Origin of the sequence: Microbacterium sp. bgisy203, assembly GCF_965345155.1 — a bacterium.
Taxonomy (GTDB): domain Bacteria; phylum Actinomycetota; class Actinomycetes; order Actinomycetales; family Microbacteriaceae; genus Microbacterium.
In genome coordinates this window covers 1-56,935 of sequence record NZ_CBDRLZ010000001.1, presented here as the reverse complement: position 1 = coordinate 56,935, position 56,935 = coordinate 1, and the positions used below count along the sequence as shown (strand labels likewise).

General features: G+C 70.7%; 54 protein-coding genes and 1 pseudogene (1 of these 55 cut by a window edge). 47 read left to right on the top strand and 8 right to left on the bottom strand.

Annotated elements, in window-relative coordinates; translation table 11 throughout:
- Both ACRVYW_RS00275 and ACRVYW_RS00270 read left to right on the top strand, forming a co-directional pair.
- A protein-coding gene (locus tag ACRVYW_RS00275) for an HIT family protein (protein ID WP_431800606.1) crosses the window boundary here: on the top strand, positions 1-263 show its end. The gene continues 295 nt to the left of window position 1, outside the view; the window shows 263 of its 558 coding nt (coding positions 296-558); the start codon falls outside the window, past its left edge; the stop codon is at positions 261-263.
- 60 nt (positions 264-323) lie between these two features.
- Positions 324-923, top strand: a complete 600-nt coding sequence (locus ACRVYW_RS00270; RefSeq protein WP_431800604.1) for a hypothetical protein — start codon at positions 324-326, stop codon at positions 921-923.
- Position 924: 1 nt separating this feature from the next.
- Here the strand turns inward: ACRVYW_RS00270 and pdxY are convergent, their stop codons facing one another.
- Both pdxY and ACRVYW_RS00260 read right to left on the bottom strand, forming a co-directional pair.
- Positions 925-1,791 carry a pyridoxal kinase PdxY gene (pdxY, locus tag ACRVYW_RS00265; RefSeq protein ID WP_431800602.1) on the bottom strand — a complete coding sequence of 289 codons (867 nt, stop codon included), beginning with the start codon at positions 1,789-1,791 and terminating at the stop codon, positions 925-927.
- 5 nt (positions 1,792-1,796) lie between these two features.
- On the bottom strand, positions 1,797-3,173 hold the full coding sequence (locus ACRVYW_RS00260; protein WP_431800600.1) for an aminotransferase class I/II-fold pyridoxal phosphate-dependent enzyme: 1,377 nt from the start codon (positions 3,171-3,173) through the stop codon (positions 1,797-1,799).
- A gap of 117 nt (positions 3,174-3,290) precedes the next feature.
- Here ACRVYW_RS00260 and pdxS point away from each other — a divergent pair, with 117 nt between their 5' ends.
- The 10 genes from pdxS to ACRVYW_RS00210 all read left to right on the top strand — a co-directional run bounded on the left by pdxS (position 3,291) and on the right by ACRVYW_RS00210 (position 13,841).
- Entirely contained in the window at positions 3,291-4,181 is an 891-nt protein-coding gene (pdxS, locus tag ACRVYW_RS00255; RefSeq protein WP_431800599.1) for a pyridoxal 5'-phosphate synthase lyase subunit PdxS, read from the top strand.
- Positions 4,182-4,317: 136 nt separating this feature from the next.
- Complete coding sequence (gene pdxT, locus ACRVYW_RS00250; protein WP_431800597.1) at positions 4,318-4,911, top strand: pyridoxal 5'-phosphate synthase glutaminase subunit PdxT; 594 nt, start codon at positions 4,318-4,320, stop codon at positions 4,909-4,911.
- A gap of 48 nt (positions 4,912-4,959) precedes the next feature.
- Complete coding sequence (locus ACRVYW_RS00245; RefSeq protein WP_431800595.1) at positions 4,960-5,718, top strand: YebC/PmpR family DNA-binding transcriptional regulator; 759 nt, start codon at positions 4,960-4,962, stop codon at positions 5,716-5,718.
- A gap of 86 nt (positions 5,719-5,804) precedes the next feature.
- Positions 5,805-6,371, top strand: coding sequence for a crossover junction endodeoxyribonuclease RuvC (gene ruvC / locus ACRVYW_RS00240; RefSeq protein ID WP_431800593.1), 567 nt, complete (start codon positions 5,805-5,807; stop codon positions 6,369-6,371).
- Between the two features lie 73 nt (positions 6,372-6,444).
- Entirely contained in the window at positions 6,445-7,074 is a 630-nt protein-coding gene (gene ruvA / locus ACRVYW_RS00235; protein ID WP_431800591.1) for a Holliday junction branch migration protein RuvA, read from the top strand.
- A complete protein-coding gene (ruvB, locus tag ACRVYW_RS00230) occupies positions 7,067-8,113 on the top strand; it encodes a Holliday junction branch migration DNA helicase RuvB (protein ID WP_431800589.1) in 1,047 nt (348 codons plus the stop codon). The genes ruvA and ruvB overlap by 8 nt, the downstream gene beginning before the upstream one ends.
- Before the next feature lie 72 nt (positions 8,114-8,185).
- Positions 8,186-8,659, top strand: coding sequence for a preprotein translocase subunit YajC (locus tag ACRVYW_RS00225; protein ID WP_431800587.1), 474 nt, complete (start codon positions 8,186-8,188; stop codon positions 8,657-8,659).
- Positions 8,660-8,704: 45 nt separating this feature from the next.
- Positions 8,705-10,492, top strand: a complete 1,788-nt coding sequence (gene secD / locus ACRVYW_RS00220) for a protein translocase subunit SecD (protein WP_431800585.1) — start codon at positions 8,705-8,707, stop codon at positions 10,490-10,492.
- Positions 10,492-11,496 (top strand): protein translocase subunit SecF, encoded by a 1,005-nt coding sequence (gene secF, locus ACRVYW_RS00215; RefSeq protein ID WP_431800584.1) that lies wholly within the window; start codon positions 10,492-10,494, stop codon positions 11,494-11,496. The genes secD and secF overlap by 1 nt, the downstream gene beginning before the upstream one ends.
- Before the next feature lie 59 nt (positions 11,497-11,555).
- On the top strand, positions 11,556-13,841 hold the full coding sequence (locus tag ACRVYW_RS00210) for a RelA/SpoT family protein (RefSeq protein ID WP_431800582.1): 2,286 nt from the start codon (positions 11,556-11,558) through the stop codon (positions 13,839-13,841).
- A 26-nt stretch (positions 13,842-13,867) separates the two neighbouring features.
- Here ACRVYW_RS00210 and ACRVYW_RS00205 read toward each other — a convergent pair whose 3' ends face one another.
- The 3 genes from ACRVYW_RS00205 to ACRVYW_RS00195 all read right to left on the bottom strand — a co-directional run bounded on the left by ACRVYW_RS00205 (position 13,868) and on the right by ACRVYW_RS00195 (position 16,659).
- Positions 13,868-14,425 (bottom strand): SAM-dependent methyltransferase, encoded by a 558-nt coding sequence (locus ACRVYW_RS00205; RefSeq protein ID WP_431800580.1) that lies wholly within the window; start codon positions 14,423-14,425, stop codon positions 13,868-13,870.
- 112 nt (positions 14,426-14,537) lie between these two features.
- Positions 14,538-16,205: a DUF349 domain-containing protein gene (locus tag ACRVYW_RS00200; protein WP_431800578.1), complete on the bottom strand. Its 1,668-nt coding sequence runs from the start codon at positions 16,203-16,205 to the stop codon at positions 14,538-14,540.
- A 139-nt stretch (positions 16,206-16,344) separates the two neighbouring features.
- Positions 16,345-16,659, bottom strand: a complete 315-nt coding sequence (locus ACRVYW_RS00195) for a dioxygenase (protein WP_431800576.1) — start codon at positions 16,657-16,659, stop codon at positions 16,345-16,347.
- A 155-nt stretch (positions 16,660-16,814) separates the two neighbouring features.
- Between ACRVYW_RS00195 and ACRVYW_RS00190 the strand changes: the two genes are divergently transcribed.
- On the top strand, positions 16,815-18,077 hold the full coding sequence (locus tag ACRVYW_RS00190) for a replication-associated recombination protein A (RefSeq protein ID WP_431801695.1): 1,263 nt from the start codon (positions 16,815-16,817) through the stop codon (positions 18,075-18,077).
- A gap of 76 nt (positions 18,078-18,153) precedes the next feature.
- On the opposite strand, the gene ACRVYW_RS00185 is transcribed toward ACRVYW_RS00190, so the two are convergent.
- Positions 18,154-18,804 (bottom strand): hypothetical protein, encoded by a 651-nt coding sequence (locus ACRVYW_RS00185; RefSeq protein WP_431800575.1) that lies wholly within the window; start codon positions 18,802-18,804, stop codon positions 18,154-18,156.
- Positions 18,805-18,938: 134 nt separating this feature from the next.
- Positions 18,939-19,475 carry a hypothetical protein gene (locus ACRVYW_RS00180; protein ID WP_431800573.1) on the bottom strand — a complete coding sequence of 179 codons (537 nt, stop codon included), beginning with the start codon at positions 19,473-19,475 and terminating at the stop codon, positions 18,939-18,941.
- Between ACRVYW_RS00180 and ACRVYW_RS00175 the strand changes: the two are divergent.
- The 19 genes and pseudogenes from ACRVYW_RS00175 to nusB all read left to right on the top strand — a co-directional run.
- Positions 19,474-20,565: pseudogene (locus ACRVYW_RS00175) on the top strand (tetratricopeptide repeat protein); the annotation flags it as partial. The gene ACRVYW_RS00180 and the pseudogene ACRVYW_RS00175 overlap by 2 nt on opposite strands.
- A gap of 185 nt (positions 20,566-20,750) precedes the next feature.
- Positions 20,751-21,134, top strand: a complete 384-nt coding sequence (locus ACRVYW_RS00170; protein ID WP_431800571.1) for an NUDIX domain-containing protein — start codon at positions 20,751-20,753, stop codon at positions 21,132-21,134.
- A gap of 2 nt (positions 21,135-21,136) precedes the next feature.
- Positions 21,137-21,874 (top strand): DUF1361 domain-containing protein, encoded by a 738-nt coding sequence (locus tag ACRVYW_RS00165; protein WP_431800569.1) that lies wholly within the window; start codon positions 21,137-21,139, stop codon positions 21,872-21,874.
- A 167-nt stretch (positions 21,875-22,041) separates the two neighbouring features.
- Positions 22,042-22,671: a 30S ribosomal protein S4 gene (gene rpsD, locus ACRVYW_RS00160; RefSeq protein WP_431800567.1), complete on the top strand. Its 630-nt coding sequence runs from the start codon at positions 22,042-22,044 to the stop codon at positions 22,669-22,671.
- A gap of 75 nt (positions 22,672-22,746) precedes the next feature.
- Positions 22,747-23,031: an ATPase gene (locus ACRVYW_RS00155; protein ID WP_431800565.1), complete on the top strand. Its 285-nt coding sequence runs from the start codon at positions 22,747-22,749 to the stop codon at positions 23,029-23,031.
- A gap of 59 nt (positions 23,032-23,090) precedes the next feature.
- Positions 23,091-25,754, top strand: coding sequence for an alanine--tRNA ligase (gene alaS, locus ACRVYW_RS00150; RefSeq protein WP_431800563.1), 2,664 nt, complete (start codon positions 23,091-23,093; stop codon positions 25,752-25,754).
- Positions 25,751-26,224 carry a Holliday junction resolvase RuvX gene (ruvX, locus tag ACRVYW_RS00145; protein WP_431800561.1) on the top strand — a complete coding sequence of 158 codons (474 nt, stop codon included), beginning with the start codon at positions 25,751-25,753 and terminating at the stop codon, positions 26,222-26,224. Before alaS ends, ruvX begins: the two co-directional genes overlap by 4 nt.
- A complete protein-coding gene (mltG, locus tag ACRVYW_RS00140) occupies positions 26,224-27,660 on the top strand; it encodes an endolytic transglycosylase MltG (RefSeq protein ID WP_431800560.1) in 1,437 nt (478 codons plus the stop codon). The genes ruvX and mltG overlap by 1 nt, the downstream gene beginning before the upstream one ends.
- Positions 27,650-28,531, top strand: a complete 882-nt coding sequence (locus ACRVYW_RS00135; protein WP_431800558.1) for a shikimate dehydrogenase family protein — start codon at positions 27,650-27,652, stop codon at positions 28,529-28,531. Before mltG ends, ACRVYW_RS00135 begins: the two co-directional genes overlap by 11 nt.
- A gap of 4 nt (positions 28,532-28,535) precedes the next feature.
- Complete coding sequence (aroC, locus tag ACRVYW_RS00130; protein ID WP_431800556.1) at positions 28,536-29,747, top strand: chorismate synthase; 1,212 nt, start codon at positions 28,536-28,538, stop codon at positions 29,745-29,747.
- Positions 29,744-30,295, top strand: coding sequence for a shikimate kinase (locus ACRVYW_RS00125; RefSeq protein ID WP_431800554.1), 552 nt, complete (start codon positions 29,744-29,746; stop codon positions 30,293-30,295). The genes aroC and ACRVYW_RS00125 overlap by 4 nt, the downstream gene beginning before the upstream one ends.
- On the top strand, positions 30,292-31,374 hold the full coding sequence (aroB, locus tag ACRVYW_RS00120) for a 3-dehydroquinate synthase (RefSeq protein ID WP_431800553.1): 1,083 nt from the start codon (positions 30,292-30,294) through the stop codon (positions 31,372-31,374). The genes ACRVYW_RS00125 and aroB overlap by 4 nt, the downstream gene beginning before the upstream one ends.
- The gene (locus ACRVYW_RS00115) at positions 31,371-31,964 is read left to right on the top strand and encodes a GNAT family N-acetyltransferase (RefSeq protein ID WP_431800551.1); all 594 of its coding nucleotides are present in this window, start codon (positions 31,371-31,373) and stop codon (positions 31,962-31,964) included. Before aroB ends, ACRVYW_RS00115 begins: the two co-directional genes overlap by 4 nt.
- Before the next feature lie 61 nt (positions 31,965-32,025).
- On the top strand, positions 32,026-32,484 hold the full coding sequence (gene aroQ / locus ACRVYW_RS00110; protein ID WP_431800548.1) for a type II 3-dehydroquinate dehydratase: 459 nt from the start codon (positions 32,026-32,028) through the stop codon (positions 32,482-32,484).
- Positions 32,485-32,551: 67 nt separating this feature from the next.
- Entirely contained in the window at positions 32,552-33,079 is a 528-nt protein-coding gene (locus tag ACRVYW_RS00105; protein ID WP_431800546.1) for a hypothetical protein, read from the top strand.
- A 113-nt stretch (positions 33,080-33,192) separates the two neighbouring features.
- A complete protein-coding gene (locus ACRVYW_RS00100) occupies positions 33,193-33,834 on the top strand; it encodes a TetR/AcrR family transcriptional regulator (RefSeq protein ID WP_431800545.1) in 642 nt (213 codons plus the stop codon).
- The gene (locus tag ACRVYW_RS00095; RefSeq protein WP_431800543.1) at positions 33,827-34,678 is read left to right on the top strand and encodes a 3-hydroxyacyl-CoA dehydrogenase; all 852 of its coding nucleotides are present in this window, start codon (positions 33,827-33,829) and stop codon (positions 34,676-34,678) included. Before ACRVYW_RS00100 ends, ACRVYW_RS00095 begins: the two co-directional genes overlap by 8 nt.
- Before the next feature lie 109 nt (positions 34,679-34,787).
- Positions 34,788-35,348, top strand: a complete 561-nt coding sequence (gene efp / locus ACRVYW_RS00090; protein ID WP_431800541.1) for an elongation factor P — start codon at positions 34,788-34,790, stop codon at positions 35,346-35,348.
- A 3-nt stretch (positions 35,349-35,351) separates the two neighbouring features.
- On the top strand, positions 35,352-35,762 hold the full coding sequence (gene nusB / locus ACRVYW_RS00085) for a transcription antitermination factor NusB (RefSeq protein WP_431800539.1): 411 nt from the start codon (positions 35,352-35,354) through the stop codon (positions 35,760-35,762).
- An 82-nt stretch (positions 35,763-35,844) separates the two neighbouring features.
- On the opposite strand, the gene ACRVYW_RS00080 is transcribed toward nusB, so the two are convergent.
- The gene (locus tag ACRVYW_RS00080) at positions 35,845-36,912 is read right to left on the bottom strand and encodes a DUF2207 family protein (RefSeq protein WP_431800537.1); all 1,068 of its coding nucleotides are present in this window, start codon (positions 36,910-36,912) and stop codon (positions 35,845-35,847) included.
- A gap of 72 nt (positions 36,913-36,984) precedes the next feature.
- On the opposite strand from ACRVYW_RS00080, the gene ACRVYW_RS00075 reads away from it, so the two are divergent.
- The 15 genes from ACRVYW_RS00075 to ACRVYW_RS00005 all read left to right on the top strand — a co-directional run.
- Positions 36,985-39,921, top strand: a complete 2,937-nt coding sequence (locus tag ACRVYW_RS00075; RefSeq protein ID WP_431800535.1) for a DEAD/DEAH box helicase — start codon at positions 36,985-36,987, stop codon at positions 39,919-39,921.
- A gap of 85 nt (positions 39,922-40,006) precedes the next feature.
- Positions 40,007-41,572: a Rieske 2Fe-2S domain-containing protein gene (locus ACRVYW_RS00070; protein WP_431800533.1), complete on the top strand. Its 1,566-nt coding sequence runs from the start codon at positions 40,007-40,009 to the stop codon at positions 41,570-41,572.
- Between the two features lie 402 nt (positions 41,573-41,974).
- On the top strand, positions 41,975-42,517 hold the full coding sequence (gene pyrR / locus ACRVYW_RS00065) for a bifunctional pyr operon transcriptional regulator/uracil phosphoribosyltransferase PyrR (protein ID WP_431800531.1): 543 nt from the start codon (positions 41,975-41,977) through the stop codon (positions 42,515-42,517).
- Positions 42,514-43,482: an aspartate carbamoyltransferase catalytic subunit gene (locus tag ACRVYW_RS00060; RefSeq protein ID WP_431800529.1), complete on the top strand. Its 969-nt coding sequence runs from the start codon at positions 42,514-42,516 to the stop codon at positions 43,480-43,482. Before pyrR ends, ACRVYW_RS00060 begins: the two co-directional genes overlap by 4 nt.
- Positions 43,479-44,798, top strand: coding sequence for a dihydroorotase (locus tag ACRVYW_RS00055; RefSeq protein ID WP_431800527.1), 1,320 nt, complete (start codon positions 43,479-43,481; stop codon positions 44,796-44,798). Before ACRVYW_RS00060 ends, ACRVYW_RS00055 begins: the two co-directional genes overlap by 4 nt.
- Positions 44,795-45,370 (top strand): hypothetical protein, encoded by a 576-nt coding sequence (locus ACRVYW_RS00050; RefSeq protein ID WP_431800525.1) that lies wholly within the window; start codon positions 44,795-44,797, stop codon positions 45,368-45,370. The genes ACRVYW_RS00055 and ACRVYW_RS00050 overlap by 4 nt, the downstream gene beginning before the upstream one ends.
- The gene (carA, locus tag ACRVYW_RS00045) at positions 45,367-46,587 is read left to right on the top strand and encodes a glutamine-hydrolyzing carbamoyl-phosphate synthase small subunit (RefSeq protein ID WP_431800523.1); all 1,221 of its coding nucleotides are present in this window, start codon (positions 45,367-45,369) and stop codon (positions 46,585-46,587) included. The genes ACRVYW_RS00050 and carA overlap by 4 nt, the downstream gene beginning before the upstream one ends.
- The gene (gene carB, locus ACRVYW_RS00040) at positions 46,587-49,910 is read left to right on the top strand and encodes a carbamoyl-phosphate synthase large subunit (RefSeq protein WP_431800521.1); all 3,324 of its coding nucleotides are present in this window, start codon (positions 46,587-46,589) and stop codon (positions 49,908-49,910) included. Before carA ends, carB begins: the two co-directional genes overlap by 1 nt.
- Positions 49,907-50,761 (top strand): orotidine-5'-phosphate decarboxylase, encoded by an 855-nt coding sequence (gene pyrF, locus ACRVYW_RS00035; RefSeq protein ID WP_431800519.1) that lies wholly within the window; start codon positions 49,907-49,909, stop codon positions 50,759-50,761. Before carB ends, pyrF begins: the two co-directional genes overlap by 4 nt.
- Before the next feature lie 4 nt (positions 50,762-50,765).
- Complete coding sequence (gene gmk / locus ACRVYW_RS00030) at positions 50,766-51,662, top strand: guanylate kinase (RefSeq protein WP_431800518.1); 897 nt, start codon at positions 50,766-50,768, stop codon at positions 51,660-51,662.
- Between the two features lie 167 nt (positions 51,663-51,829).
- Positions 51,830-52,645: an aspartyl protease family protein gene (locus ACRVYW_RS00025; RefSeq protein ID WP_431800516.1), complete on the top strand. Its 816-nt coding sequence runs from the start codon at positions 51,830-51,832 to the stop codon at positions 52,643-52,645.
- Positions 52,646-52,774: 129 nt separating this feature from the next.
- Complete coding sequence (rpoZ, locus tag ACRVYW_RS00020; RefSeq protein WP_431800514.1) at positions 52,775-53,029, top strand: DNA-directed RNA polymerase subunit omega; 255 nt, start codon at positions 52,775-52,777, stop codon at positions 53,027-53,029.
- Between the two features lie 194 nt (positions 53,030-53,223).
- Complete coding sequence (metK, locus tag ACRVYW_RS00015) at positions 53,224-54,417, top strand: methionine adenosyltransferase (protein ID WP_431800512.1); 1,194 nt, start codon at positions 53,224-53,226, stop codon at positions 54,415-54,417.
- 21 nt (positions 54,418-54,438) lie between these two features.
- The gene (locus ACRVYW_RS00010; protein ID WP_431800511.1) at positions 54,439-56,484 is read left to right on the top strand and encodes a primosomal protein N'; all 2,046 of its coding nucleotides are present in this window, start codon (positions 54,439-54,441) and stop codon (positions 56,482-56,484) included.
- Positions 56,485-56,566: 82 nt separating this feature from the next.
- The coding region (locus ACRVYW_RS00005; protein ID WP_431800508.1) for a methionyl-tRNA formyltransferase at positions 56,567-56,935 on the top strand (369 nt) is incomplete at its 3' end.

The following is a 56,935-nucleotide window of genomic DNA, read 5'->3' as shown; positions in this document are numbered from 1 at the left end:
CGGTCGAGGAGGTCGCGGAGATCGCCGCGATCACGCAGACCGCGATGCGCGTCCTGCGTGAGGTGTCGAACTGCCAGGGGTTCAACATCGGCATGAACCAGGGCGCCGTCGCCGGCGCCGGGGTCGACGAACACCTCCACCAGCACGTCGTGCCGCGGTGGGGGAGCGACGCCAACTTTTTCCCGATCATCGCGCGCACGAAGGCCCTGCCCCAGCTACTGGGCGAGGTGCGCGAGGCCGTGGCATCCGCCTGGCGGATCTGACCGCGCCCACACAGCGACCGGGATCACCGATACGGTCGGGGGAACGAGAGGAATCCCCCCATGGCCATTCACCGCGCCCTCGCGGCGTCCGCAGTGCTCGCCCTGACCCTCGGCGTCGCCGGCTGCTCGCTCATCTCCACCCGCGAGCCGTCCGCCTCGCCGACGCCCACGGTCTCGGAGCCGGAGAAGACGCTGCCGGTCGAGACGCCCAGCCCCGACGCCGGCGCAGACGGGGACACCGGCGACATGGCCGACCGGTTCGCCGAGCGTGACGCGTTCATGGCCGCGCAGCAGCTGCCACTCGACGGCTCACTCCTGACGGCGACGACGCCCGAGCAGAAGGAGTTCATCGCGAACCAGCGCGCGTACATGGAGTCGAACGGCATCGAGTGGAGCGCGGAAGCCGAGTCGATCTACCTCGCCGCCGCCGCGGACGGGTGCGAGACGGCGATCCTCAACGGTCACGAGATCGACACGGCGGACTTCCAGGCGCATGTCGGCAGCTCGCCCCTGTTCGCGGCGGTGCTCTCGGGCCTCGAGGGCGAGAAGCGGACAGCCGGCGAAGCGAATCTCGCGAGCATCATGGTCTACGGCATGGGCTACATGTGTCCCGCTGACGCTCCGCAGTGGCAGGCCGCCTACGACGAGACGTACCGCTGAGTCAGCGCACCTGCGAGACCGCGAACTGCAGCCGCGGATGGGCGTAGAACTCCTGCGCCTCGACGAGCTGGAGTTCGCGCTGCCCGGAATCGTAGGTCGTCTGCAGGAGGTCGTACACGCTCGAGACGGTCTTCGCGAGTGCGTCAGCCGCATTGCCGGAGGCGCGGTAGTGGGCCGTGAAGAGGGCCGCGGTGACGTCGCCTGAGCCGTTCGCCTTCATCGGAATGTGCGGGGTCCGCACGATCCACGCCCCCGCGTCGTCGACGGCGAGCATCTCGATCGTGTCCCGCCCGTCTTCGAGCACCGGTCGCTCGGGGCGCTCGACGCTCGTCACCAGCACCGTCGAGGGGCCCATCGCCCGCGCCGCGTCGACCGACGCGAGGGTCGAGTCGAGGTCGGAGGGCTCGGTCTCGGTGAGAAAGCCCAGCTCGAACTGGTTGGGCGTGATGATGTCGGCGGCGGGCACGACCTTCTCGCGGAGGAGGATGGGGATCGCGGGCGCGACGAAGCAGCCGCTCTTGGCGTTGCCCATCACGGGGTCGCAGGAGTACACGGCATCCGGATTCGCGGCCTTCACGCGCGCGACGGCGTCGAGGATCACGTCCCCGATGCCCTCGCTGCCCTGATAGCCGCTGAGGACGACGTCGGTGCTCGCGAAGGCGCCCCGCTCTTCGACGCCGGTGATCACGTCGCGGACGTCGTCGGGCGAGATCAGCGGGCCACGCCAGGCACCGTAACCGGTGTGGTTGGAGAAGTTCACCGTGTAGACCGGCATGACCTCGACGCCGATGCGCTGCAGCGGGAAGACCGCCGCAGAGTTGCCGACGTGGCCGTACGCGACGGCTGACTGGATGGAGAGGATACGCATGGGTGTCATCCTGCTTTCGGGGGCGGTGGCGGGGAGCCGGTCGCCGCGATCGCCGCGGCGAGGTCGGATGCCAGACGCTCGAGGTCGGCGTCGGACAGGTCGTGGACGGTGAGGCGCAGGTGCCGCGCGGCGGCATCGTCTTCGAGCGCGAACGCGTCACCAGGGCGGGCCAACCAGCCGCGACGCATGAGCTGCTCCGACACATCCCGCGCCGGCGCCGGCAGCGGCACCCAGAGACTGAGACCGTCGCCGGGGGAGACGGCGACGCCCGCCGCGGTCAGCTTCTCGGCGGCGAAGGCGTTGCGCGCGGCATAGTGCGCCGACGCCTCTTCGACCGCCGCGATCGCCTTCGGCTCGGTGAGGAGCGCGTGGCCGAGTCGCTGGAGCAGATGGCTGACCCAGGTCGAGCCCGGGTTCAGCCGGCGGGCCAGTCGCTCGGCGGTGTCCGGGTCGGATGCCGTAATCGCGAGCCCCATGTCGGGACCGAGGAACTTCGACACCGACCGGATGAGTGCCCACCGCTGATGCCCTTCCGGAATGAGCGACTGGTAGGGGCGGGCGGACAGGAGCGAGAAGTGGTCGTCCTCGATCACGAGGACATAGGGGTGATCGGCCAGCACCGCGCGCAGCTCCGCGGCGCGGGCGGCGGAGAGGCTCGCTCCGGTCGGATTTTGGGCGCGGGGAGTCGCGACGACGGCGCGGGCCCCGGCATCCAGCGCCGCGCGGAGCCCGTCCACGGTCATCCCCTCGGCATCCATCGGCACGGGGACGGGGCGATAGCCGCCGAGGCGGACCGTGTTGAGGCTCGCGAGAAAGCACGGGTCCTCGAGGGCGACGGCGTCGTCGCGCGTGAGGGTCTGGGCGAGGAGCCGCTCGATCGCGTCGGACGCGCCCGAGGTGATCGTGAGGCGGAAACCGCGCTCCGGGCCGACCGCCGCGCGCATCCAGTCGGTGGCCCACGCGTCGAGGTCGGGGTCGATGACCGGCTCGCCGTAAAGGACAGGACGCCCGACGATGCGCCCGAGGGCGGCAGTCGGGTCGGGGATGCGGGTGGGGTCGGGGTTCCCGGTGCCGAGGTCGCGCAGAACCGTGCCGGCCGCGAACCCCTCCTGCGCGATGGGGGTCTGCGCGGCGACGCGGGTGCCGGCGCGCCCGCGCGCTTCGACGAGACCGGCCTGGGTGAGGAGGCGGTACGCGGCGACGACGGTGTTCCGGTTCACGCCGAGTTCGTCGGCGAGGGCGCGCACCGGCGGCAGCGCATCTCCGGGCGCGAACACGCCGCGCTCGACGCGCTCGCGGACGCTGTCGGCGATGTCCGTGGCCGAAGCGCCGGAGATCGCGCGGTGCACGGGCACGCCGTGCGCAGACGTCGTCGTCGTCACACTCCGTCTCCTCTCGCGTCCTGCGTGCAGTCTATGTGACAGGCCATGCTACGTTTTGGCCTAGGTCAAACAATCGTGTCGGCGACGACACTCTCATCTCTCCGAGGAGCATGCCCGATGTCCACCGCCACCACCGGATCTTCGCGTGTCAAGCGCGGTCTCGCCGACATGCTGAAGGGCGGCGTCATCATGGACGTCGTCACCCCCGAGCAGGCCCGCATCGCGGAGGACGCCGGCGCCGTCGCCGTCATGGCGCTCGAGCGCGTGCCGGCCGACATCCGCGCCCAGGGCGGGGTGTCGCGGATGAGCGACCCCGACATGATCGACGGGATCATCGAGGCGGTCTCGATCCCGGTCATGGCGAAGGCCCGCATCGGCCACTTCGTCGAGGCCCAGGTGCTGCAGGAGCTCGGCGTCGACTACATCGACGAGTCCGAGGTGCTCTCGCCCGCCGACTATGTGAACCACATCGACAAGTGGGGCTTCACCGTGCCGTTCGTGTGCGGTGCGACGAACCTCGGCGAGGCGCTTCGCCGCATCACCGAGGGCGCGGCGATGATCCGTTCCAAGGGCGAGGCGGGGACAGGCGACGTCTCCGAGGCGATGAAGCACATCCGGAAGATCCGCAGCGAGGTCGCCGCTCTCTCATCACTGTCGAAGGACGAGCTCTACGTCGCGGCGAAGGAGCTGCAGGCGCCCTACGACCTCGTCGTCGAGGTCGCCGAGACCGCCACGCTCCCGGTCGTCATGTTCGTCGCGGGCGGCGTCGCGACCCCGGCGGACGCCGCGATGATGATGCAGCTCGGAGCCGACGGCGTGTTCGTCGGGTCGGGCATCTTTAAAAGCGGCGACCCGGCGGCGCGCGCCGCGGCGATCGTCAAGGCGACGACCTTCTTCGACGACCCGAAGGTCATCGCCGAGGTCTCGCGCGGTCTCGGCGAGGCGATGGTCGGCATCAATGTCACCGACCTCCCCGCACCGCACCGCCTCGCCGAGCGCGGCTGGTGATGCGCACGTCCGCGGTCCGTGGTGGCGGTGTGGGTGTCCCTGTCGTATGGAGCGTGGGACGGGTGATACTTGCTGTGACCTCTGAGACGTCACGGCCGTCTCGCTCCGTACGACTCAACCGCTTCGGTGGCCGGCGATGACGCCGCGGGTCGGCGTGCTCGCCCTGCAGGGCGACGTCCGAGAGCACGCCCGCGTGCTCACGGCGCTCGGCGCCGAGGTGATGCTCGTCCGGCGCCCCGACGAGCTCGGATCGGTCGACGGGCTGGTCCTCCCGGGGGGTGAGTCGAGCGTCATCGACAAACTTGCCCGTTCGTTCGGCATGCAGGGGCCGATCCGGGAGGCGATCGCGGGCGGCCTCCCCGTCTACGGCACGTGCGCCGGGATGATCCTCCTCGCCGACCGCATCGAGAACCCGATCACCGGTCAGGAGAGCTTCGGCGGTCTCGACGTCACGGTGCGGCGGAACGCGTTCGGGGGGCAGGTCGAGTCATTCGAGACCGACCTCACCGTGGCCGGGTTCGACGCGCCCCTCCACGCCGCCTTCATCCGTGCCCCGCTCGTCACGGCGGCCGGATCGGATGCCGAGGTGCTCGCGACGCTACCCGGCGACCTCGGCGGCGGCATCGTCGCCGTCCGGCAGGGGCCGCTGCTCGCGACGGCGTTCCACCCCGAGGTCTCGGGCGAGACGCGCTTCCACGAACTGTTCCTGGACCTCGTGCGCGCCGCGTGAGCGCGACGTCTCGCATGGACGTCCGTCGCGCACCGTAAACTGGCATCCATGTCCGGACACTCCAAATGGGCCACGACCAAGCACAAGAAGGCCGTCATCGACGCACGCCGTGCCAAGTCGTGGGCGAAGCTCATCAAGAACATCGAGGTCGCGGCGAAGCTCGGCGGCCCCGATCTCGCCGGCAACCCGACTCTGTACGACGCCGTCCTCAAGGCGAAGAAGACCTCCGTCCCGAAGGACAACATCGACCGCGCCGTCAAGCGCGGTGCGGGTATCGGCGGCGAGTCGGTCGAGTACACCTCGATCATGTACGAGGGGTACGGCCCGAATGGCGTCGCCCTCATGATCGAGTGTCTGACCGACAACAAGAACCGCGCCGCCGCCGAGGTGCGCACGGCCCTGACCCGCAACGGCGGCACGCTGGCCGACCCGGGTTCGGTTGCGTACAACTTCTCCCGCAAGGGCGTCATCGTCGTCTCGGGCGAGGGCACGACCGAGGATGACGTCATGCTGGCGGTTCTCGAGGCCGGCGCCGAAGAGGTCGAGCCGCACGCCGACGGGTTCGAAGTGATCACGGAGGCCACCGACCTCGTCCCCGTGCGCTCGGCGCTCCAGGATGCCGGGATCGAGTACGAGTCGGCCGACGTCGAGTTCGTCCCGAACCTCAAGGTCGAGATCGACGCCGACACGGCGCGCAAGATCTTCCGTCTCATCGATGCGCTCGAAGACAGCGACGACGTGCAGAACGTCTACAGCAACTTCGACCTCACGCCCGAGGTGCAGGCGGAGCTCGAAGAGGACGAGTGATCGCCGCCGGGGCTCGCCCGGACGCAGTTCGCCTCGCGCGCGTTTCGCAGAGCGGATGCCGACGACACCACGCCTAGCGTGGGGGAGTGGCATCCGCTCTTCGCGTCCTCGGCATCGACCCCGGCCTCACCCGCTGCGGCGTCGGCGTCGTCGACGTGCGCGCCGACCGGTCGGCGTCGCTCGTGCACGTCGGTGTGGTGCGCTCGGGCACCGACCTACCGATCGGGGAGCGCCTCGCCCTCATCGCGGGGGGCCTGCGCGCGATCGTCGGCGAGCATCGCCCCGACGTCGTCGCGGTCGAGCGCGTGTTCGCGCAGCAGAACCGGAACACCGTGATGGGAACGGCCCAGGCGAGCGGTGTCGCGCTCCTCGTCGCCGCCGAGCATGGCCTTCCCGCGGCGACGCACACGCCCTCCGAGGTCAAGGCAGCGATCACCGGGTACGGCACCGCCGACAAGCGTCAGGTGCAGACGATGGTCGCCCGGGTGCTGCGCCTCGACGCCCTGCCGCAACCGGCCGACGCGGCGGATGCCCTGGCGATCGCCCTCTGCCACGCGTGGCGGCGCGGCGCGCCCGGCACCGCGGTCGACGGGACCACCCTGACTCCCGCGCAGCGTGCGTGGGCCGACGCGGAGCGCGCCACGCGACGCTGACCGCATCCGACCTCGCCACGAGCCCCTGCGTGTCGGTCGAACAAACGTCCGAACCCGGCTTTAGGCTGGGGCGATGATCTCCTCGCTGCGCGGCCGCGTGCTGCATTCGGATGCCGAGTCGGCGATCGTCGAAGTGGGCGGCGTCGGCTTCGGGGTAGCCGTTCCCGCACCCCTGGCCCGGACGTTGCGCGTCGGCGAGGACGCGTTCCTCCACACGAGCCTCGTCGTGCGCGACGATGCTCTCTCGCTCTTCGGGTTCGCCGAGCGCGACGAGCTCGAGACGTTCACCCTGCTGCTCAGCGTCTCCGGCGTCGGTCCGAAGTCGGCGCTCGGCGTCCTCTCCGCCTTGAGCGTCGCGCAGATCGCCGAGGCCGTCGCCGCGGAGGACGACGCACCGTTCCGCCGCGTCTCGGGCATCGGCCCCAAGACCGCGAAGCTCATCGTCGTGCAGCTCGCCGGCAAGCTGCACACCCCGGCCCCGGGCGCGACGGCATCCGCCGCCACGGGCGCTGCGACGACCGCGATCGCCGGCCAGGTCGTCGCAGCGCTCGTCGCCCTCGGGTGGAACGAGCGGGTGAGCACCGAGACGGTGCACGAGATCACGCAGGATGCCGCGGCGTCCGACCTCGCCTCCGTTCCCGCGCTCCTGAAGCTCGCGCTCGCGCAGCTGGGACCGAGCCGGACGGAGCGCTCACGTGTCTGAGTCGCCGATCGATCCCACTCGCGACCCGGGGCTCGCCGAGGACGACAGCGAGCTCGCCGTCGAGGGGGCGCTCCGCCCGACGTCGCTGGCGGAGTTCGTCGGTCAGCAGAAGGTGCGCGGGCAGCTGCAGCTTCTGCTCGACGCGGCCCGCATCCAGGAGCGCGCTCCCGACCACATCCTGCTCTCCGGCCCGCCCGGTCTGGGCAAGACGACCCTCGCCATGATCGTCGCCCACGAGAGCGGACGCCCGTTGCGCCTCTCGAGCGGCCCGGCGATCCAGCACGCCGGAGACCTGGCCGCGCTGCTGTCGAGCCTCGTGCCCGGCGAGGTGCTCTTCATCGACGAGATCCACCGCATGGCGCGCTCGGCCGAGGAGATGCTGTACCTCGCGATGGAGGACTTCCGCATCGACATCATGGTGGGCAAAGGCGCGGGCGCGACCAGCATCCCGCTCGACCTCGCCCCCTTCACGCTCGTCGGGGCGACGACCAGGTCGGGTCTGCTGCCGAACCCGCTCCGCGACCGTTTCGGTTTCACGGCGCACCTCGAGTACTACGAACCCGAAGAGCTCGAGCGGGTCATCGCGCGCTCCGCGACCGTCCTCGGCGTCGACGTGCCGCCGACCGCACGCGAGGAGATCGCGCGCCGCTCACGCGGTACACCGCGCATCGCGAACCGGCTTCTGCGACGCGTCCGCGACTATGTCATCGTCCACGGTGGTGCCTCGGGCGCCGCGACCGAGTCCGACGTCGCCGCAGCTCTCGATCTGTACGACGTCGACGAGATCGGCCTCGATCGCCTCGACCGGGCAGTGCTGGATGCCGTCGTCCGCCGCTTCCGCGGCGGCCCGGTCGGACTCTCGACGCTCGCCGTCACGGTCGGCGAGGAGGCGGAGACGATCGAGTCGGTCGTCGAGCCGTACCTCGTCCGCATCGGCTTGCTCGGGCGCACTCCGCGCGGGCGCGTCGCGACTCCGGAGGGGTACGCCCACCTGCGCGTCGCGCAGCCGGGGGAGGCGCTGAGACTCGATGACCTATAATCGCTGAAGGCTCCTCGCCGCCTTCTTCGCGCCGCCGTCCTCTGGCACGCACGCCCCGAAAGGTTCGACCCCATGGATATCCTTCTGCTCGTCGTCATGGCGGCGTTGCTCGTCTTCATGTTCTGGAGCTCGCGCCGCCGCGCGCAGCGGATGAAGGCCGAGCAGGAGGCGAAGACGCGCGCGATGGTGCCCGGCGTCAAGGTCCTGCTGCAGGGCGGCCTCTACGGCACGCTCATCTCCTACGACAACGACGATCTGTCCAAGCCCGCGCACGTCGAGCTCGCGCCCGGCGTCGAGGTGGAGGTGCACACCCAGGCGATCCTCCGTGTCGTCGACGAGGAGGAAGGCACCGTCACAGAGGACGAGTTCGCCGAGGCGGAGTCCGACGAGGCCGAGTACCTCGCCGATGTCGCCGACGGTCAGGTCAGCTCCCTTAGCGACGACCAGGCGCGCGCCCGTGCCGAGGCCGCGAAGACCGCGGACGCGTCCGCATCGTCCGAGCCGGCCGACCTCGGCGACACGCCGCAGGACAAGCCCCAGGCCTGACACACCGCCCGCATTTCGCGGCGTCTCGAAGAAAGCTGACCCTCCGTGGCCACACCCACCCCTGTGCGTCATGCCTGGCGCGCACTGACAGCCCTGCTCGCCATCACCGTGGTGCTGTTCGGCATCAACGCGCTCGGCGTCTACGTGTTCAAGGATGCCGAGGGCAACCCCGCGAGCTCCTGGCTGCCCGAACTCGCCCTCGACCTCCAGGGCGGCACGCAGATCGTCCTCGAGGCGAAGACGCCCGACGGGACGACGCCGACGCCCGAGCAGATGAACCAGGCGGCGGCCATCATCCGCCAGCGCGTCGACGCGTCCGGCGTCGGCGAGACCGACATCACGACGCAGGCCGGCAACCAGATCGTCGTGCAGATCCCCGGCCCCGCCGACGAGGAGACGCGCGACCGCATCGCGGCATCCGCCCAGATGCAGCTGCGCGCCGTGCTCTACACGACCGCCGCGAGCACCACCTACGTCGGCGAGGACGGCAACCAGACCCCGTACCCGACGCCCGATCCCTCGCTCGAGTCGTCCCCCACCGCGGCGCCCACCGACGGCAGCGACATGAACTGGGTCACTCCCGCGCTGCAGGCGAAGTTCCTCGCGTACGACTGCGCCGACGAGACGAACGACCCGTCGAACCAGCCCAAAGACCAGCCGCTCATCGCCTGCGACCCGCAGGGCACCGCGAAGTACCTGCTCGGTCCGGTCGAGCTCGACGGCTCGGCGATCTCCGACGCCACCGCAGGCATCAACAGCCAGACCGGACAGTGGGTCGTCAACATCGTCTTCGACGGTGAGGGCACGGAGATCTTCGCAGGTGTCAGCAAGCGCCTGTACGCCTTCACCCAGGCGGGGGAGACGCCGCGCAACCAGTTCGCCTTCGTCCTCGACGGGTCGGTCATCTCCGCCCCGTCCATGAACGGCGTGATCACCGACGGCAAGCCGCAGATCTCCGGCTCCTTCGATCAGGATTCCTCGAAGGTCCTCGCCGATCAGCTGAAGTACGGCGCGCTGCCGCTCAGCTTCGAAGTGCAGAGCACCAACTCGATCTCCGCGACGCTCGGCTCCCAGCAGCTCCAGATCGGCCTCATCGCGGGCCTCATCGGCCTCGCCCTCGTCGCCCTGTACTCGCTGATCGTCTACCGCGCACTCGGCTCGGTGATCATCGCCTCACTCGTCGTGATGGGTGTGCTCACCTACATCACGCTGTGCATCCTCGGCTGGCGCATGGGATTCCGCCTGTCGCTCGCCGGCGTCGCGGGCCTGATCGTCACGATCGGGTTCACGGCCGACTCGTTCATCGTGTACTTCGAACGCATCAGAGACGAACTGCGCGACGGAAAGTCGATCACGAGCGCCGTCGAGGACGGCTGGGGCAGAGCGAAGCGCACGATCTACATCTCGAAGTCGATCAACATCCTCGCCGCAGTGGTGCTCTACATCCTCGCCGACGCGACGGTGAAGGGCTTCGCGTTCACGCTGGGCCTCACGACGCTCATCGACATCCTGATCTTCATCCTCTTCACCCACCCGGTGATGCAGCTTCTCGCCCGCACCCGGTTCTTCGGTGGGGGGCACACGCTGTCGGGGCTCGACCCCGAAGCCCTCGGCGCCGTGTACCGCGGTCGCGCGCAGTTCCGCACCCCCGTCGCCGCGACCTCGGCGAAGGGCTCGGCGGCGCGCCGCGCAGGCCGCTCGCGCGGTGAGGCGGAGAAGCGCCAGACGATCGCCGAACGCAAGCAGGCCGAACTCGCCGCCGGTGCCTCCGCGCCGGCCAAGGGCGCAGCCGCAGGCAAGGGCAGCACGACCACGACGGAGGGGGACGACTGATGCGCTCCATGAACGAGCTCGGCAACGACCTCTACACCGGCAAGACCTCCTTCCCGTTCGTCGGCAAGCGGCGCACCTGGTTCATCATCGCGGCGCTCCTCGTGATCGGCGCGGCGCTCGTGCCGCTCATCCGTCCGATCCAGTTCTCCATCGAGTTCACCGGCGGATCGCAGTTCACCGTGAGCGGCGTCAGCGAGGCGGACCAGTCCCTCGCCACCGAGGCCGTGCAGTCGGTCGTTCCCGACGCGACCACGAAGGTGACCACGATCGGCGGAGCCGATGGCGAGCAGTCGATCCGGGTGCAGACCGATCAGATGACGGATGCCGAGACCCGTGCGGTCTCGGCGGCGCTGTCCGAGGCCTACCAGGTGCCGGCCGACGAGGTGAGCTCGTCGTTCATCGGCCCGAGCTGGGGTCAGGACGTCACGCGCCAGTCGCTGTGGGGCCTCGCGATCTTCCTCGCGTTGACGTTCATCATCCTCGCCGTGTACTTCCGCACGTGGAAGATGTCGGTCGCTGCGATCATCGGCCTCCTCGACGTCCTCATCGTCACGGTCGGCATCTACGCGCTCTTCGGCTTCGAGATCTCCCCGGCTGCCGTGATCGGGTTCCTCACGATCCTCTCCTACTCGCTGTACGACACCACCGTGGTGTTCGACAAGATCCGCGAGAACACCCGAGACGACGGGGAGCAATCCAGTCGCACGTTCGGCGAGTCGGTGAACCTCGCGGTGAACCAGACGCTGATCCGATCGATCAACACGACGGTGGTCGCCGCGCTCCCGACCGGAGCGATCCTGTTCATCGGCGCCCTGTGGCTGGGAGCGCAGACGCTGACGGACATCTCGCTGTCGATCTTCGTCGGAACGATCGTCGCGGCGTACTCCACGCTGTTCGTGGCCGCCCCGCTGTACTCGCTCTTCCGCGAGAACGAGCCGGAGATCAAGGCCCGCGATCAGCGCGTGCTCGCCGCGCGGGAGCGCGCAGCGCTCGAGACCGCCTGAACGCCGCACCTGTCGGCCGGGCGTAGCATGGTGAGACTGTTCCAGGCGGAGGTGAGCGCATGACCGAGACGGCGCGCACGTCTGCCCAGGGCGGCGGCAACTCAGCCGCGCCGCAGCAGACCTCGTCGCTGCGCCGTCTCGTTCCGCGGATCTTCTCGCGGACGCCGACCCGCAACGGCGTGGAGCAGCTCGTCCGCACCGTCCGCACCCATCACCCCAAGGGCGACGTCGCCGTCATCGAGCGCGCCTACCAGGTCGCCGCGCGCGCCCACGCGTCGCAGAAGCGTCAGAGCGGCGAGCCGTACATCACGCATCCGCTCGCCGTCGCGCAGATCCTCGCAGATCTCGGCCTCGGGCCGCGCGCGGTCGCCGCCGCGCTCCTGCACGACACCGTCGAGGACACCGACTACTCACTCGAACAGCTCACCGCCGAGTTCGGCGACGAGGTCGCGATGCTCGTCGACGGCGTCACGAAGCTCGACAAGGTCAAGTACGGCGACGCCGCGCAGGCCGAGACCGTCCGAAAGATGATCGTCGCGATGTCCAAGGACATCCGTGTGCTGCTCATCAAGCTCGCCGACCGCCTGCACAATGCCCGCACGTGGGGATTCGTCCCGCCGGAGAAGGCCGCGAAGAAGGCGACCGAGACACTCGAGATCTACGCCCCGCTGGCGCACCGTCTCGGCATCCAGGCCGTCAAGAGCGAGCTCGAGGACCTCTCCTTCGCGGTCTTGCACCCGAAGCTCTACGCCGAGATCGACAGCCTCGTGAAGCAGCGCACCCCGCAGCGCGAAGAGTACGTGCACACCGTCATCGACGCCGTCGAGTCGGATCTCCGCGACCTCCGCATCCGGGGCCGGGTCATGGGGCGCCCGAAGCAGTTGTACTCCGTGTACCAGAAGATGGTCGTCCGCGGCCGCGAGTTCGACGACATCTACGACCTCATCGGCATCCGCGTGCTCGTGAACACCGTCCGCGACTGCTACGCAGTGCTGGGGGCGATTCATGCGCGCTGGACGCCGATTCCAGGACGCTTCAAGGACTACATCGCCACTCCGAAGTTCAACCTCTACCAGTCGCTGCACACGACCGTGATCGGCCCCGGAGGGCGCACGGTCGAGATCCAGATACGCACCAACGAGATGCACCAGCAGGCCGAGTACGGCGTGGCGGCGCACTGGAAGTACAAGGAGCGGATGTCGGGCCGGCACACCGACACGAAGTCGGTGGACGCCGACATGGCATGGCTCGCGCACATCTCCGACTGGCAGGCCGAGACGGCCGACCCGGGAGAGTTCCTCGACTCGCTGAGGTTCGAGATCGGCGCGAAGGAGGTCTACGTCTTCACCCCGAAGGGGCGGGTGATCGGGCTCCCCGCCGGCGGCACCCCCGTCGACTTCGCCTACGCCGTCCACACCGAGGTCGGTCACCGCACGATGGGCGCGAAGGTCAACGGACGGCTCGTGCCGCTGGAGACGCCGCTCAACTCCGGCGATGTCGTCGAGGTGTTCACCTCGAAGAATCCGGATGCCGGGCCCAGCCAGGACTGGCTGACCTTCGTCAAGTCGACGCGTGCGCGCAACAAGATCCGCGGCTGGTTCACGAAGGAGCGCCGCGAGGAGGCGGTCGAGCAGGGCAAGGATGCCATCGCGCGCGCCATGCGCCGGCAGAACCTGCCCCTTCAGCGCCTCATGAACCAGGACTCGTTCACCGAGGTCGCGCACCAGCTGCGCTACGAGGACGTCACCGCCCTCTACGCCGCCGTCGGCGAGGGGCACGTGTCGACGCAGTCGGTGATCGAGAAGGTGACGGCGCTCGTCAGCTCCGAAGAGGACACGTCCACCGGGCCCATCGAGATCCCGCACGTGGGACGCTCGAAGGCGCCGCGCGGCGGCGACTCGGGTGTGCTCGTCCGCGGCGCCCCCGACATCCTGGTGAAGCTCGCGAAATGCTGCACGCCTGTTCCCGGCGACGAGATCGTGGGATTCGTCACGCGGGGCAGCGGCGTCTCGGTGCACCGCGCGGACTGCACGAACGTGAAGTCGCTCCTCGACGACCCCGAGCGCATGATCGACGTCTCGTGGGCGCCGACCACCAAGAGTGTCTTCCTCGTGCACATCCAGGTCGAGGCGCTCGACCGCTCGGGTCTGCTGAGCGACATCACTCGGGTCCTCAGCGAGCACCACGTCAACATCCTGTCGGCGTCGGTGCAGACGAACAACGACCGGCTCGCCCTCAGCCGCTACGTGTTCGAGATGGGCGATATCGTCCATCTCGACCGTGTCCTCAACGCCGTCCGGCGCATCGACGCGGTCTACGACGTCTACCGCGTCACCTCCTCCTGACCGTCAGGTCCGTCAGGCGCGTCACGTCATCCGGCCGTCACGGGCAGCCCATGCCATGCCCGGAGGAACGCGACCGCGGGGCGCTTGTGCGGTCGCGAACCGCGCGCCAGCACCTCGATGGCGGCGTCGCGCACACGCGCGTCCCACCGCAGCATCGCTTCGACATACGCGCCGAGGTCCTCCCCGCGCTGGAGCCCGCGGACGAGGTCCGCCAGGGTCCGCGCGGGCGTCGTGACCCAGACGCCGCCGATCAGCTCGTCGTCACCTGCGCCGAGGAGCTGGTCTCGGTAGAGCAGGCGGGCATCGACGACGTGGTGCACGCGGGCCACCGTGCGACGCTGGACGGTGTGCCGCTCCGGGGCGTCGGGGACGGCGCCGTGCACCCACGCCGCGCTCTCGCGGATGAGGGCGAGGCCCTCCGGCATCCGTCGGCGCAGCGAACCGGCGCGGAGGTCACGGGTCTCGACCGCGTCGGCCGGCATGTACGCCTCACCGACTTCGACCACGTCGCCGTCCAGGCGCGCGCTCGCGAGCTCTGCGGCCGACAGACGGTCTCCGGCGAAGTAGAGGAACGGCGAGGACATGACTGGCAGTGTGCCAGGCCCGCACCCACGTGCGCGCGCCGTTCGGGCGATCTGTGGATGAACGCGCGAAACGCGCTCCTGTGGAGGAGCCGGTGGTCAGCCCCGCGCCGCGTCAGCCGCCGAGGGCGGTGAGCCACGCCTTCCGCGCCTCGAGCGCCTCGGTCGCGCGGGCGATCGCCGCGGCATCCTTCGCCGCCGTCGCCTTCGCGAGGTCGTCCTCGAGGCCGGCGATCGCGTCGCGCAGCTGCTGCGTCATGTCGTTCTGACGCGCCTTGGTCTCGGGGTTGTCGTTCTTCCACGCGGCGTCCTCGCGGGCCTTGAGAGCCTGCTCGATCTTGCGGAGGTCGTCGTCGAGCGCGCGCTCGGCGTCGCGGGGGAAGATGCGGCCGATCTCATCCCACCGGCGCTGGATGCCAGTCAGGAGCGTGCGCGCCTTCGCGTTGTCCTTCTCCTTCGAGACGGCGGCCGCCTCGACGAGGAGCGCGCGCTTGGCCTCGATCTTCTCCTTCGACTCCTCGGCGTCGGCGAGCTCGCGCCCGGCGCGGGCGGCATACAGAGCGTCGCCGGCGGCCTTGAAGCGCGCCCAGAGCGCGTCGTCGGCCTTCTTGCCGGCGCGACCCGAGGTCTTCCACTCGTCGAGGAGGGTGCGATAGGCGGGGATGCCGTCCTCGCCCTTCGCGATCAACGCCTCCGCCCGCTCGACGAGGCGGGCCTTGCTGTCGCGCGCGGCCTTGTGCTGCTCGTCGAGGCCCGCGTAGAACTCGCGGCGCGCCTTGTCGAGTGTCGCGCGGGCGTCACGGAAACGCTTCCAGAGCTGCTGTCCGGTCGACTTGGGCAGCCGCGCGGCGGTCGCCTGATGCGCCTGCCACTGCTCGAAAAGGGCCGTCACCTCCGCCGAGGTCTGCTTCCACTGGATCGACTTCGGGTCGCGCGCGGCGATCGCCTCGATCTTCTCTACGAGGGCGGTCCGCTCGGCGATTGCGGCGTCGACGGCGGCCCGCTGGGCCTGCGCCTCTTCGGCAGATGCCTCGGAGAGGGTCGCGTCGAGCGCATCGAGACGGCTCACGAGCGCCGCGAGGTCGCCGACGGCCGCGGCGCCGACGACGCGCTCGCGCACGGTGCGCGACGTGGAGCGGAGGTCGGATGCCGAGGCACCGCCGCCGCGGTGGCGCGTCTCGAGGAGGGTCACTTCGCCCGCGAGGTCGGCGTACTTGCGCTCGAAGTAGGCGAGGGCCTCTTCGGGGGTGCCGTCGGGGTACTGACCGACGACACGCCACTCGTCGCCCTCGCGAACCGAGACGGTGCCGTCGTCGTCGACGCGGCCGAAGGACTCGGCGGGCGCCGTGGCCACGGGGGTGACCGGTGACCGGCGCGCGGGCGGGCGCGGCACGGGAACGCGCGCCGGGCTCGGCGCGGGTCCGGGCGTCGGGGCGTCGGACGTCGGGGCGGCGGGGGCGACATCCGAGGCGATGAGCCCTGCGACGGTGGCGTCGAGTTCGGCGTCGGCGGCCTCGGCGTCCTCGGCATCCGCGACGGCGCGGGCGGCCTCGAGCTCGGCGGCGGCCTCGATGACCTCTCCCTCGACGACGTCCTGTGCGGCGGCCTCGGCTGCCTCGGGCTCGCCCTCGACGACCTCGATGCGGACGATGTCGATGACGGCCGTCGATGAGGCATCCTCCGACACGGCCTCGGGCGCCGTCTCGGCGGCGTCCGCACTCTCGGGCGCGACGGGCTCGGAGGCGGCCGTCTCGTCGTTCGTGGGAGCAGTGGCGTCAGTCACAGGTAGCACCTCGTCGCGGCTCGCGCCGCCTGGGGTCGGACGACTCGGCGGGGCAGGCATGCACCGGCCGGTCGGCACGGGGATTTCGGTCGGCCAACAGCCTATACGTCACCGGCGTCCGGCACCCTGGTGCGGCGCGTCAGGGTGCGGGCGTCTCGGTGGGTGGGGGAGTCTCGGCAGGTGTCGGCTCGATCGGCGTCGGCTCGACAGCCGGGGCGGTCGAACCCGACGGCGACGGCGTCGGGGAGGGCACCGGCGCGCCCGGGCCTGCGCTGAAGTACGCGATCTGGCCGCCGATGATCGCGAGGAGCAGGATGCCGCCGCCGATCCCGGCGATGAGGTTGTCGCGGCGCCGACGGGTGATGAGTCCGTCGTGGAACTCCTGACGCGCGTGGTACAGCCGCGCGCGCTCCTTCTCCTCGCGGGACTGCTTCTTTCCTGAACCCGACGCCACAGGGACCTCCTCCGGTTCCCGGTCGTCCGGGCCGCATGAATCCTAACGCGAGAAGGGAGCCCCGCCCCGGCGCCGATGTCCGACGTCGCGATTAGCCTGGAGGGGTGGCACAGGCATCCGCGCTCTTCCAAGGTCAGACTCCGCTGGCCGTGCGGATGCGTCCCACCTCGCTCGACGAGGTTGCGGGCCAGGGCCATCTGCTCCGCCCGGGGTCGCCGCTCGTCGCCCTCGCCGACCCCGAGGGGAGCGCGAAGAACGCCGTCTCGGTGATCCTGTGGGGTCCGCCGGGAACCGGCAAGACGACACTCGCACAGGCGATCGCCCGCACCTCCGGGCGCAGGTTCGTGGAGCTGTCCGCCGTGACGGCAGGCGTCAAAGATGTGCGCGAGGTCATGCAGGACGCCATGACGCAGCGCGACCTCTATGGACTCTCGACGATCCTCTTCCTCGACGAGATCCATCGTTTCACCAAGGCCCAGCAGGATGCCCTGCTCCCCGGCGTCGAGAACGGATGGGTCATCCTCATCGCGGCGACGACGGAGAACCCGTCGTTCTCGGTGATCTCGCCGCTGATGTCGCGTTCGCTCCTGCTGACGCTGCAGCCGCTGACCGACGATGACCTCGGCCTGCTGATCGATCGCGCCGTCGGTGATCCGCGTGGGCTCGCCGGCGCCGTCACCCTCGATCCGGCGGCGCGCGCGGCGCTCGTCCAGCTCGCCTCCGGCGATGCACGGCGTGCGCTCACCTCGCTCGAAGCGGCGGCCTCGATGGTCGGCGAGGAGGGCGGCACGATCACCGCCGAGCAGGTCGCACAGGCCGTCGATCGGGCGCTCCTGCGCTATGACAAGCAGGGCGACGAGCATTACGACGTCATCAGCGCCTTCATCAAGTCGATCCGGGGGTCCGACGTCGACGCCGCGATCCACTATCTCGCCCGCATGATCGAGGCGGGCGAGGATCCGCGCTTCATCGCCCGGCGCCTCGTCATCGCCGCCGCCGAGGACATCGGCCTCGCCGACCCGCAGGCTCTCGTCATCGCGACCGCCGCGGCCGACGCCGTCGCCTTCATCGGCATGCCCGAAGGCCGTATCCCGCTCGCCGAGGCGACGGCCTACCTCGCGACGACCGCGAAGTCGAACGCCGCCTACCTCGCGATCGACAAGGCGATCGCCGATGTCCGCGCGGGTGGATTCGGCCGCGTGCCGACACACCTGCGCGATGCCCACTATCCAGGCGCGAAGCGGCTCGGCCATGGCAAGGGCTACATCTACCCGCATGATCTCGAGGTGGGGGTCGCGACCCAGCAGTATCTCCCCGATGAACTACGCGGCACGCACTACTACGAGCCGACGGGACGCGGCCTCGAGCGCGACATCGGCGCGCGCGTCGAGAAGATCCGCAAGATCCTCGGCGATTAGCTCCGTCGCCGCCTGGCGCCCTTCGCGCGCCGGTTCGAGTGTCGGCCGCGTGGCGTCCGGGCACCTCGGGCGGCGGTCAGCATCCGGGTGCGCGGGGGTTTTCGGTGCAGGTCTTGTCGACGAGGGCGGTGCGGGCTTCGACGATCTGGATGTCCATGGCGGGGGTCGGGATCTCGAGGACCCCGGCGATGGGGTACCAGCCGGTCCCGAAGGTGTATTCGGCGCTGTACTGCACCACGGCGTGGGCGGTGTAGGTGCCGCGGGTCCCGTAGGCGTGGCTGGTGGGCGTCGCGCTGAACTGGGGGACGGCGAGGTCGGTCCAGGTCGCGCCCCCGTCGGGGGCGGTGCGGGTGGTGCCATCGCCGTGGTGGAAGATCACCGCGGTGGGGGTGAAGCGGACGGTGAGGGGGGAGCCGAGGAGGGTGCCGTCCTGCTGGTGGGTTGCGGCGTCGACGACGAAGTTCACGGGCATCCCGACGATCCCGACCCCGTCGGGTTCGTCGACGAGCGGAAGGGATGCCGGGGCGAAGGAGGCGACGTCGGACAGGGTCGGGGTGATCGTGGCGGGAGTGGGGTCGGAGGGTGAGGCGACGAACTCTTCGCAGAGGTTCGCGTCGTTCGCGGGGCACGCGACCGGCACCGGGTCGCCGGGGCGCGGGACGTAGGGGACGTACGGGTCTGCGATGAGGCCGCCCTGGCCACCGCCCCCCGAACCGCCGGTACCCACCCCTGGGCTCGTGGCCCCGATTTCGACGGTCGACCCGTCGCTGCTGATCGTGGGACAACCCACCCAACTGGCAGAGCCGTCGCAGTTGGGTGCCGCCTCCGTCAAGCCCATGAATGAGGCAACGAGCACGATGGTCAACCACATGCGATGTCCGCCGACACTTGGCTTGACGCAATCAGCAGGCCGGTATCCGTTTGCGCCCGCACAAAGGTCACATTGAGCGGTTGTTGGTCCGGGCGGCCCTCTGACCTGACCACTTCCCCCGATGCGTCTTTCACTCTCACGTTCGTCACATCTAGGCATAGGCGAACAGACACCTGCCCAGTGGAGCTGTCAACAGCAGCGGGCTCAACCCGGGCGACCGTTGTATCGCCTTCTACAGTGAATCCATCAGCGTGCATCGTTGACAGAGACTTCTTCTCTGAAGCCAACGCGTCCCCGGCTAGCGTCGCGAACACCGGTTCGAACGTAACGGGATCGCTGAGGTCGACCTCGTTAAGTGCATCGACATAAGCCCGATAGGTCGCCTCTGCCGCCTCGAACGCCTCCTCCTCGGACGCGAACCCCGTCGGGGTCGGCGTGGGTGCGGGCTCGGGGGAGCAGGCGGTGGTCAGCGCCGCGGCGAGGAGCAGCGCTCCACCCGTCATCGCCCATCGGTGCTGTCGTCGCATGGTCCATACCGTAGCCAGAGGCATCCGACATCCCGCCGGATTATCCACAGGGAGTCCTCGGGCATGCGGGAGGGGCGCGGCACAGGAGAGCAGTCCAGAGCCGGGGTGGGATGATCGACGGATGCCGGAGAACGCCGCCCCCTGGACGAAGCTCGACGAGGCCGTCGCCTACGACGGGTACACGCGCGTGCGCCGCGACCGGTACCGCCTGCCGGACGGCTCGGAGAGCGACTGGGACGTGCTCGTCCAGCCCGACACCGTCGCCGTCCTGGCGCTGACCACGACGGGGAAGGCGCTGCTGTTCGATCAGTATCGCGTCGGGCCCGAGCGCGTACTGAGCGAGCTTCCCGGCGGACTCGTCGACGCGGGGGAATCACCGCGCGAGGCCGCGCTGCGGGAGCTGCGCGAAGAGACCGGTTTCGCGCCCGCAGTGGACTACGTCGCGCCGGGCGAATGGGCCGGCGCGAACTCGACGCGCCGGAAGACCATCGTGATCGCCGTCGACTGCGCGAGAGTGGCCGAACCCACCTGGGAAAGCGGAGAGACGGGCCGCGTCCACGAGGTCGGCCTCGAGCGCCTCATCGCCCACCTGTTCGCGGGCGATCTGAGCGACGCGGGGGAAGCACTGCGTGCCCTGCTGCTGTTCCTGCGCGCCGACGTCGACCACCCCGCGCTCGCGCGGGCGCAGAAGCGCCTCGGTGCGATCCTCGCCGAGGTGCTCAGTGCGACGCCCGCGGCCCGTGCGCCGCAACCGGAAGACCCCGCGGACGCCGCGTTCGACGCGTTCTGGGAGTTGGTCGACCTCTCCGATGGGGCGGCCGGACGTCGCGACCTCGAGGACGTCCTCGTCACGCACCCGGTGTCGCCGTCACGCGCCGCGTACGAGCGCGGGTCGCTCCACGACTCACTCGGCGAAGAGGATGCGGCCATCCCGCTCTACCGCGCCGCCCTCGCGGACGAGCTGCCCGCGCCGCTCCGCACTCAAGCCACGATCCAGCTCGCCAGCTCGCTCCGGAACGTCGGCGACGCCTCCGGGGCGATCGCGTTGCTGCGCGGCATCCCGACGGACGACCCTCTCGCCGACGCGGCCGCGGGCTTCCTCGCCCTCGCCCTGCATTCCGACGACAAGGGCACCCGCGCGCTCGAGATCGCGCGGGTGCCCTCGCGCCGCACCTGCCGCGCTACCGACGCGCGGTCGACGCGTACGCGGGCGAGCTCGAGAAGCCGGGCCGGGTCCGGGCCATCTCGGTCGGCATCCTCGTCCGCGACGGTCACGTGCTGCTCGAGGAGTACGCGGGCGACGAGGTGCACGGCCCGTTCCTGCGCGCGCCCGGCGGCGGCATCGAGTTCGGCGAGACCGCGTCCGAGGCCGTGCGTCGCGAGTGGCGCGAAGAGCTTGACGCGGTCGTGACGGATGCCGTGCCCCTGCGCACCTCGGAGAACATCTTCGACGCGCACGGCACACGCGGGCACGAGATCGTGCACACATTCCGCGTCGAGGCGCCCGCGTTCTCCCTGCCCGTCGGCGCGCGCCTCGCCGTCCGCGACAGCGTCACGACGGTCGCCTGGTACCCCGTCTCGACGCTCGAGAACGCCGGTCTGCCGGTCTACCCGCCGGGGATCGTCGACCTCGTCTCCGGCGTCGACGGAGCGGACTGAGCGTGTCGGCCATCGTCCTCGGCGCGGTCTGCGTCGTCCTCCTGAACCTCTACGCCGCCACGCTCGTCCTCCTGCGCTCGCGTGTGTACGGGGTGACGCTCTACCGGCCCATGATCACGAACATCGGCCTGTCGTTCGCGCCGGTGTTGGTGGTCGTGGTGTTCGGGCTGGGGCTCGCGCTGCTCACTCCGCTCCTCGACGTGACCGCGGAGCTCCACACGAACATCGCCGCGGCTCTCCTGTGGCTGTACCTCATCGCCGCGACCGGCGTGTGGCTGCTGTTCTTCCCGAACTCCGTCTACCTCATCACCGAACTGAACTTCAGCCATCGGGCCGAGACGACGCCCGTCCCGCTCTGGTACGACATCGTGCAGACCCTCGCGCTGACGCTGTCGGGCATCGCGAACGCGGTCCTCAGCCTCGGCGGCATGCAGACGGTGTTCATCGTGATCCTGAACGATCCGGATGCCGACGTCATCACCCCGAGCAGCTGGATGTTCGCCGGCATCGTCATCGTCCTCGGGGCGATCGGCGTGTATCTCGGCCGCTACCTGCGCTTCAACAGTTGGGACGTGCGCCACCCGGCCTCGATGGCACGCAAGCTCGGCGCGCATCTGGGGCAGCGCGGCAAAGCCCTCGAGGCGGGCGGTTTCGTGCTGACCCACGCGCTCCTCATCGCCCTGCTGTACGTGCCGCTGTACGCCCTGGCGTGGTCGGCGCTGGCGGCTCCGAGCCGCTGACGGGTCTCTGATAGACTTGATCGGCTCGAAACCCAGTTTTCGGGCATCCCCCTCTTCTGATCAAGACCTCTCGGCGTGCCCCGGCGTGCAGTCCGAGCAGGGAGAAGAGCGGGAGATACGTCCGCGAGCCGTGACAGACACGGCCGCGTCACCAGAAGGAGAGCTTCGTGGCAACGAAGTCCCAGGACCGCCGCAAGGTGCGCCTCTCGCGCGCGCTCGGCGTCGCCCTCACCCCCAAGGCCGCCCGCTACCTCGAGAAGCGTCCCTACGCTCCGGGCGAGCACGGCCGTTCCAAGCGCAAGCAGGACAGCGACTACGCCGTCCGTCTGCGTGAGAAGCAGCGTCTGCGCGAGCAGTACGGCATCCGCGAGAAGCAGCTGCGCAACACGTTCAACGAGGCCCGTCGCAAGGACGGCCTGACCGGTGAGAACCTCGTCGAGCTGCTCGAGATGCGTCTCGACGCGCTCGTGCTCCGCGCCGGCATCGCCCGCACCACCGCGCAGGCCCGCCAGCTCGTCGTGCACCGTCACATCCTCGTCGACGGCCAGCTCGTCGACCGCCCCTCGTTCCGCGTGAAGCCGGGCCAGCTCATCCACGTCAAGGAGAAGAGCGAGGGTCTCGAGCCCTTCCAGGTCGCCGCAGCCGGTGGCCACGCCGAGGTCCTGCCCCCCGTTCCGGGCTACCTCGAGGTCGAGCTCGACAAGCTCCAGGCCAAGCTCGTGCGTCGTCCCAAGCGCGCCGAGGTGCCCGTCACGTGTGACGTGCAGCTCGTCGTCGAGTACTACGCCGCGCGCTGACGTTCCGTCGCCGACAGGAAGGGCGTCGGGGTCACCCCCGGCGCCCTTCTCTCGTTAACAACTAGCATGGAGCACATGAAGAGCGTGCTGTGGTTCGTGCTGGGCCTGTTCGGAGGCTTCGTCCTCGCGCACCTGGTCGATAAGGACCCGCGCGGTCACGAGGCTCTGGCCGAGGTCGACGCGCGCATCACCGAGTTCACCGACCGCATCGGCGAGGCCTACCGCGCCCAGGAGGCGAAGATCGACGGCATCGCCGCCGACGTCAAGGGCGCCGCCGCGAACGCTGTCGAAGCGACGAAGACCGCGGCATCCGACGCCGCGGACGCCGCGAAGAAGACCGCCGCAACGCTCACCGACTGACCTTCCTCCTCCGCCCGCCGCCGGGCGCGAGGGCGACCCCTGCCCGAGGATCCCCACGCATGAAGACCGCCGAGATCGCCCAGCGCTACCTGGACTACTTCGAGAAGAACGGGCACACCATCGTGCCCTCGACGTCGCTCGTCAGCGACGACCCCGCGCTGCTGTTCGTGATCGCGGGCATGGTCCCGTTCATCCCGTACCTCTCCGGCGACGTCCCCGCCCCCTTCCCGCGCGCGGCCGACAACCAGAAGTGCATCCGCACGAACGACATCGAAGAGGTCGGCAAGACGCCGCGCCACGGCACGTTCTTCCAGATGCTCGGCAACTGGTCGTTCGGCGACTACTTCAAGGAGGGCGCGATCCGCTACGCCTGGGAGCTGCTGACGACTCCCGAGCAGGACGGCGGTCTCGGCTTCGACCCGAAGGACCTCTGGGTCACCGTCTACGAAGAGGACGACGAGGCGCACGATCTGTGGCGCGAGATCGCCGGGCTCCCCGAAGAGCGCATCCAGCGCCTCGGCAAGGACACGAACTACTGGTCGACCGGACTTCCCGGCCCCGCCGGCCCCTGCTCGGAGATCTTCTTCGACCGCGGCCCCGCGTACGGCATCGACGGGGGACCGGCGACCGACGACGACCGGTACGTCGAGATCTGGAACCTCGTGTTCATGCAGTACGAGATCACCGACGTCCGCTCCAAGTACGACTTCCAGATCGTGGGGGAACTTCCCGCGAAGAACGTCGACACCGGCATGGGCCTCGAGCGCATCGCGTTCCTCAAGCAGGGCGTCGACAACATGTACGAGATCGATCAGGTGCGCCCGGTGCTGGATGCCGCTGTCGCCCTCTCCGGGAAGACGTACGGCGCCGACCACGCGGACGACGTGCGCTTCCGCGTCGTCGCCGACCACGTGCGGTCCTCGCTCATGCTGCTCGCCGACGGGGTCACGCCCTCGAACGAGGGCCGCGGCTACATCCTCCGCCGGCTCATGCGCCGCGCGATCCGCGCGATGCGCCTGCTCGGCGTCGAGGGACCGACCTTCGCGGTGCTGTTCTCCGCGTCGCGCGATGCGATGAAGGAGGCCTACCCCGAGGTCGCCGCAGACTGGCCGCGCATCTCGCAGTACGCCCTCGCCGAGGAGGCCACGTTCCTCCGAACTCTCGCGGCAGGCTCGGAGAACCTCGACGCGTCGATCGCGCAGGCGAAGTCGTCGGGCGGATCGGAGCTCTCCGGCGCCGAGGCGTTCCTCCTGCACGACACGTACGGCTTCCCGATCGACCTCACGATGGAGATCGTCGAAGAGGCGGGACTCACGGTCGACCGCGGCGCCTTCGACACCCTCATGGCCGAGCAGCGTGCCCGCGCCAAGGCCGACGCGCGCTCGCGCAAGCGTCAGCTCGCCGACACGAGCGTCTACCGTGACCTCCGCGGCCGCGGAGAGACGGTCTTCACCGGGTACACCGACCTCGAGACGGCGTCGACGGTCCTCGGCATCCTGCACGACGGCGTTCCCGTCACGCGCGCGACCGAGGGGCAGATCGTCGAGGTCATCCTCGCCGAGACGGCGCTCTACGCCGAGAGCGGCGGCCAGGTCGCCGACAAGGGCGTCATCGTCGGACCCGGGTACGAGCTCGAGGTCATCGACGTGCAGAAGCCCGTCCCCGGCCTCATCAGCCACACGGCCCTGGTGACGACCGGCGAGGTGGGCGTCGACCAGCCGGCGACGACGGTGGTGGATGCCGTGAACCGCCGCGCCGCGCAGCAGGCCCATTCCGCGACCCACCTCGTGCACGCGGCCCTCCGCGACACCCTCGGCAAGACCGCGACACAGGCCGGGTCGCTCAACCGCGCCGGCTACCTGCGCTTCGACTTCTCGTGGGGCCAGGCGCTCTCCGACGCGACGAAGAGCGAGATCGAGGAGATCGCCAACAACGCGGTGCAGGGGAACCTCGAGGTCACGACCCGCGTCCTGTCGCTCGACGAGGCGAAGGCCGCAGGAGCGATGGCGCTGTTCGGCGAGAAGTACGGCGAGACCGTGCGCATGGTCGACATCGGAGGCCCGTGGTCGCGCGAACTCTGCGCCGGCACCCACGTGACCTCTTCGTCCGAGATCGGTCTCATCAGCCTCATCGGGGAGTCGTCGGTCGGTGCGTCGAACCGGCGCGTCGAGGCGCTGGTCGGCGCCGACGCGTTCCGCGAGCTCGCCACCGAGCGCGCGATCGTGGCGCAGCTGTCGACCTCGCTGAAGACGCCGAAGGATCAGCTCGCGAACCGCATCGCGGAGCTCTCGGCGAGCCTCAAGGCCGCCGAGAAGAAGATCGCCCAGTTCGAGGCGAAGGCCCTCGAAGGCCGCCTCCCCGCCCTTGCCGCGTCCGCGACGGCGACCGGACCGTACCGCCTCGTGGCGGAGTCGATCGGCACCGCGGCATCCGGCGATGACGTCCGCAGCCTCGCCCTGCAGGTGCGGGAGCGCGTCGGCGCGGGCGCCGTCGTCGCCCTCGGCGCCGAGGTGTCGGGTCGCCCCGTCGTGATCGTCGCGACCGACGAGACCGCCCGCGGCGCCGGTGCGAAGGCCGGTGTCCTCGCGAAGGCCGCCGCGTCTGCGCTCGGCGGAGGCGGCGGTGGCCGTGACGACGTCGCCCAGGGCGGCGGCGCCGACGTCTCGGCTCTTCCGGCGGCCCTCGCCGCCGTCGGCGCGACGCTGGAGGCGACGACCGCGTGAGCGGCTTCCGCCGCGGCGTGCGGCTCGGCATCGACGTGGGCAAGGCTCGTGTCGGCGTCGCGCGGTGCAACCGCGACGGACTGCTCGCCGTGCCCGTGGAGACGGTGCCGCGGACGGATGCCGCCGCTGCGCGCATCACCGACCTGGCCGCCGAGTACGACGCGTTCGAGCTCCTCGTCGGGCTGCCGGTGAGCCTGTCGGGCACCGAGACGGCGTCGACGGAGGACGCGCGCGCGTTCGCGGCGGAGGTGGCCGCGGCATCCGGGCTCCCCGTGCGACTGGTCGACGAGCGTCTCAGCACGGTGAGCGCACACGCCGCGCTCCGGGATGCTGGCCGGTCGCAGCGATCGTCTCGTAGGATTGTCGACCAAGTCGCCGCAGTCGTCCTGCTCCAGCAGGCCCTCGACGTCGAGAAGAGCACCGGTACCCCGGCCGGCGCCCTGCTTCCCGAATCGCAGGAGAACCCCTGATGCCCGAAACCCCGCCGAACGACGACCAGTTCGCGGACCTCTTCTCGAGCCTTCCGACGGCGGCGTCGCGGGGGAGCGACGGCGCAGCTGCCTCCGCCCCGCCTCCCGGATCACGGCGCGCGGCGCGTGCCGCGCAGGAGCAGGCATCCCCCGCCGCAGCAACCCCCGCTACCCCCGCGGCGACGGTGTCGACCCCGGGCGCGTCCGGCTCCACCCCCGCCGCCTCCGCCGCGGAGTCGTCTGCCGCGCGTGCGACGACGCAGACCCTCGCACCGCCCTCGCTCGACGCGCTCTTCGCGGCGGAGAGTCACGAGGAGGAGCGGCACCGCGTCGACCGTCACCGCCGCGACCGGCGCAAGAGCCGCATCGCCGGATGGGTCGTGTTCTTCGTGATCCTCGGGATCCTCGGCGCCATCGCGGCCGGCGGGTTCTACGTCTGGAACACATACGAGGACAAGATCCGCGCGTTCATGGGCTGGGAGGAGCCCCGGGACTACGAGGAGGGCATCGCCGAGGGGGAGGTGTCGATCACGATCGTCTCGGGCGACAACGGCTCGACCATCTCCCGCACGTTGCACGAGGCGGGCGTCACGAAGACCTCGTCGGCGTTCTACGACTACCTGATCGCGACGGCGCAGAACCCCACGTTCCAACCCGGCGTCTATTCGCTGCAGAAGAAGATGACCTCCGCCGCGGCCCTCACCGCGCTCGAAGATCCGGCGAACCGCCGGGAATACACCGCGCAGCTGCCGGAGGGGCTCACCGAGGAGCAGATCCTTCCGCGGCTGTCGGAGGGCATCGGCATCCCGCTCGAAGACTTCCAGGCCGCCGTCGCCGACCCTTCGGTGTACGGCGTGCCCGCCGAATCCCTCGAAGGATGGCTCTTCCCCGCGACGTACACCTTCGATCCGGGCGTCACCGCGCAGCAGGTGATCCAGACCCTCGTCGACCGTGCCGTGTCTTCACTGGATGCCGCCGGAGTGCCCGTCGAGCGGCGCCAGGAGATCCTGACGATCGCGTCGATCATCCAGCGCGAGGGGCGCACCGACGACTTCGACAAGGTGTCGCGTGTCATCCAGAACCGGCTGAACCCGAGCAACCCCGAGACCAACGGGTACCTCCAGATGGACTCGACCGTGCAGTACGGCTACGGCGAGATGCACGACGGCACCGCGTCGAGCTCGAAGGAAGCCCTCGAAGACGACAACGCCTGGAACACGTACAAGCACCCGGGGCTGCCGAAGGGGCCGATCGCTAACCCCGGCGACGCGGCGATCGACGCCGCCATGCACCCGGCCGACGGCACCTGGTTGTACTTCGTGACCTGGAACATGGATACGGGCGAGACGATCTTCTCCACGACCTACGCCGAGCACGAGCAGGCCATCGAGAAGTGGCACGACTGGTGCGCCGCGAACGACAACCGTGGCTGCTGAGACCTTTCCGAGCACCCCACGCGGAGAGGCGGCGCGGCTGGAGGTGTGGGGCGCCCCGATCGAGCACAGTCTCTCTCCGCTGCTGCACGCCGCCGCCTACCGGACGCTCGGCTGGGACTGGGCGTACGGGCGGCGACGGGTGGATGAGGCATCCTTCACCGGCGAGCTCGCGAGCCTCGACCCCACCTACCGCGGACTGTCGCTGACCTTCCCCCTGAAGGGCGTCGCGTGGCGGGCGGCGGCGACCCGCGACGAGTACGCGGAGCGGACCGGGGCGGTCAACACCCTCGTGCTCACCGATGATGGACCGCACGGCTTCAACACCGATGTCGGCGGGATCGTCGCCGACCTGCGCTCCCACGGCGTCGACGGCATCGACCGTGCGCGCATCATCGGCGCCGGGGCGACGGCGGCATCGGCGATGGTGGCGCTCGGCGAACTCGGCGCCCACGATGTCGAGGTCATCGCCCGCCGCCCCGAAGCCGCCGCCGCGCTCGTCGACATCGGTGCGGCGGGCGGGGTGCGGGTCGCGCTGCGGGCGATGGGGGACATGCGCGGGGATGCCGGAGCGCCGGCATCCGTCCCGGTCACGGTCTCGACGCTGCCGGGCGGCGCGATCCCCGACCCCGACGCGGCGCGCGCCCTGGCTGACGGCGGGGGCCTGCTCTACGACGTCGTCTACGGCCACTGGCCGACCGCTTTCGCGACCGCCTGGCACGAGGCGGGCGGCGCCGCCGTCGACGGCCGCGGCATGCTCGTCCAGCAGGCGGTGCGACAGATCCGCATCTTCTCGACCGGCGACCCCGCCGCGCCGCTTCCGCGCGAGGATGACGTGGTGGCGTCGATGGTCTCGGCGCTCGTGGGAGACTAGGCGAATGCTCCGCGTGCTCACGGCCGGCGAATCGCACGGCCCCGAACTCGTCGCCTTCCTCGAGGGCCTGCCCTCCGGCATCCCCGTTTCACGTGCGGCCATCCAGGCCGACCTCGCCCGCCGCAAGCTCGGCTACGGGCGCGGGTCGCGCATGAAGTTCGAAGAGGACGAGCTGACGATCTCGTCGGGTGTCATCCACGGCTACACGATCGGCAGCCCCATCGCGCTGCGCGTCGGCAACACCGAATGGCCGAAGTGGACCGAGGTCATGAGCGCCGAGCCGGTCGAACTCACCGACCGCTCGCGCGGACGCGGCGCAGCGCTCACGCGCCCCCGCCCCGGGCACGCCGACCTCGTCGGCATGCAGAAGTACGGCTTCGACGAGGCACGCCCGATCCTCGAGCGGGCGAGCGCCCGCGAGACGGCCGCCCGCGTCGCCCTCGGCGCGGTCGCCCGCTCGTTCCTCGGCGAACTCGGCATCCGGCTCGTGAGCCACACCCTCTCGATCGGCCCGGTGCGCGTGCCGGAGGGGTCGCCCCTGCCGACGCCCGACGACGTCGATCTGCTCGACGCCGATCCGCTGCGCTGCTTCGACCCCGCCACCTCCGCAGCGATGGTCGCGGAGGTCGACGACGCGCGCAAGGACGGCGACACCCTCGGCGGCATCGTCGAGGTGCTCGCCTACGGCGTGCCCCCCGGGCTCGGCTCGCACGTGCAGTGGGACCGGCGCCTCGACGGCAAGCTCGCGCAGGCGCTCATGTCGATCCAGGCGATCAAGGGCGTCGAAGTCGGCGATGGCTTCGAGACGACTCGCCGCCGCGGTTCCGCCGCCCACGACGAGCTCTTCGCCGCGGATGCCGGCATCACGCGCGCCTCCGACAAGGCCGGCGGCACGGAGGGCGGCATGTCGACGGGCACCGTCCTGCGCGTCCGCGCCGGCATGAAGCCCATCGCGACCGTGCCGCACGCCCTCCGCACGATCGACGTCGCCACGGGCGACGCCGCGACCGCCCATCACCAGCGCTCCGACGTCTGCGCCGTGCCGGCGGCGGGAGTCGTCGCCGAAGCGATGGTCGCCATCGTCCTCGCCGACGTCGTGCTCGAGAAGTTCGGCGGCGATGCGATCGCCGAAACCCGCCGGAACCTCGAGGCGTACCTGGCGGCGATCCCCGAGAACCTCGCGACGGCGGCCCAGAGCGACCTCGCGCTCGGATGAGCCGCGCGATCGTGATCGTCGGCCCGATGGGGGCCGGCAAGACGAGCGTCGGGCGGCGCGTCGCCAAGGCGCTCGGCGTGACCTTCTACGACAGTGACATCGCCGTCGCGCGCGAGCACGGCGCCATCGACGATCTCTTCGCGACCCACGGCGAGGAGCACTTCCGCGCGCTCGAGCGCGACGCCGTCGCCGCCGGCCTCGCCCAGGGGGGCGTCGTCTCGCTCGGCGGCGGGGCGGTGCTCCACCCCGACACCCGTGCCGCACTGCGCGCGCACCGCGTGGTGCTCCTGACGGTGTCGCCCGACACCGTCGCCTCGCGCATCCGCGGCGGGAAGCGCCCGCTCCTCGAGCACGACGACCCCGTCGCGCGCTGGATCGAGATCTACGCGGCCCGCCGCCCCGTCTACGAAGACCTCGCCGACGTCGTCTTCGACACGTCGTCGGGCCCGCTCCAAGCGATCGTCGACGCGATCACCGCGTGGGCGCAGAGCGACGACATCCGCGACCGTCCATCCGACCAGAACCCGCAGTCCGAGGCATCCGCATGACCGACACCACCGTCATCTCCGTCGCCGGCGACCAGCCGTACGACATCACCATCGGCCGCGGCATCCTGCCGCTCGTGGGGGAGGCTCTCCCTGAAGCCGCGCGGAAGGTCCTCATCGTCCACCCGCCGACCCTCGCCGCGAAGGCCGCTGAGCTGCGCGAGACGCTCGCCGCCTCGGGCGATCGTCAGGTGCTCCTCGCCGAGATCCCCGACGCCGAGTCCGGCAAGCGCGTCGAGGTGGCCGCGTTCTGCTGGCAGGTCATGGGCCAGGCCGACTTCACCCGCACGGATGCCGTCGTCGGCTTCGGCGGGGGAGCGGTCACCGACCTCGCCGGCTTCGTCGCCGCCACGTGGCTGCGCGGCGTCGCGCTCGTGCAGGTGCCGACGACGGTGCTCGGCATGGTCGACGCGGCCGTCGGCGGCAAGACCGGCATCAACACGGCGGAGGGAAAGAACCTCGTCGGCGCGTTCTGGCCGCCCTCCGCCGTCATCTGCGACCTGGAGCTGCTCGACACGCTCAGCCGCAACGAGCGCGTCGCCGGCTACGCCGAGGTCGTGAAGGCCGGGTTCATCTGGTACCCCGAGATCCTCGACCTCATCGAGGCCGACCCCGAGGCGGCTGTCGACCCTGCGACCCCCGCCTTCCGCCGCACCATCGAGCTCGCGATCGGGATGAAGGCGCGCGTCGTCGGCGAGGACCTCCGCGAAGCGGGCCTCCGCGAGATCCTCAACTACGGGCACACCCTCGGCCACGCGATCGAGCACGCCGAGCGCTACCAGTGGCGCCACGGCGCCGCGATCTCGGTCGGCATGATGTTCGCCGCCGAGCTGTCGCGCTTGGCGGGGCGGCTGTCGGACGCCGCGGTCGAGCGCCATCGCGGCATCCTGGAACTGCTGGGCCTGCCGACCACCTACCGCGCGGGCGCGTTCCCGCAACTGCTCGCGACGATGCAGCGCGACAAGAAGTCGCGCGGCGGCATGCTCCGCTTCATCGTCCTCGACGACATCGCCAAGCCCACGGTGCTGCAGGCGCCCGACGAGTCTTTGCTGTTCGCCGCGTACCAGGAAGTCGGCGCGTGACGGATGCAGGGCGGGATGCGGCCCGGTGGATCGTTCGACGCATCCGTGTCGACGAGTGGGCGCGCGTTCGGGTGCTGCGCATCGAAGCGCTGCGTGACCCCGTAGCCGACATCGCCTTCCTCGGCAGCGCGGAGAGCGCCGAGCGTCAGCCGGACGGTTTCTGGATGGATCGGACGACGACGGCCGCGTCGGGAGATGCCGTCGCGCAGTTCGTGGCGGAGGCCGCCCCGGAAGATACCCCGGAAGATGCCACGGGGGATGCCGATCGCGAGTGGATCGGGACCGCGACGGTCCTCCGGCGCCTCGCCGGTGACATCGACCACCTGGACCGCGTGCTCGACGCATCGCGTTCCGATGTCGTGGGCGTGTACGTCGCCCCGTCGGCGCGCGGCGGCGGGGCGATCGACGCACTGTTGGACGCCTGCGCGGAGTGGGCGCGGGGCCTCGGCGACGACGCGCTGACCCTCGACGTCCACGTCGACAATGCGCGTGCCGAAGCCGCCTACGTCCGCGCCGGATTCGCCCGCACCGGAGTCGAGATGACGGGTCCGATCGGTGACGAGCGCGAGCTGCGCCGCGCGCTGCGGTGACGCGGGTGACGGCGCGTCGGGACGGATGAGAGCACGCCGCACTGCGCGGTAAGGTCGGCGCATGAGCCTGCCGCACCGCCTCCTCCTCGTCAACGGGCCGAACCTCAACCTTCTCGGTACCCGTGAGCCGGAGATCTACGGCACGGCCACGCTCGCCGATGTCGAGCGGATAACGAGGGATGCCGCAGCGCGCCATGGCCTCGAGGTGACCGCCGTCCAGAGCAACCACGAAGGCGTGCTGATCGACGCGATCCACGACGCGCGGACGACGTGCGCGGGAATCGTCATCAATCCGGGAGGCCTCACCCATACCTCGGTCGTCCTCCGCGATGCGCTGTCCGCCGTCGCACTTCCCGTCGCAGAGGTCCACATCTCCGATGTGTCCGCACGCGAGGAGTTCCGCCGCCACTCCTACGTGCACGACGTCGCGGCGGTGCACGTGACGGGCGAGGGCGTCGGCGGGTACGCCCACGCCGTCGAGCTCCTCGTCGCCGTGATCTCGGGCGCGGCGGACGGATGATTTCGCACATCTCTGCGCCGCCGCAAGGGGGTGGCTGCGCGCGCACGCTCGCTCGTAGCGTCACCCCATGCGACAGCAACGGATTGTTCTCGGTGCCGTGACAGCGATCACGGCGCTCACGCTCGGACTGAGCGCGTGCGCGAGCGGCGCGGGGGAGGCGGCGTCCCCGCCTCCGACGACGGACGCGCCTGCGCCCGCGAGGAGCGCAGCACCCACCGCGACGCCGACGCCGGCATCGCCGACGCCCACCGCGCCGACTCTCGCCGACCTCGACGGCACGTGGTGCGAGGCGACCGACGCGGCGACCTGCATGACGATCACCGACGGGATGACCGACGCCGGCGCGACGGTGGAGCCCCGCGACGACGACGAGGGCGCTCCCTGCCTGTCGGCATCGGTCAGCGACGGCGACGGCGGATTCGTGGTGTTCTACTGCCCCGCCGGCATGACGCCCACCACCCCGGTCACGACCGAGGAGGAAAGCACACTCGACCTGAACAACCAGGGCTACGATCGCCTGTTCGCGACGCAGGCGCCGCCGTCCGTGCAGACCTGGTATCGACAGGACGACCTCTCCGCCGCGACCACCGGATGAGAGTTCGTCCTCTGATGGCGAACACGGGAATGAGTGCGCTCAATATTGAGTAGACTCATTACGTGAGCGCATCGCAGATAGCATCGGAGCGGGCTCCGCGCAGAGAGCGGGGCATGGCGGAGAAGAACCGCCGGATCCTGAGCGCTGCCTCCGACCTGTTCATGCGCAATGGCTACGCGGCGGTGACCACGCAGCAGATCGCCGAACGCGCCGACGTCGCTGCCGGAACCGTCTTCCGGTACGCGGACTCCAAAGCGGAGCTCCTGATCGCCGTCTTCAACACGCTCCTGGCGGACGCGATCGAGCGGGGGAGCGCTGCGGCGGCATCCGTCAGCGGGCCCGTCGAGCAGATCGCGGCGCAGCTGGATCCGGTGCTGGATGCCGCCGCGCTCCGCCCCCGCGACACAGCGGTCTACCAGCGGGAGCTGATGTTCGGCGACCGCGACGGCCGCTACCGCCGCGAAGGGATCGCGATCATCACCGATCTCGAAGAGCGCATCGCCCGGCTGATCGACCCGGCCGGTGTCGACGGCGGAGCGCAGCTCGCCTCGCGATCGATCTTCGCCGCCACCCACTTCCACCTCGTGCAGCCCAGCCTCGGGCTCGACGCGTCGGCGATGGCCGCACGCGCGCTGCTGCACGCCCAGATCGCCCAGATCGTCGCCGGCGCACAGACGACCGGCGGCCACCCCGCGGGGACACCCTCCCGCACCCACGAAGGCGGCACCCCGCCGGAAAGAGACAACCATGAGTGACATCAAGACCGTCGCCGTTCTCGGCACGGGCGTACTCGGCTCGCAGATCGCGTTCCAGACCGCGTACAGCGGTTTCGACGTGATCGCCTACGACATCGACGACAAGGCCCTCGACGCCGCGAAGGACCGTTTCCAGCGACTCGTCGCGACCTACAAGGCCGAGGTCCCCGGTGCCGCCCGCGGCAAGGCCGACGAGACGCTTTCGCGCCTGACCCTGACGACCGACCTCGCCGAAGCGGCACAGGCCGACCTCATCATCGAGGCGATCCCCGAGATCCTGACGGTGAAGCAGGAGACCTACGAGAAGCTCGCAACCCTCGCCCCGGCCGAGACCATCTTCGCGACGAACTCGTCGACGCTGCTCCCGAGCGACCTCGCGGCCTCGACAGGACGCCCCGACCGCTTCCTCGCCCTCCACTTCGCGAACCGCGTGTGGAAGTTCAACACGGGCGAGGTCATGGGCACGCCCGAGACCGATCCGGCTGTGTTCGACCAGATCGTGCGCTTCGCGGGCGACATCGGCATGGTGCCGATCCCGATCCACAAGGAGAAGGCGGGCTACGTGCTCAACACCCTCCTCGTGCCGCTCCTGAACGCGGCCATGGGACTCGCCGGCGGCGGCTACGCCGAAGTCGAGGACATCGACTGGACCTGGCGGATCGCGACCGGCGCCCCGATGGGCCCGTTCCAGATCCTCGACATGATCGGGCTCACGACCCCGTACAACATCCTGACGCACGGCCCCTCGGGCGACCCGAAGATCGCCGCATGGCTGAAGGAGAACTACATCGACAAGGGCAAGATGGGCGTCGCGACCGGCGAAGGCTTCTACAAGTACGCCTGAGCCTCCGGCATCCGGAAGACTCCCGCACAGCGGCCGGGTGGACGGCATCCCGTAGAATCGGGTGTCGGCCACTCGGCCGCTTCTCCAACGAAACGGAAACTCCACACTCATGGCATCCACCGCAGACATCAAGAACGGCGTCGTCCTCAACATCGACGGACAGCTCTGGAGCGTCGTGGAGTTCCAGCACGTCAAGCCCGGCAAGGGCGGCGCGTTCGTCCGCACGAAGCTCAAGAACGTCCTGAGCGGCAAGGTCGTCGACAAGACGTTCAACGCTGGCGCGAAAATCGAACTGGAGAACGTCGACCGCCGCGACTTCACCTACCTCTACAACGACGGCGACAGCTTCGTCTTCATGGACGTCGCCGACTACGACCAGCTGAACGTCCCTGCCGCCATCGTGGGGGATGCCGCCAACTTCCTGCTCGAGAACCAGCAGGTGCAGATCGCACTCAACAACGGCAACCCGCTCTACATCGAGCTGCCCGCCTCGGTCATCCTCGAGATCACCTACACGGAGCCGGGCCTGCAGGGCGACCGCTCGTCGGCCGGCACGAAGCCGGCGACCGTGGAGACCGGGTACGAGATCCAGGTGCCGCTCTTCCTCGAGACCGGCACGAAGGTCAAGGTCGACACCCGTACGGGCGACTACCTCGGCCGCGAGAAGTAAGGCGTGAGCGCACGCTCCAAGGCGCGCAAGCGCGCCCTCGACATCCTGTACCAGTCCGACGTCCGAGGAGACGACCTCGCGGTGACCCTCGCCGCCGAGGCGAAGCGAGCCGCCAGCGAGCCCGCCCGCGAGGCATCCTGGCTGTACGCCCGCGACATCGTCGACGGCGTCATCGACAACGGCGACGCGATCGACGAGCAGATCGTCACGCACGCGCGCGACTGGAAGCTCGAGCGGATGCCTGCCGTCGACCGCGCCATCCTGCGGATCGGCGTCTGGGAGCTGCTGTTCAACGACGAGGTGCCCGCCGCTGTCGCGATCGACGAGGCGGTCGAGCTCGCGAAGGAGTTCTCCACCGACGACTCCGGCGCCTTCGTGCACGGCGTGCTCGCGCGCATCGGCCGCGCCGCCTGAGGCCGCCGACGGCCTGCCGGTGCGGGGGACCCCTGCCGGTGCACGGGGAACCGGTGCACGGGTAACCGGTGCACGGGGGATCTCAGGGCGTCAGGTCTCCGATCGTCTCGAAGACGCCGCCGACGACCTCGAGCACCTCCCCGGACGACGCCACGAGGTCGCCGACGGCGAACCCGATGTCGACGAGGCCCCCGAGCACGTCGGCGACCTGCAGGAGGTCGGTCGCACCGGCCGCGACATCTCCGAGGGCCGCGAGGCTCGTGCCGTCGAGCTCGGCGTAGGAGATCTTCAGGTGCGCGAGCCACGCCGCCTCGATCCCGAAGACCACGGCATAGGGCAGCAGGCGCTCGTTCAACGCGAACGCCGCCGCGCCGTCCGGGTGCACGGGCCGCAGCTCCGCTCCTCGCGGTGACTGGAGGAACCGGATGCGGTCGGCCTCGGCGAGCGTCATGTACTGGCGGAGACCCTCGAGGTGCGTGAGACGGGGGAGGGCTGCGTCGGTCGGCACCCGGCGCTCCCCGCGCGGGACGACGACGAGGGTCGCGATCAGAGCGACGGTCGCGACGACCGCCGCTGCGCCGAGTTCCCACACCTGGGCCAGGAGCAGCACGACGGCGAAGAGCACCGCGATCGGGAGGAGAATCCAGGACCAGACCCGGATCGCGTAGCGCGCACGGAAGCGCGGCGCCCGCAGCAGCCCGCGCTCGACCAGTGCTTCCGCGCGCTCATCGACGAACGCCCGCACCTCTCGCCCCACCTGCCGACGGTCACGGGAGAAGCGTCGCACACGGTCGCGGGGGTGGTCCGGGCCGAACAGCGCCGCGAGCAGCGCGGTGTCACGGCGACCGATTCTGCCCCCGTCGGCGAGTTCCACGCCGATCGCCGTCCGCCCCCGCTCGCTCTCCTCCGCGACGAGGCGCACGGCGCCGGCGGTCGCCAGCTGGAGGAGCCCCGCCGCGACCGCGCGTCGCTCCCGCCCGAGCAGGATCGCGTCGTCGACGACATCGGGCGCACGCTTCGACTGCCGGGGCGTGTACTCGACGACGAGCGAGCGAGGCAGACGTGTCGCGCGGCTGCGCGCCACCACGGCGCACGCGAGAAGCGCGATCGACGCGACGACGACGACCGCGAGGAGGACGAGGAAGGGCACCCTCGGAGTCTATGAGCACCGGCGCACCGGCCCCGTCCGATGACGTCGGAGACGGCGGGCAGGATGGATGGCATGGAATCATGGCGCGCGCTCGTCGGCGTAGGCGAGGCGGGCAGGCCGCTCGCCCTCGGCGCCGAACTGCGTGCCCGTGAGTCGAGCGCGGCGGCGCACTGGGGCCCTCGTCGGGTGCGCACCGCGACCACCGCCGACCTCGACGACGGAAGGCTCGACATCACCGTGGGCCTGCGCCCTCTCGCCCGGAACGAGCGGGGGGACGGGTGGGTGCGGTCAGGCGTGTCGTGGGAGACCCTGCGCCGTGGCGCGAGCGGATTCGATCACACCCAGCGAGGATGGTTCACGGAGCTCTACGGCATCGCGCACGATGTCCGCGTGCTCGCGGGACTCCGTGACGAGTCAGGGTGGCTCACCCTCGACGACGTCACCTCTGCGCTCCTCTTTCCGCACCTCGAAAGCGCCGCGGCTCTCGGCATCCCGCTCGTCGGCGCCTCGTCCGGCCAGTCCGTCGCCCTCACCGCGCCGGCATCCGCAGCGCTGCGCGTCGACGATCTCGCGGGCGGAGCCGCTCTGCGCGCCGACATCGTCCGCGGAGGGGTGAGCCTGGTGCCGGCAGAGGTCCGCCCGATCGGCCGCGGCGGCTTGTACACCGTCGAGGCGGATGCCGACGGCATCCGGATCTCTCTCACCCCCGCACCCCTCAGCGCGGAGCTTCTCGCGCTGCTCCGCGCCGGTGAACCGGTCGTCGTGCCGGCGGGCGAGCTGCGCGACTTCGTCCGCGAGGCGCTCCCGCGCCTGCAGCGAGAGAACGACGTCGTGCTGGATCCTGCCGTCATCCTCCCCGAGGCCGAGCCGACGACGCTGATCGTGAGCGTGGTCTTCGGCGGCGGCGACACGCTCGATTACCAGCTCGAATGGCTGCGCGAGGGGACCGTCCGCGAACCGTGGCCCGTGATCTCGGCGGGTGACGGCGCCGAGGCGTCGCTCCGGGTCGCCGTGGCCGAGGCGTGGCGGCGCGCGCCCGACGTCCCGTTCGCCGCGGAAGCGCGGCTGGAAGGACTCGACGCGGCGGAGTTCGCGGGCGCGATCCTCGCCGCACTCGAAGAGGTCGACGGTGTCCGACTCGAGACGCGCGGCCGCCGCCGCGAGTACCGCGAACTCCGCGGCGACCCGCGCATCACGCTCCGCACCGTCGAGACCGACGACCCCGACTGGTTCGACCTCGGCGTGATCGTCCAGATCGACGGGCGGGCGATCCCGTTCCGGCCGTTGTTCACCGCGCTGGCCCTGCGGCAGAAGAAGCTCCTGATGGTCGACGGCAGCTACTTCTCGCTCGCCCATCCCGCGCTCGACCGGCTGAAGGACCTGCTGGCCGACGCTGCGGAGATCGCCGAGTGGGACAACGCCCCCACGATCAGCCGCTACCAGCTGCCGTTCTGGGAGGACTTCGAAGACCTCGCCGACGAGGCGCTGCCGGCGCGCGCGTGGCGCGAGGCCACCGCGGAGCTGCGCGCAGACGCGACACCGACGACGGTCTCCGTCCCGGCGACGATCCACGCCGACCTGCGCTCGTACCAGCGGGAAGGGCTCGACCGCCTCGCCCTGTGGTGGCGGCACCGGCTCGGCGGCATCCTCGCCGACGACATGGGGCTCGGCAAGACGCTGCAGGTGCTCGCGCTCCTCGCGCACGCCCGCGAGGGCGGCGAGCGCCGCCCGTTCCTCGTGGTCGCCCCGACGTCGGTCGTGCACACCTGGCGCACCGAGGCCGAACGGTTCGCCCCGAGTCTCCGGCTCGCCGTCCACGACACGACCCGGGCGACACGGCGCGACGCGTCCCTGGGCGGGGACGGCGCGCGGGATGCCGATGTCGTCATCACCTCCTACGCCGTGCTGCGCCTCGACGAGGACTGGTACGCCGCCGCCGATTGGGCGATCGTCGTGCTCGACGAAGCGCAATTCGCGAAGAACCCGCGCACGCGCCTGCACCGCGCTCTTTCGGGCCTGCGCGCCGACATGATGCTCGCGGTCACCGGCACGCCGCTCGAGAACTCCCTCACGGAGCTCTGGGCGATCCTCTCGCTGACGTGCCCCGGTCTCTTCCCGTCCGCGCGGAGGTTCCGCGAGGAGTACGTCAAGCCGATCGAGCGAGGGAAGGTCCCCGAGAACGAGGAGGGCGCTCCCTCCCGTGAACGGCGGATCGCCCGCCTGCGCTCGCGCCTGCGCCCCTTCGTGCTGCGGCGCACGAAAGAGCTGGTGACGCCCGAGCTCCCCGAGCGCCAGGAGCAGGAGGTGTTCGTCGATCTCTCTCCCGCCCACCGCGCGATCTACGACCGGGTGCTGCAGCGCGAGCGGCAGAAGATCCTCGGGCTCCTGCCCGATCTCGACCGGCAGCGGTTCGCGGTCTTCCGCTCGCTGACACTCCTTCGCCGTCTCGCGCTCGCCCCGGCGCTGGTGGATGCCGTGCCGGCCGGTGCCCCCGGCATCCCCTCGGCGAAGCTCGCCGCGCTCCGCGAGCGCCTGCGCGAACTCATCGCGGAGGGTCACCGCGCGCTCGTGTTCAGCCAGTTCACGTCCTACCTCGACCTCGTGCACGCCGACCTGGCCGCCCACGGGATCGCCGCAGAGCGGCTCGACGGATCCACTCGCCGCCGCGAGGAGGTCGTGTCGGCCTTCCGTGCCGGGGACGCTCCCGTCTTCCTCATCAGCCTCAAGGCGGGCGGCTTCGGGCTGACCCTCACCGAGGCCGACTACGTGTTCCTGCTCGACCCGTGGTGGAACCCCGCCGCCGAGGCGCAGGCGATCGACCGCACACACCGCATCGGGCAGACCCGTCCCGTGAACGTCTACCGTCTCATCGCGACGGGGACGATCGAAGAGAAGGTCCTCGCTCTGCAGCGCCGCAAGGCGAGGCTGTTCGCCTCGGTGATGGGCGACGACGACCTCCTCGCACGGAGTCTCACCGCGGACGACATCCTCGGCCTCCTCTCCGCCTGAGGCGCTCGGCCTTTTCCCGGCCGGTCGGGCGGGGGCACAGACCTGCCCCGCGTAGACTCGACGCCCGAGAACGGGAAGGATCCGCATGCGCATCACAGGTCTCGGCCACGCCGGCATGTTCATCGAGACGACCGGGGGATCGATCCTCTGCGACCCGGTCATCGGGCCGAGCTTCTTCGGCTCGTGGTTCCCGTTCCCCGACAACCGGGGGCTCGATTGGGAGCGGTTCGGGCGGGCCGACTTCCTCTACATCTCGCACCGCCACCGCGACCACTTCGACCCGGCTCTCCTCGAGCGGTACGTACCGAAGGACATCCGCGTGCTGCTCCCGGCGTACCCGACCGACGACCTCGAGGTCGACCTCCGCGCCCTCGGGTACGACAACCTCGTCTACACGCAGTCGGGCGAGGTCCTCGAGTACGAGGGCGGCCTGAAGATCATGGTGACGCCGTTGCGCGCTCCGAGCGACGGCCCCATCGGCGACTCGTCGCTCTCGGTCGACGACGGCACGGCATCCATCCTCAATCAGAACGACTCACATCCCCTCGATCTCGAGAAGCTGCTGTCGTTCTCGAAGCCGGATGCCTACTTCACCCAGGTCTCGGGCGCGATCTGGTGGCCCATGGTCTACGACCTGCCCCAGGAGGCGAAGCAGAACTTCGCCCAGCTCAAGCGCGACGCGCAGAACAAACGCGCCATGTACTACATCGAGAAGGTGGACGCCGAGCACGTCTTCCCGATGGCCGGGCCGCCGATGTTCCTCCGCCACGACCTCTTCCGCTACAACGGGTACGGGCTCGAGAACGACTCGATCTTCACCGACCAGCGCCAGTTCCTCGCCCACATGCGCGAGGAGCGGCCCGACCAGAAGGGGTACGAGTTCGTCCCCGGCACGCAGGTCGACCTCGACCACGGCGACATCTCGGTGACGCAGACGCTCTACACCGCCGAGGAGATCGACCGGGTCTTCGACGAGAAGTGGGACTACCTGGCATCCCAGCGCGACGCCCGTCAGGACGAGATCACGGCGGAGATCGCGACGCGCGCGGAGATCGTCCCCCCCGCCGAGATGCTCGCGGCGATCAAGGAGTGGTGGGAGCCGCTGCTCCGCCGCGCCCGGACCATCCGCATGGGCGTCGGTGGCAACGTGCGCTTCCGGATCGGCGAGCTCGACATGGTCGTCGACTTCCCGAAGGCGAAGGTCCGCGAGTATGCGGGGGAGGAGTGCCTGTACTGGTACACGATCCCCGCCGACCTCGTCTCGACGAACCTCCGCGACCACGAGATCGACTGGTCGAACTCGATCTTCCTGTCGATGCAGTTCGACGTGGGCCGCTCGGGCAAGTTCAACGAGTTCCTGACGACGTTCCTGAAGTGCCTCTCCCGCGACCGCATCGAGTACGTCGAGAACTGGTACGCCGAACAGACGGATCAGACCGAGGATGCCGAGATCGGCGACTGGACCGTGCAGCGCCGCTGCCCGCACCTGCGCGCGGATCTCACGAAGACCGGCAAGATCGAGGACGGCGTCCTGACCTGCGCCCTCCACGACTGGAAGTGGGATCTCGCGTCGGGACAGTGCCTGACGACCCCCGGTCACCCGATCCGCGCGTCGCGCATCATCGAGACCGCGTCCGCCTCGGCATCCTGACCGCGCCCCGCCCGGCCCCGGCCCGGGTCGCCCGGCCTCGGATCACCCGGCCTCGCATCGCCCGGCCTCGCATCGCCCGGCCTCGGATCGCCGGGCCCCCCGGCTCGCATCGCCCGGCCTCGGCCTGCGCCGGCCGACCTCGGCGTCTCCTCCCGCGAGACCGCCCGTTCTCGACGAGACCCCCGCACAAGAGTCGCGGTCTCGTCGAGAACGCGCGGTCTCGGAGGATTCGGCGGGGGATCGGCGGGGGTCGGCGCGGATCGACGGGGGGGATCGGCGAGAGGTTCGACGGTCGAGGGACGCGGGGGGGGGGATCGGCGGGGAGGCGAAACGCGGTAGGGTGGATGCCGGAAACCCAGCAACCTTTAACACCGTCCCGTGAGGCGGAGAAGGGAGCGGCGGATGACCACGACCGAGTCTTCTCGGACCGTGCTGCAGTCGGCCGACATCACGCGTGCTTTGACTCGGATCTCCCACGAGATCCTCGAGTCCAACAAGGGCCCCGACGATCTCGTGATCCTCGGCATCCCGACCCGCGGCGTCACCCTCGCCGAACGCGTCGCCGCGCAGCTGCGCGACATCTCCGGAGCGGACGTCCCCGTCGGCGCACTCGACGTGACGATGTACCGCGACGACCTGCACCGGAACCCCACCCGCACCCCGCACCCGACGTCGATCCCCGCGGGCGGCATCGACGGCAAGACCGTCGTCCTCGTCGACGACGTGCTCTTCTCGGGCCGCTCGATCCGCGCGGCGCTGGATGCCGTGAACGACATCGGCCGGCCCGCCGCGGTGCGCCTCGCGATCCTCATCGACCGCGGCCACCGCGAGCTCCCCATCCGCCCCGACTTCGTCGGGAAGAACCTGCCCAGCGCGCGCACCGAGCGCGTCAACGTGCACCTGGTCGAGAACGACGGTGTCGACGAGGTGACGATCGCCTCATGAGGAACCTGCTCGACACGAAGTCACTCTCCCGCGCCGATGCGCTCCAGATCCTCGACGTCGCCGAAGACATGCGCGACACCCAGTCGCGCGAGGTCAAGAAGCTGCCGACCCTCCGCGGCAAGACGGTGGTCAACCTCTTCTTCGAGGACTCCACCCGCACCCGCATCTCGTTCGAGGCCGCCGCGAAGCGCCTGTCCGCCGACGTCATCAACTTCTCCGCCAAGGGGTCGTCGGTCAGCAAGGGGGAGTCGCTGCAGGACACCGCGCAGACCCTTCAGGCGATGGGCGCGGATGCCGTCGTCATCCGCCACGGGGCGTCCGGCGCCCCGCAGACCCTCGCCGAGAGCGGCTGGATCTCCGCCGGCGTCATCAACGCCGGCGACGGCACGCACGAACACCCGACGCAGGCGCTCCTGGACGCCTTCACGATCCGCAAGCGCTTCTTCGGCGACGGCAGCCGCGGACGTGACCTCGCGGGCCTGCGCGTCGCGATCGTCGGTGACATCCTGCACTCGCGCGTCGCACGCTCGAACGTGTGGCTGCTGACGACGCTCGGCGCTGAGGTCACGATCGTCGCTCCGCCGACCCTGATCCCGCAGGACGTCTCGGCGTGGCCGGTGACCGTCGCGTACGACCTCGACGAGGCGATCGCCGCCGGCCCCGACGCGATCATGATGCTCCGCATCCAGCTCGAGCGCATGAACGCCGCGTATTTCCCCACGGAGCGGGAGTATTCGCGGCGCTGGGGCCTCGACGCGACGCGCCTTCACGCCCTGCCGGAAGGTAGCATCGTCATGCACCCCGGACCCATGAACCGGGGGTTGGAGATCTCCTCCGCCGCCGCCGATTCCCCCCGATCGACCGTGCTCGACCAGGTCGCGAACGGCGTGTCGGTGCGCATGGCCGCGCTGTACCTGCTTCTGGCGGGCGAGCGGGGGACGACAGCACAGGAGGACGCCCGATGACCGAGACGTACCTGATCCGCGGAGCGGCACAGGTCGGCGGCGACGCTGCGGACCTCGTGATCGAGGACGGCGTCATCGCCGAGGTCGGCACGGGGCTCAGCCGCGCCGGCGCGACGGTGGTGGATGCCGACGGCCTGATCGCCCTCCCGGGCCTCGTCGACCTGCACGTGCACTTCCGCGAGCCCGGCTACGAGGCATCCGAGACGATCCTCACGGGATCGCGCGCCGCCGCGGCCGGCGGGTTCACGACCGTCTTCACAATGCCGAACACCTCGCCCGTGGCCGACACGGCCGGCGTCGTCGAGCAGGAACTCGCCCTCGGCGAGGCCGCCGGGTACGTGCGCGTGCAGCCGATCGGCGCGGTCACCGTCGGCCAGAAGGGGGAGCGGCTCGCCGAACTCGGAGCGATGGCATCGAGCCGGGCGCGCGTGCGCGTCTTCAGCGACGACGGCTTCTGCGTCTTCGATCCGCTCATCATGCGCCGCGCGCTCGAGTACGTGAAGGCGTTCGACGGCGTCGTCGCGCAGCACGCGCAGGACCCGCGCCTGACCGAGGGCGCCCAGATGAACGAGGGCGCGGTCTCGGCCGAGCTCGGCCTCGCCGGGTGGCCGGCGGTCGCCGAGGAGTCGATCATCGCGCGCGACGTGCTCCTCGCCGAGCACGTCGGCTCGCGCCTGCACGTCTGCCATCTCTCCACGGCCGGGTCGGTCGACATCATCCGCTGGGCCAAGAAGCGCGGTGTGAACGTCACCGCCGAGGTCACGCCGCACCACCTGCTCCTCACCGAAGAGCTCGTCCGCGGCTACGACGCCCGCTTCAAGGTCAACCCGCCGCTCCGGCGCGACGAGGACGTCCAGGCGGTCCGTGCGGGTCTCGCGGACGGCACGATCGACACCGTCGCGACCGACCACGCCCCGCACCCCACCGAGGCGAAGTCCTGCGAGTGGCCAGCAGCGGCGAACGGCATGGTCGGCCTCGAGTCGGCCCTCCGGGTCGTCCACCAGGCGATGGTCGAGACCGGGCTGCTCGACTGGGAGGACGTCGCTCGCGTCATGTCGGCGAACCCCGCGCGGATCGGCCGCCTCGACGACGCGGGCACGCCGCTCGTCGTCGGCGCCCCCGCCTCGCTGACGCTGTACGACCCGGCACCGGTCCGCCGCTTCGGCATGGATGACCTGCGCGGGCGGAGCGTCAACTCGCCCTACCTGGGTCGCGAGCTTCCGGGCGAGATCCGCTGGACGTTCTTCCGGGGCGCCGCCACGGTCGCCGATGCCGTGTTGGCCGAACGGATGCCGACGGCGGGAGCGATCCGATGACCCGCGAGGGAGCCCTGCTCGTCATGGTCGGCGCCGCCGTGCTGCTGCTCGCACTCGGCGTCGTCGCGTGGCGCCGGCGCACGCGGCGCGACGCGGGACTCACCGCCCCCGTCGGCGCCATCCCCGCGGGGGCGACGACGACAGGGTCCGCCGACGGGTTCTACGTCGCGACGACCCGTCACGGCGAGCCACTCGAACGCCTCGCGATCCGTCACCTCGGGTTCCGCTCGCGCGTTGCGGTGACCGTGACCGACGCGGGCGTCGCGCTCGACCTCCCGGGCGCGCCCGACCTCTTCGTGCCGCGCGAGCGCATCGACGACGTCGCCCTCGCGAACGTCGCGATCGACCGCGTCGTCGAGCCCGGCGGGCTCGTGCGTCTCACCTGGCGCGCCGACACATCGGGCGAGGCATCCGCCGACGCATCGGGCGACGCGTCCGCGGCGCAGGTCGCCGTGGACAGCTACCTGCGCCCGCAGGACGGCTCGGCTCGCACCCTCGCTAACCAGATCGCCGCGACGCTTCCGGCATCCTCCTCTCCCTCCTCCAGCACCCCGACGGGAGCCGACTCATGACCACTCCGACCTCCGCCGCTTCGCCGCCGCGGTTCTCCCTCCACACCGACCCCGCCGTGCTCGTCCTCGAAGACGGCTCGCGCCACCCCGGTCGCGCCTACGGCGCGCACGGCACGACGATCGGCGAAGTCGTGTTCGCAACCGGCATGACCGGCTACCAGGAGACCCTCACCGACCCGTCCTACGCCGGGCAGATCGTCCTGCAGACGGCGCCGCACATCGGCAACACCGGCATGAACGACGAAGACCCCGAGTCCCGCCGCATCTGGGTGTCGGGCTACATCGTCCGCGACCCCTCGCGCGTCGTGTCGAACTGGCGCGCCGACGAATCGCTCGACGACGCGCTCGTTCAGGGCGGCATCGTCGGCATCTCCGGTGTCGACACGCGCGCGCTCACGCGGATTCTCCGCTCGGCGGGCTCGATGCGCGGCGGCGTCTTCTCGGGTGAGGCCGCGGCGCTGGATGCCGAGGAGCAGCTGCGCCTCGTCCGCGCAGCCCCCGAGATGACCGGCCAGAACCTCTCCGCCGAGGTCTCGGTCGCCACCGAGCAGGTGACTCCGGCCGCCGAGGGCACCGAGCGGATCGGCAACCTCGCCGTCCTCGACCTCGGCGTCAAGCAGGCGACGATCCTCAACCTCGCCGCCCGCGGCTTCGACGTGCACGTGCTGCCCCAGTCGGCGACGATCGACGACATCCGCGCGATCGACCCCGTCGCGGTGTTCTACTCCAACGGTCCGGGCGACCCCGCGGCATCCGGCGACCACGTCGCGTTGCTGCGCTCCGTGCTGGATGACCGCCTGCCCTTCTTCGGGATCTGCTTCGGCAACCAGCTGCTCGGCCGCGCGCTCGGATTCGGCACCTACAAGCTGCCGTTCGGGCACCGCGGCATCAACCAGCCCGTGCTCGACAAGCAGACCGGGCGCGTCGAGATCACGGCGCACAACCACGGCTTCGCCGTCGACGCGCCGCTCGAGGGAACCGTCGAGTCGCCGAACGGCTACGGCCGCGTCGAGGTCTCGCACATCGGGCTCAACGACAACGTCGTGGAGGGACTGCGCGCCCTCGACCTGCCCGCCTTCAGCGTGCAGTACCACCCCGAGGCGGCCGCCGGTCCCCATGACGCGAACTACCTCTTCGACCGGTTCGCGGACCTGGTCCGTGCGGATCTCGATACCCGCGCTGCGCGCGCACTCGATCACCGAAAGGGTGGCAACTGATGCCCAAGCGCGACGACATCCAGAGCGTCCTCGTCATCGGGTCGGGGCCGATCGTCATCGGCCAGGCGTGCGAGTTCGACTACTCGGGCACGCAGGCCTGCCGCGTGCTGCGGGAGGAGGGCGTCCGCGTCATCCTCGTCAACTCCAACCCGGCGACGATCATGACCGACCCCGACTTCGCCGACGCGACCTACATCGAGCCGATCACCCCCGAGGTCATCGAGACGATCATCGCGAAGGAGAAGCCCGACGCGATCCTCCCGACCCTCGGCGGCCAGACGGCGCTGAACGCCGCGATGGCGCTGCACGACCGCGGCATCCTCGAGAAGTACGACGTCGAGCTCATCGGCGCGAAGGTCGACGCGATCCGCAAGGGCGAGGACCGGCAGATCTTCAAGCAGCTCGTCCTGGATGCCGGGGCCGACGTCGCCCGCTCGGTGATCGCGCACACGATGGACGACCTCCTCGCCGGCGCCGCCGAGCTCGGCTACCCGCTCGTCGTCCGCCCCTCCTTCACGATGGGCGGCCTCGGGTCGGGCTTCGCCTACGACGAAGAGGACCTCCGCCGCATCGGCGGCGCGGGCCTGCGCGACTCGCCCACCACCGAGGTGCTCCTGGAGGAGTCGATCCTCGGCTGGAAGGAGTACGAGCTCGAGCTCATGCGCGACACCTCCGACAACACGGTGGTCGTCTGCTCGATCGAGAACGTCGACCCGGTCGGCGTGCACACGGGCGACTCGATTACGGTCGCGCCCGCCCTCACCCTCACCGACCGCGAGTACCAGAAGCTGCGCGACATCGGCATCGACATCATCCGCGCCGTCGGCGTCGACACGGGCGGCTGCAACATCCAGTTCGCGGTCAACCCCGACAACGGCCGGATCATCGTCATCGAGATGAACCCACGCGTCTCGCGCTCGTCGGCCCTCGCCTCGAAGGCGACCGGGTTCCCGATCGCGAAGCTCGCCGCGAAGCTCGCGATCGGCTACCGCCTCGACGAGGTGCCGAACGACATCACGCAGGCGACGCCGGCGAGCTTCGAGCCGACGCTGGACTACGTCGTCGTGAAGGTGCCGCGGTTCAACTTCGAGAAGTTCCCCAACGCCGACACGACGCTGACGACGACCATGAAGTCGGTCGGCGAGGCGATGGCCATCGGACGCAACTACACGACGGCGCTCCAGAAGGCGCTCCGCTCGCTCGAGAAGAAGGGGTCGAGCTTCCACTGGGGGCCCGAGCCGCGCTCGAAGGAGGAGCTCCTCACGATCGCCGAGCGCCCGACCGACGGCCGGATCGTCGTGCTGCAGCAGGCCATGCGCAAGGGCGCCACGGTCGAGGAGGCCTTCGAGGCGACGAAGATCGACCCGTGGTTCCTCGACCAGATGGCCCTCATCAACGAGGTCGCCGAGTTCGTGCGGACCGCCGCCGAGCTGGATGCCGACGTGCTCCGCATCGCCAAGGAGCACGGCTTCAGCGACGCGCAGCTCGCCGAGCTCCGCGGCGTCTCCGAGGCCGAGATCCGCGGCATCCGCTGGTCGTACGGCCTTCGGCCCGTCTACAAGACCGTCGACACGTGCGCGGGGGAGTTCCCCGCGCTGACGCCGTACCACTACTCCAGCTACGACCGCGAGACCGAGGTGACGCCGTCGGAGCGCACGAAGGTCGTCATCATCGGCTCGGGCCCGAACCGCATCGGGCAGGGCGTGGAGTTCGACTACTCGTGCGTGCACGCGTCGTTCGCGCTGTCGGATGCCGGCTACGAGACCATCATGGTCAACTGCAACCCCGAGACGGTCTCGACCGACTACGACACGAGCGACCGGCTCTACTTCGAGCCGCTCACCCTCGAGGACGTGCTCGAGGTGCTGCACGCCGAGAGCGCGTCGGGGGAGATCCTCGGCGTGGTGTGCCAGCTCGGTGGACAGACCCCGCTCGGGCTCGCGAAGGGCATCGAGGAGGCGGGGTACACGATCCTCGGCACGTCGCCCGCCGCGATCGATATCGCGGAGGAGCGCGAGCTCTTCTCGCAGCTCCTCGACCGCGCGGGGCTCATCGCCCCGCGTCACGGCACGGCCACCGACGAGGCGGGCGCCGTCGCGATCGCCGAGGAGATCGGCTACCCCGTGCTCGTGCGTCCGAGCTTCGTGCTCGGCGGACGCGGCATGGAGATCGTCTACGACACCGAGAGCCTCCGCGACTACTTCGTCCGCACCGCCGGCGAGGTCGTCATCGAGGAGGGGAAGCCGCTCCTGGTCGACCGCTTCCTCGACGACGCGGTGGAGCTCGACGTCGACGCACTCTACGACGGTCACGAGCTGTACATCGGCGGTGTCATGGAGCACCTCGAAGAGGCCGGCATCCACTCCGGCGACTCGTCCTGCACCCTCCCTCCCATCTCCCTTGGCCGCACCGAGATCGACCGCGTCCGCGCGGCGACCCTCGCGATCGCCGAAGGCGTGGGCGTGCGGGGCCTCCTGAACGTGCAGTTCGCCGTCTCGGCGGGTGTCCTCTACGTGATCGAGGCGAACCCCCGGGCGTCGCGGACGGTCCCGTTCGTGTCGAAGGCCCTCGGCATCCCGCTCGCGAAGGCGGCGTCGCGGATCATGGCCGGCGCCACCGTCGCCGAGCTCAAGGCCGAGGGGCTCCTCCCCGCGCAGGACGGCTCGCGCGTGCCGCTCGACGCTCCCGTCTCGGTGAAGGAGGCCGTGCTGCCCTTCAAGCGGTTCCGCACCGCCGACGGCCACACCGTCGACTCGGTGCTCGGCCCCGAGATGCGCTCGACGGGCGAAGTCATGGGCATCGACCGCGACTTCCCGACCGCGTTCGCGAAGAGCCAGGCCGCCGCCTACGGCGGGCTTCCCACCTCCGGGACGGTCTTCCTCTCGGTCGCCGACGACGACAAGCGCGCCGTGATCCTCCCGGCGCACCGCCTGCAGGAGCTCGGCTTCCGCCTCACCGCGACCGAGGGCACCGCGGAGATCCTCGCGCGCAACGGCATCCGCGTCGACGTCGTGAACAAGTACTCCGCAACGCAGGAGAGCGGCGAGCAGAACGTCGTCGACCTCATCAATGCCGGCGAGATCGACATCGTCGTGAACACGCCCTCGGGCGGCATCGCGCGCGCCGACGGCTACGAGATCCGCGCGGCGGCCGTCGCTGCCGACAAGGCGCTCTTCACGACCATGGCGGTGCTCGGCGCGGCGGTGTCGTCGCTTCCCGTGCTGCGCGAAGGCTTCCAGGTGCGGAGCCTGCAGGAATACGCGAAGGACCGCGCCGACAACCGCGCGTCGGCCGAAGCGCGCGAGACGGTGGAAGTCCGATGACCGGGCCCGAGATCCCGCCGACGGCGGCCCCCACCTTCGGGCAGCGGCTGCGCGTCGCGCTCGACACGTACGGTCCGCTGTGCGTCGGCATCGACCCGCACGAGGCGCTCCTGCGCGCCTGGGGGCTCGACGCCTCGGCATCCGGCGTGCGCGACTTCGGTCTGCGCACCGTCGAGGCCGCCGCGGGGCGCGTGGGCGTGATCAAGCCGCAGGTCGCGTTCTTCGAGGCGCACGGCGCGGCGGGCTTCGCGGCGCTGGAAGAGGTCATCGCCACGGCGCGCGCCGCGGGGCTCCTCGTCATCGCCGACGCGAAGCGGGGCGACATCGGCTCGACGATGGAGGGCTACGCGGCCGCGTGGCTGCGCCCCGACGCGCCCCTTGAGAGCGACGCCGTGACCCTCAGCCCCTACCTCGGCACCGACGCGCTCGACGCGGCGCTGCGCACGGCCCTCGCCCACGACAAGGGAGCGTTCGTCCTCGCCGCGACGAGCAACCCCGAGGCGGCGACCGTCCAGTCCCGCACCGACGTCGACGGCGAGTCCGTCGCCGAAGGCGTCGCGCACGACGTCGCGGCGCGGAACATCGGTGCACCCGGATCACTCGGTCCGCTCGGCCTCGTCGTCGGCGCGACCGCCGATCGGCGCGCGGTCGGGCTCACCGACGTCGTCCTCGCGGGCATGCCGATCCTCGCGCCGGGCTTCGGCGCCCAAGGTGCGGAGCCCGAGGACCTGAAGCGCCTCTTCGGCTACGTCGCGTCGCAGGTGGTCGCGAGCGAGAGCCGCAGCATCCTCTCCGCGGGGCCCGAACGCCTCGCCGCGCGCATCGAGGAGCGTGTCGCCCGGTATCGTTGAGGTGATGACTGAGACGCGCCGCCCACCCGAGGTCGATCGCGCAGCGGCATCCCGCCGGGCCGTCGCCGCGCGCCGAGAGCGCGCGGCACTGAAACAGGATGTCGCGATGCGCGTCATCACCCCGCAGGAGCTGCTGCAGCGTGCCTGGGACCACCCTGAGTCGCCCGCGGGCGCCATGCGGATCACGGAGTACCTGACGGCGCTCCCCGCGATCGGGGAGGGCAAGCGCGACCGGATCCTCGCCGAGCTCGAGATCTCGCCGGTCAAGCGCCTGGGCGGCCTCGGCCCGCGTCAGCGCAAGGAGCTGTCGCGCTTCCTCGACGGGCGGTTCCCGCCGCACACTCCGCGCGCCGGTCGCAGCCGTCTGATCGTCCTCGCGGGCCCCACCGCGGTCGGCAAGGGAACCGTCGCCGCGCACATCAAGGAGCACCACCCCGAGATCCTCCTGTCGGTCTCGGCGACGACGCGGCCGCCGCGGCCGGGCGAAGTCGACGGCGAGCACTACTACTTCGTCGACGACGTCGAGTTCGATCGCCTCATCGCCGACGGCGAGCTGCTCGAATGGGCGACGGTGCACAACAAGTACCGGTACGGCACCCCGAAGGCTCCGATCGAGAAGGCCCTCGCCGAGGGTCGCACCGTGCTCCTCGAGATCGACCTGCAGGGTGCGCGTCAGGTGCGCGCCGCCGCCCCCGACGCGACCCTCGTCTTCCTCCTGCCGCCCAGCTGGGACGAACTCGTCCACCGGCTCGTCGGGCGCGGCACCGAGGACGAGGAAGAGCGCGCCCGGCGCCTGCGCACCGCGAAGGGCGAGCTCGCCTCGCAGGGCGAGTTCGACTACCTCGTCGTGAACGACACCGTGCCCCGCGCCGCCGCCGCGGTCGCCGCCCTCGCCGGCTGACCGGCCGCCCCCGGCGCCCGGCCTCCCGGCATCCGGCCTCCCGGACCGTTTCCAACGACACGGCCCCCGCGCCGACACGCCGTGTACCCCACCCCCGCGACGGCGTGTCGGGCACAGAACCTTGCAGTTCGGTTCGCCCGGGCATGGCCGGGGCCTACGCTGAGTCCGTGACCGTCACAGTCCCCCTCCACATCGAGGGGAACCCGGACGAGGTGGGCGCCGCCTCCGTGTTCATCGACGTCGATGTCACCGGAACTCCCCGTCGCTTCCTCTTCGACACCGGGGCCGCCCGTGGGCGCATTGCGATGGATGCCGCCGCCTCCTTCGACCAGACCCCGTCGGCAACGCCGGGACGCGGGGCTCTCGGAGCCGCTCGGCCGCAGCGGCGTACGCGTGTCCCGTTCCTGCGCATCGGCACCGGCCCATCCGCACTTCACGCGGACGACGTCGTTATGGAGGTCGCGTCCGCCGCCGATCCCGGCCCGCCGGACATCCTCGGACAGGAGGTCATCGCGGGGCATCGGTGGGACGTCCGCTTCCCCACGCGCACACTGACGATCGACGCCGACGCCGAGGACGCCGACGCCGACGAGCGCCCGCTCGTCCTCTCGAGCGCCGGGCATCCGCATGTCGACGTCACCTGGGACGCCGTCACCGCGCTCGCCGTGTGGGACAGCGGCGCCGGGGTCACGGTGGTCGACGCGGCGTTCGCGTCCCGGCATCCCACGCTCTTCACGCCACTGCGGAACTCCCGCGGACACGACGCACACGGGATCACCGCCGACACCGCGATGGTGACGATGGCCGCGTGCGTCGTCGGCGAGCGGCGCTTCGCGCCGAGCCTCGCCGCCCTCGCGCCGATCGCCGGGATCCAGCCGCCGGGGGAGCCGGCATTCGACCTCATCATCGGCTACCCGCTGCTCGCGCAGGCGGACTGGCGGATCGACCTCCAGCAGGGGACCTGGTCCTTCCTCCCGCGCTGATAGAATGATCGGATGCCGCGGCCAGAATGATCGAATGCCGCGACGCGGGGCCGCGCCCGCACGCTTTCCACCGGCTTCCGGCCGCTCGTCCGCAGACTCCGCACATCCCGCAGACCTAGGAGGTCCCGCATGGTCAACCGCGACAAGGGCATCATCGACCCGCCCATCGACGCACTGCTCGAGAAGGTCGACTCGAAGTACCAGCTCGTCATCTACGCGTCCAAGCGCGCGCGTCAGATCAACGACTACTACTCCGACCTGCACGAGGGGAACCTCTTCGACAACGTCGGGCCGCTCGTCGACTCGAGCGTCGAGGACAAGCCGCTCACGATCGCACTCCACGAGATCCACGAGGACAAGCTGCGCCTGCGCGAAGCCGAGTGAGCGCCGCACCACCGCGCGTATGACGCCGTACGGCGTCGCCATGCCCGTGTTCCCCGCGATGTCGGGGGCCACGGGCATGATGGTGTGAGGGGATGCCGAGAGCATCCCCACCTACCCCCGACAACCGAACCTTGGCACCGTCACCGGCCTCCCGGCTCCGACACCGTGCCGCCTCTTGGAGAGACCACGAGACCATGAGCACCCTGCGTCTGTTCACCTCCGAATCCGTCACCGAAGGACACCCCGACAAGATCTGCGACCAGATCTCCGACGCGATCCTCGACGCGATCCTCACCGACGACCCCGACGGCCGCGTGGCGGTCGAGACCCTCGTGACGACGGGACTCGTCCACGTCGCCGGCGAGGTGTCGACGAGCGCATACGTCGAGATCCCCGCAATCGTCCGCGACGTCGTGAACCGCATCGGCTACACTTCGTCCGACACCGGCTTCGACGGCGACTCATGCGGCGTCAGCGTGTCGATCGGTGCGCAGTCCTCCGACATCGCCGCCGGCGTCGACAAGGCCTTCGAGCGCCGTGAGGACGGGTCGGAAGATCCCCGTGACCTCCAGGGGGCGGGGGACCAGGGCATCATGTTCGGCTACGCGACCAACGAGACACCCGAGCTCATGCCGATGGCGATCTGGACGGCCCACCGCATCGCCGAGCGGCTCGCCGAGGTCCGCCGCTCGGGCGAGCTCCCGTTCCTCCGCCCCGACGGCAAGACCCAGGTCACCCTCGGATACGACGGCGCCGTGCCGACGACGATCGAATCGGTCGTCCTGTCCACGCAGCACCACCCGGAGATCTCGCAGAAGGCGCTCCGCGCGGCGGTCAAGGCCGAAGTCATCGACCCGGTCCTCGAACGCACCGGGCTCGCCCTTCCCGACGTGAAGTACTACATCAACCCCGCCGGGCCGTTCGTCATCGGCGGGCCCAAGGGCGACGCGGGCCTCACCGGACGCAAGATCATCATCGATACGTACGGCGGGGCATCCCGGCACGGCGGTGGTGCCTTCAGCGGCAAGGACCCGTCCAAGGTCGACCGCTCTGCGGCGTACGCGATGCGCTGGGTGGCGAAGAACGCCGTCGCTGCCGGCCTCGCCGACCGGCTCGAGGTGCAGGTGGCCTACGCCATCGGCAAGGCGAAGCCGGTGGGCCTCTACGTCGAGTCGTTCGGCACGGGGCACGTCGCCGATGAGGTCATCACCGCTGCGATCCGCGACGTGTTCGACCTGCGGCCCAAGGCGATCATCGAGCACCTCGATCTCCTGCGCCCCATCTACGCCCAGACCGCCGCGTACGGGCACTTCGGCCGCGAGCTGCCCGATTTCACGTGGGAGCGCACCGACCGCGTCGACGACCTCCGCGCCGCCGCCGGGATCTGACGCCGTTCGACCCGTCTCACCATGCCCCTCGTCGCGCGCGTCCTCATCGACTCGCCGCTGCCGCAGCTCGACCGTCTCTTCGACTACGCCGTTCCGGCGTCGCTCGAGGACGACGCCGTCCCGGGCGTGCGGGTCAAAGTTCCGCTGCGCACCGCGGGACGCGTCGTCGACGGCTATCTCGTCGAGGTCGTCGACGCCGCCGACGCGGTCCGCACGGCGAAGCCGCTGTCCGAGCTGGATGCCGTCGTCTCGCCGGTACCGGTCCTCACGCCGGCGCTGTACACGCTGGCGCGGCGCGTCGCCGACCGCGCGGCGGGGTCGGCGAGCGACGTCTTGCGTCTCGCGATCCCCAAGCGCATGGTGCGCGCCGAGAAGGCGTGGCTCGCGGCCCGGGAGAACGCCGAGAGCACGGGCGAGGGCGCCGGTGAGATCGACGGCGCGGAGGGATCCGCTGGGCCGATCGCGCCGTCGGACGACGCCACCGGATGGGCGCACGGCATCCTCGACGTCTACCCCGACCTGCGCGGCGCCGTCGACGAGGGAGCCCGCATCGCGCTCGACGCGCCGCCCCGCCCCGCGGCCGTACGGGCGGCGGGCGCCTGGGCGGAGCTCGTCGCCGCGCTCGCGATCGACACCCTCGCGCGCGGCCGGAGCACCCTCGTCATCGTCCCGGATCAGCGCGACCAGGAGCAGGTGCTCGCCGTCCTCGACGCGCACGCCCCCGACGGCTCGGTCGTCCGCGACGATGCGCGCCGGTCCGGCCCGGAGCGGTACGCGAGCTACCTGCGGCTCCTCGGCGGCGCGCCGGCGATCGTGGTCGGCAACCGGTCGACGGTCTACGCACCCGCGGCCGACGTCGGGGCGGTCATCATCTGGGACGACGGCGATCCGCTGCTGGCCGAGCCGCTCACTCCCGGCGTGCACGCGCGCGACGCGGCGCTCGTCCGGCAGGAGCTCGAGGGTTCCTCGCTCGTCTTCGCGGGCCACACCCGCACGACCGACGTCGAGCGTCTCGTCCAGCTCGGCTGGGTGCGCGAGGTCCCGGCCCGACGACGCGAGAGCCCGAACGTCATCCTGTCGGCGACGCGCGAGGGGGAGGCGCGCGGTCAGCGCGTGCCCTCGGCGGCGTTCGCGGCGGCGCGCACAGCGCTCGAGCACGGGCCCGTCCTCGTGCAGGTCGCGCGGCCCGGCTACGCGCCGGTGCTCGTCTGCGCCCAGTGCCGCACGCCCGCGCGCTGCCCGCACTGCACGGGGCCGCTCCGCGCGAAGCGCAAGGGCGCCGCGCCGGAGTGCGCGTGGTGCGGACGGACCATCTCGGCGTGGCGTTGCCCGCACTGTGAGGCGACGACCCTCCGCATGGCCTCGTCGGGCAGCGAACGCACCGCCGACGAGCTCGGCCGCGCCTTCCCGAACACCCGTGTCATCCTCGCCGACGGCGATCACCCCGTCGTGACCGTCGACGCCCGCCCGGCCCTCGTCGTCGCGACCCGCGGCGCCGAGCCCCACGCGGAAGGCGGTTATCGGGCGGTCATCCTGCTCGACGGCGACAAGATGCTCATGGCCGAGCAGCTGCGGATCGGCGAGGCATGCCTCCGCTGGTGGTCGAACGCCGCCGCCCTCGCCGCTCCCGGTGCACCCGTGCACCTCGTCGGGGTCGCCGGTCCCGTCGCGCGCGCGCTCGCGACGTGGACGCAGCCCGCCTACGCCCGTGCCGAGCTCGCCGACCGCGTGCCGCTCCACATGCCGCCGGCGGTGCGCGTCGCCGCCGTCGAAGGCACCGCTTCGAGCGTCGCGACGGCCCTGACGACACTGCGCGCCGATGTGCCGGGCCTCGACGGTCAGAACCCCGCCGCACAGGCGATCATCGGACCGGTACCCCAGGAGGGTGGGGGCGTCCGCGCCCTCGTCCGCTTCGACTACGGACTCGGCAGACCGGTTGCCGAGAGCCTGCGCGCCTCGGTCGTCGCCGATGCGCTGCGCGGCCGCCGCACCCGCACGACCGGTGACCGCTTCGCCCCGCGAACTACACTCAGGGTGCGGTTCGACGTGCCCGAGCTCGACCTCTGACCGACCACCCCACGCCAGCGGCATCTCTGCACCGCCGCCGGACCGCCACTGCACCGCCACTGCACCGCCACCGAGGAGCCACATGCGCATCGTCTTCGCGGGAACACCCGAACCCGCCGTGCCTTCCCTCCACGCCCTCGCCGCCTCCGGCCACACCATCGTCGGCGTCGTGACGCGCACGGACGCCCCGCTCGGACGCAAGCGCGTCCTCACCCCCTCGCCGGTCGCGCGGGCAGCGGAGGAACTCGCGCTACCCGTCATCAAGGCCGACCGGCTGGATGCCGACGCCACCGCCGCGATCGGTGCCCTCGCGCCCGATCTCGGCGTGATCGTCGCCTATGGCGGCCTGGTCCGGGAGCCGCTCCTGTCTCTCCCGGGCCGCGGCTGGATCAACCTGCACTTCTCGCTGCTCCCGCGCTGGCGCGGCGGGGGGGGGGGGGGGGGGGGGGGG

Bases quoted from the DNA above. Each gene is read 5' to 3' on its own strand.
- alaS (WP_431800563.1), top strand. From the start codon at position 23,091: ATGAAGACCGCCGAGATCGCCCAGCGCTACCTGGACTACTTCGAGAAG.
- ACRVYW_RS00225 (WP_431800587.1), top strand. From the start codon at position 8,186: ATGGATATCCTTCTGCTCGTCGTCATGGCGGCGTTGCTCGTCTTCATG.
- pdxY (WP_431800602.1), bottom strand. From the start codon at position 1,791: ATGCGTATCCTCTCCATCCAGTCAGCCGTCGCGTACGGCCACGTCGGC.
- efp (WP_431800541.1), top strand. From the start codon at position 34,788: ATGGCATCCACCGCAGACATCAAGAACGGCGTCGTCCTCAACATCGAC.
- ACRVYW_RS00205 (WP_431800580.1), bottom strand. From the start codon at position 14,425: ATGTCCTCGCCGTTCCTCTACTTCGCCGGAGACCGTCTGTCGGCCGCA.
- carB (WP_431800521.1), top strand. From the start codon at position 46,587: ATGCCCAAGCGCGACGACATCCAGAGCGTCCTCGTCATCGGGTCGGGG.
- ACRVYW_RS00010 (WP_431800511.1), top strand. From the start codon at position 54,439: ATGCCCCTCGTCGCGCGCGTCCTCATCGACTCGCCGCTGCCGCAGCTC.
- ACRVYW_RS00270 (WP_431800604.1), top strand. From the start codon at position 324: ATGGCCATTCACCGCGCCCTCGCGGCGTCCGCAGTGCTCGCCCTGACC.
- ACRVYW_RS00060 (WP_431800529.1), top strand. From the start codon at position 42,514: ATGAGGAACCTGCTCGACACGAAGTCACTCTCCCGCGCCGATGCGCTC.
- pdxT (WP_431800597.1), top strand. From the start codon at position 4,318: ATGACGCCGCGGGTCGGCGTGCTCGCCCTGCAGGGCGACGTCCGAGAG.
- pyrF (WP_431800519.1), top strand. From the start codon at position 49,907: ATGACCGGGCCCGAGATCCCGCCGACGGCGGCCCCCACCTTCGGGCAG.
- ACRVYW_RS00050 (WP_431800525.1), top strand. From the start codon at position 44,795: ATGACCCGCGAGGGAGCCCTGCTCGTCATGGTCGGCGCCGCCGTGCTG.
- pdxS (WP_431800599.1), top strand. From the start codon at position 3,291: ATGTCCACCGCCACCACCGGATCTTCGCGTGTCAAGCGCGGTCTCGCC.
- ACRVYW_RS00210 (WP_431800582.1), top strand. From the start codon at position 11,556: ATGACCGAGACGGCGCGCACGTCTGCCCAGGGCGGCGGCAACTCAGCC.
- ACRVYW_RS00155 (WP_431800565.1), top strand. From the start codon at position 22,747: ATGAAGAGCGTGCTGTGGTTCGTGCTGGGCCTGTTCGGAGGCTTCGTC.
- ACRVYW_RS00070 (WP_431800533.1), top strand. From the start codon at position 40,007: ATGCGCATCACAGGTCTCGGCCACGCCGGCATGTTCATCGAGACGACC.
- ACRVYW_RS00105 (WP_431800546.1), top strand. From the start codon at position 32,552: ATGCGACAGCAACGGATTGTTCTCGGTGCCGTGACAGCGATCACGGCG.
- rpoZ (WP_431800514.1), top strand. From the start codon at position 52,775: ATGGTCAACCGCGACAAGGGCATCATCGACCCGCCCATCGACGCACTG.
- ACRVYW_RS00095 (WP_431800543.1), top strand. From the start codon at position 33,827: ATGAGTGACATCAAGACCGTCGCCGTTCTCGGCACGGGCGTACTCGGC.
- mltG (WP_431800560.1), top strand. From the start codon at position 26,224: ATGCCCGAAACCCCGCCGAACGACGACCAGTTCGCGGACCTCTTCTCG.
- aroQ (WP_431800548.1), top strand. From the start codon at position 32,026: ATGAGCCTGCCGCACCGCCTCCTCCTCGTCAACGGGCCGAACCTCAAC.
- ACRVYW_RS00075 (WP_431800535.1), top strand. From the start codon at position 36,985: ATGGAATCATGGCGCGCGCTCGTCGGCGTAGGCGAGGCGGGCAGGCCG.
- ACRVYW_RS00180 (WP_431800573.1), bottom strand. From the start codon at position 19,475: ATGCGACGACAGCACCGATGGGCGATGACGGGTGGAGCGCTGCTCCTC.
- pyrR (WP_431800531.1), top strand. From the start codon at position 41,975: ATGACCACGACCGAGTCTTCTCGGACCGTGCTGCAGTCGGCCGACATC.
- gmk (WP_431800518.1), top strand. From the start codon at position 50,766: ATGACTGAGACGCGCCGCCCACCCGAGGTCGATCGCGCAGCGGCATCC.
- secF (WP_431800584.1), top strand. From the start codon at position 10,492: ATGCGCTCCATGAACGAGCTCGGCAACGACCTCTACACCGGCAAGACC.
- carA (WP_431800523.1), top strand. From the start codon at position 45,367: ATGACCACTCCGACCTCCGCCGCTTCGCCGCCGCGGTTCTCCCTCCAC.
- aroB (WP_431800553.1), top strand. From the start codon at position 30,292: ATGACCGACACCACCGTCATCTCCGTCGCCGGCGACCAGCCGTACGAC.
- ACRVYW_RS00125 (WP_431800554.1), top strand. From the start codon at position 29,744: ATGAGCCGCGCGATCGTGATCGTCGGCCCGATGGGGGCCGGCAAGACG.
- ACRVYW_RS00100 (WP_431800545.1), top strand. From the start codon at position 33,193: ATGGCGGAGAAGAACCGCCGGATCCTGAGCGCTGCCTCCGACCTGTTC.
- metK (WP_431800512.1), top strand. From the start codon at position 53,224: ATGAGCACCCTGCGTCTGTTCACCTCCGAATCCGTCACCGAAGGACAC.
- ruvA (WP_431800591.1), top strand. From the start codon at position 6,445: ATGATCTCCTCGCTGCGCGGCCGCGTGCTGCATTCGGATGCCGAGTCG.
- aroC (WP_431800556.1), top strand. From the start codon at position 28,536: ATGCTCCGCGTGCTCACGGCCGGCGAATCGCACGGCCCCGAACTCGTC.
- ACRVYW_RS00055 (WP_431800527.1), top strand. From the start codon at position 43,479: ATGACCGAGACGTACCTGATCCGCGGAGCGGCACAGGTCGGCGGCGAC.
- ACRVYW_RS00190 (WP_431801695.1), top strand. From the start codon at position 16,815: ATGCGTCCCACCTCGCTCGACGAGGTTGCGGGCCAGGGCCATCTGCTC.
- ACRVYW_RS00245 (WP_431800595.1), top strand. From the start codon at position 4,960: ATGTCCGGACACTCCAAATGGGCCACGACCAAGCACAAGAAGGCCGTC.